Source organism: Psychrobacillus insolitus (genome assembly GCF_003254155.1).
In the GTDB taxonomy this organism is placed as follows: Bacteria; Bacillota; Bacilli; order Bacillales_A; family Planococcaceae; genus Psychrobacillus; species Psychrobacillus insolitus.
The window spans coordinates 346,028-403,698 of sequence record NZ_QKZI01000002.1 but is presented as its reverse complement, the minus strand read 5'-3'; the positions used below and the strand labels follow the sequence as shown (position 1 = coordinate 403,698).

The 57,671-nt window shown below is 35.6% G+C and carries 52 protein-coding genes (1 of these 52 cut by a window edge); 7 read left to right on the top strand and 45 right to left on the bottom strand.

Annotated elements, in window-relative coordinates:
* Nucleotides 1–195: 195 nt before the first annotated feature.
* The 17 genes from C7437_RS09220 to C7437_RS09140 all read right to left on the bottom strand — a co-directional run bounded on the left by C7437_RS09220 (nucleotide 196) and on the right by C7437_RS09140 (nucleotide 20,080).
* The gene (locus tag C7437_RS09220) at nucleotides 196–1,461 is read right to left on the bottom strand and encodes an O-antigen ligase family protein (RefSeq protein ID WP_111439384.1); all 1,266 of its coding nucleotides are present in this window, start codon (nucleotides 1,459–1,461) and stop codon (nucleotides 196–198) included.
* A 617-nt stretch (nucleotides 1,462–2,078) separates the two neighbouring features.
* On the bottom strand, nucleotides 2,079–3,155 hold the full coding sequence (locus C7437_RS09215; RefSeq protein ID WP_111439383.1) for a glycosyltransferase: 1,077 nt from the start codon (nucleotides 3,153–3,155) through the stop codon (nucleotides 2,079–2,081).
* A gap of 687 nt (nucleotides 3,156–3,842) precedes the next feature.
* Nucleotides 3,843–4,928, bottom strand: a complete 1,086-nt coding sequence (locus C7437_RS09210; RefSeq protein ID WP_111439382.1) for a glycosyltransferase family 4 protein — start codon at nucleotides 4,926–4,928, stop codon at nucleotides 3,843–3,845.
* Between the two features lie 217 nt (nucleotides 4,929–5,145).
* The gene (locus C7437_RS09205; RefSeq protein WP_111439381.1) at nucleotides 5,146–6,255 is read right to left on the bottom strand and encodes a capsular polysaccharide biosynthesis protein CapF; all 1,110 of its coding nucleotides are present in this window, start codon (nucleotides 6,253–6,255) and stop codon (nucleotides 5,146–5,148) included.
* Nucleotides 6,256–6,280: 25 nt separating this feature from the next.
* On the bottom strand, nucleotides 6,281–7,315 hold the full coding sequence (locus C7437_RS09200; protein ID WP_111439380.1) for a polysaccharide biosynthesis protein: 1,035 nt from the start codon (nucleotides 7,313–7,315) through the stop codon (nucleotides 6,281–6,283).
* Nucleotide 7,316: 1 nt separating this feature from the next.
* Nucleotides 7,317–8,420 (bottom strand): glycosyltransferase family protein, encoded by a 1,104-nt coding sequence (locus C7437_RS09195; protein ID WP_111439379.1) that lies wholly within the window; start codon nucleotides 8,418–8,420, stop codon nucleotides 7,317–7,319.
* Nucleotides 8,417–9,643, bottom strand: coding sequence for a glycosyltransferase family 4 protein (locus C7437_RS09190; RefSeq protein WP_170122349.1), 1,227 nt, complete (start codon nucleotides 9,641–9,643; stop codon nucleotides 8,417–8,419). Before C7437_RS09190 ends, C7437_RS09195 begins: the two co-directional genes overlap by 4 nt.
* 112 nt (nucleotides 9,644–9,755) lie before the next feature.
* Nucleotides 9,756–10,343, bottom strand: a complete 588-nt coding sequence (locus C7437_RS09185; protein WP_111439377.1) for a sugar transferase — start codon at nucleotides 10,341–10,343, stop codon at nucleotides 9,756–9,758.
* A 22-nt stretch (nucleotides 10,344–10,365) separates the two neighbouring features.
* Nucleotides 10,366–11,163: a GNAT family N-acetyltransferase gene (locus C7437_RS09180; RefSeq protein ID WP_111439376.1), complete on the bottom strand. Its 798-nt coding sequence runs from the start codon at nucleotides 11,161–11,163 to the stop codon at nucleotides 10,366–10,368.
* Nucleotides 11,164–11,211: 48 nt separating this feature from the next.
* Entirely contained in the window at nucleotides 11,212–11,949 is a 738-nt protein-coding gene (locus tag C7437_RS09175) for an SDR family oxidoreductase (RefSeq protein ID WP_245909255.1), read from the bottom strand.
* A gap of 74 nt (nucleotides 11,950–12,023) precedes the next feature.
* Entirely contained in the window at nucleotides 12,024–13,244 is a 1,221-nt protein-coding gene (locus tag C7437_RS09170) for a DegT/DnrJ/EryC1/StrS family aminotransferase (RefSeq protein ID WP_111439374.1), read from the bottom strand.
* Between the two features lie 268 nt (nucleotides 13,245–13,512).
* Nucleotides 13,513–14,391, bottom strand: a complete 879-nt coding sequence (gene galU / locus C7437_RS09165) for a UTP--glucose-1-phosphate uridylyltransferase GalU (protein ID WP_111439373.1) — start codon at nucleotides 14,389–14,391, stop codon at nucleotides 13,513–13,515.
* A gap of 24 nt (nucleotides 14,392–14,415) precedes the next feature.
* Nucleotides 14,416–15,720 (bottom strand): glucose-6-phosphate isomerase, encoded by a 1,305-nt coding sequence (locus C7437_RS09160; protein ID WP_111439372.1) that lies wholly within the window; start codon nucleotides 15,718–15,720, stop codon nucleotides 14,416–14,418.
* Nucleotides 15,721–15,750: 30 nt separating this feature from the next.
* Nucleotides 15,751–17,586, bottom strand: coding sequence for a polysaccharide biosynthesis protein (locus C7437_RS09155; protein WP_111439371.1), 1,836 nt, complete (start codon nucleotides 17,584–17,586; stop codon nucleotides 15,751–15,753).
* A 220-nt stretch (nucleotides 17,587–17,806) separates the two neighbouring features.
* Nucleotides 17,807–18,574, bottom strand: coding sequence for a tyrosine-protein phosphatase (locus C7437_RS09150; protein WP_111439370.1), 768 nt, complete (start codon nucleotides 18,572–18,574; stop codon nucleotides 17,807–17,809).
* 66 nt (nucleotides 18,575–18,640) lie between these two features.
* Nucleotides 18,641–19,342, bottom strand: coding sequence for a CpsD/CapB family tyrosine-protein kinase (locus C7437_RS09145; protein WP_111439369.1), 702 nt, complete (start codon nucleotides 19,340–19,342; stop codon nucleotides 18,641–18,643).
* 3 nt (nucleotides 19,343–19,345) lie between these two features.
* Complete coding sequence (locus C7437_RS09140; protein ID WP_111439368.1) at nucleotides 19,346–20,080, bottom strand: YveK family protein; 735 nt, start codon at nucleotides 20,078–20,080, stop codon at nucleotides 19,346–19,348.
* 1,309 nt (nucleotides 20,081–21,389) lie between these two features.
* Here C7437_RS09140 and C7437_RS17315 point away from each other — a divergent pair.
* The 3 genes from C7437_RS17315 to C7437_RS09130 all read left to right on the top strand — a co-directional run bounded on the left by C7437_RS17315 (nucleotide 21,390) and on the right by C7437_RS09130 (nucleotide 23,862).
* Nucleotides 21,390–21,524 carry a hypothetical protein gene (locus C7437_RS17315; protein ID WP_281269941.1) on the top strand — a complete coding sequence of 45 codons (135 nt, stop codon included), beginning with the start codon at nucleotides 21,390–21,392 and terminating at the stop codon, nucleotides 21,522–21,524.
* On the top strand, nucleotides 21,525–22,454 hold the full coding sequence (gene tagU, locus C7437_RS09135) for a polyisoprenyl-teichoic acid--peptidoglycan teichoic acid transferase TagU (RefSeq protein WP_111439367.1): 930 nt from the start codon (nucleotides 21,525–21,527) through the stop codon (nucleotides 22,452–22,454). It abuts the gene before it with no gap.
* Between the two features lie 175 nt (nucleotides 22,455–22,629).
* Nucleotides 22,630–23,862, top strand: a complete 1,233-nt coding sequence (locus C7437_RS09130; RefSeq protein WP_111439366.1) for a C40 family peptidase — start codon at nucleotides 22,630–22,632, stop codon at nucleotides 23,860–23,862.
* Nucleotides 23,863–24,057: 195 nt separating this feature from the next.
* Here the strand turns inward: C7437_RS09130 and C7437_RS09125 are convergent, their stop codons facing one another.
* The 19 genes from C7437_RS09125 to C7437_RS09040 form a co-directional block, all read right to left on the bottom strand.
* Complete coding sequence (locus C7437_RS09125; protein ID WP_111439365.1) at nucleotides 24,058–24,882, bottom strand: hypothetical protein; 825 nt, start codon at nucleotides 24,880–24,882, stop codon at nucleotides 24,058–24,060.
* Nucleotides 24,883–24,893: 11 nt separating this feature from the next.
* Nucleotides 24,894–27,134: a cell wall-binding repeat-containing protein gene (locus C7437_RS09120; protein WP_245909254.1), complete on the bottom strand. Its 2,241-nt coding sequence runs from the start codon at nucleotides 27,132–27,134 to the stop codon at nucleotides 24,894–24,896.
* Nucleotides 27,135–27,206: 72 nt separating this feature from the next.
* The gene (locus tag C7437_RS09115) at nucleotides 27,207–29,564 is read right to left on the bottom strand and encodes a SpoIID/LytB domain-containing protein (RefSeq protein ID WP_111439364.1); all 2,358 of its coding nucleotides are present in this window, start codon (nucleotides 29,562–29,564) and stop codon (nucleotides 27,207–27,209) included.
* 292 nt (nucleotides 29,565–29,856) lie between these two features.
* Nucleotides 29,857–31,233 (bottom strand): S1C family serine protease, encoded by a 1,377-nt coding sequence (locus tag C7437_RS09110; protein WP_111439363.1) that lies wholly within the window; start codon nucleotides 31,231–31,233, stop codon nucleotides 29,857–29,859.
* A gap of 130 nt (nucleotides 31,234–31,363) precedes the next feature.
* Nucleotides 31,364–32,164, bottom strand: coding sequence for a C40 family peptidase (locus C7437_RS09105; protein ID WP_111439362.1), 801 nt, complete (start codon nucleotides 32,162–32,164; stop codon nucleotides 31,364–31,366).
* A 499-nt stretch (nucleotides 32,165–32,663) separates the two neighbouring features.
* Entirely contained in the window at nucleotides 32,664–33,371 is a 708-nt protein-coding gene (locus C7437_RS09100; RefSeq protein ID WP_111439361.1) for a WecB/TagA/CpsF family glycosyltransferase, read from the bottom strand.
* 14 nt (nucleotides 33,372–33,385) lie between these two features.
* Nucleotides 33,386–34,672: a nucleotide sugar dehydrogenase gene (locus C7437_RS09095; protein WP_111439360.1), complete on the bottom strand. Its 1,287-nt coding sequence runs from the start codon at nucleotides 34,670–34,672 to the stop codon at nucleotides 33,386–33,388.
* A gap of 727 nt (nucleotides 34,673–35,399) precedes the next feature.
* Entirely contained in the window at nucleotides 35,400–36,530 is a 1,131-nt protein-coding gene (locus C7437_RS09090) for an acetylornithine transaminase (protein ID WP_111439359.1), read from the bottom strand.
* On the bottom strand, nucleotides 36,527–37,306 hold the full coding sequence (gene argB, locus C7437_RS09085) for an acetylglutamate kinase (protein ID WP_111439358.1): 780 nt from the start codon (nucleotides 37,304–37,306) through the stop codon (nucleotides 36,527–36,529). The genes C7437_RS09090 and argB overlap by 4 nt, the downstream gene beginning before the upstream one ends.
* Nucleotides 37,269–38,495, bottom strand: coding sequence for a bifunctional ornithine acetyltransferase/N-acetylglutamate synthase (gene argJ / locus C7437_RS09080; RefSeq protein WP_111439357.1), 1,227 nt, complete (start codon nucleotides 38,493–38,495; stop codon nucleotides 37,269–37,271). The genes argB and argJ overlap by 38 nt, the downstream gene beginning before the upstream one ends.
* A 19-nt stretch (nucleotides 38,496–38,514) precedes the next feature.
* Nucleotides 38,515–39,549: an N-acetyl-gamma-glutamyl-phosphate reductase gene (gene argC / locus C7437_RS09075; RefSeq protein ID WP_111439356.1), complete on the bottom strand. Its 1,035-nt coding sequence runs from the start codon at nucleotides 39,547–39,549 to the stop codon at nucleotides 38,515–38,517.
* Nucleotides 39,550–39,825: 276 nt separating this feature from the next.
* Nucleotides 39,826–40,734, bottom strand: coding sequence for a DMT family transporter (locus C7437_RS09070; RefSeq protein WP_111439355.1), 909 nt, complete (start codon nucleotides 40,732–40,734; stop codon nucleotides 39,826–39,828).
* Between the two features lie 16 nt (nucleotides 40,735–40,750).
* A complete protein-coding gene (gene panF / locus C7437_RS09065) occupies nucleotides 40,751–42,199 on the bottom strand; it encodes a sodium/pantothenate symporter (RefSeq protein ID WP_111439354.1) in 1,449 nt (482 codons plus the stop codon).
* Nucleotides 42,196–42,456: a YhdT family protein gene (locus C7437_RS09060; RefSeq protein ID WP_111439353.1), complete on the bottom strand. Its 261-nt coding sequence runs from the start codon at nucleotides 42,454–42,456 to the stop codon at nucleotides 42,196–42,198. The genes panF and C7437_RS09060 overlap by 4 nt, the downstream gene beginning before the upstream one ends.
* A gap of 515 nt (nucleotides 42,457–42,971) precedes the next feature.
* Nucleotides 42,972–44,234: an efflux RND transporter periplasmic adaptor subunit gene (locus C7437_RS09055; protein ID WP_111439352.1), complete on the bottom strand. Its 1,263-nt coding sequence runs from the start codon at nucleotides 44,232–44,234 to the stop codon at nucleotides 42,972–42,974.
* The gene (locus C7437_RS09050) at nucleotides 44,231–44,911 is read right to left on the bottom strand and encodes a hypothetical protein (protein ID WP_111439351.1); all 681 of its coding nucleotides are present in this window, start codon (nucleotides 44,909–44,911) and stop codon (nucleotides 44,231–44,233) included. Before C7437_RS09050 ends, C7437_RS09055 begins: the two co-directional genes overlap by 4 nt.
* Before the next feature lie 15 nt (nucleotides 44,912–44,926).
* A complete protein-coding gene (locus C7437_RS16795; RefSeq protein WP_146249623.1) occupies nucleotides 44,927–45,106 on the bottom strand; it encodes a hypothetical protein in 180 nt (59 codons plus the stop codon).
* Entirely contained in the window at nucleotides 45,107–45,394 is a 288-nt protein-coding gene (locus C7437_RS09045) for a hypothetical protein (RefSeq protein ID WP_111439350.1), read from the bottom strand.
* A 667-nt stretch (nucleotides 45,395–46,061) separates the two neighbouring features.
* A complete protein-coding gene (locus C7437_RS09040; RefSeq protein WP_111439349.1) occupies nucleotides 46,062–46,493 on the bottom strand; it encodes a transcriptional regulator in 432 nt (143 codons plus the stop codon).
* 463 nt (nucleotides 46,494–46,956) lie between these two features.
* Between C7437_RS09040 and C7437_RS09035 the strand changes: the two genes are divergently transcribed.
* The 3 genes from C7437_RS09035 (at nucleotide 46,957) to C7437_RS09025 (ending at nucleotide 51,823) form a co-directional block, all read left to right on the top strand.
* Nucleotides 46,957–47,349: a helix-turn-helix domain-containing protein gene (locus C7437_RS09035; RefSeq protein WP_170122348.1), complete on the top strand. Its 393-nt coding sequence runs from the start codon at nucleotides 46,957–46,959 to the stop codon at nucleotides 47,347–47,349.
* Nucleotides 47,350–47,534: 185 nt separating this feature from the next.
* Complete coding sequence (locus C7437_RS09030; protein ID WP_146249622.1) at nucleotides 47,535–49,115, top strand: hypothetical protein; 1,581 nt, start codon at nucleotides 47,535–47,537, stop codon at nucleotides 49,113–49,115.
* Nucleotides 49,112–51,823, top strand: coding sequence for a DEAD/DEAH box helicase (locus C7437_RS09025; RefSeq protein ID WP_111439346.1), 2,712 nt, complete (start codon nucleotides 49,112–49,114; stop codon nucleotides 51,821–51,823). Before C7437_RS09030 ends, C7437_RS09025 begins: the two co-directional genes overlap by 4 nt.
* A 76-nt stretch (nucleotides 51,824–51,899) precedes the next feature.
* Here C7437_RS09025 and C7437_RS09020 read toward each other — a convergent pair whose 3' ends face one another.
* The 5 genes from C7437_RS09020 to C7437_RS09000 form a co-directional block, all read right to left on the bottom strand.
* Nucleotides 51,900–52,301: a single-stranded DNA-binding protein gene (locus tag C7437_RS09020; protein ID WP_111439345.1), complete on the bottom strand. Its 402-nt coding sequence runs from the start codon at nucleotides 52,299–52,301 to the stop codon at nucleotides 51,900–51,902.
* A gap of 874 nt (nucleotides 52,302–53,175) precedes the next feature.
* A complete protein-coding gene (locus tag C7437_RS09015) occupies nucleotides 53,176–53,628 on the bottom strand; it encodes a YndM family protein (RefSeq protein WP_111439344.1) in 453 nt (150 codons plus the stop codon).
* Between the two features lie 19 nt (nucleotides 53,629–53,647).
* Nucleotides 53,648–53,815 carry a hypothetical protein gene (locus C7437_RS09010; RefSeq protein ID WP_111439343.1) on the bottom strand — a complete coding sequence of 56 codons (168 nt, stop codon included), beginning with the start codon at nucleotides 53,813–53,815 and terminating at the stop codon, nucleotides 53,648–53,650.
* The gene (locus C7437_RS09005; RefSeq protein ID WP_111439415.1) at nucleotides 53,815–54,621 is read right to left on the bottom strand and encodes a cytochrome c oxidase assembly protein; all 807 of its coding nucleotides are present in this window, start codon (nucleotides 54,619–54,621) and stop codon (nucleotides 53,815–53,817) included. The genes C7437_RS09010 and C7437_RS09005 overlap by 1 nt, the downstream gene beginning before the upstream one ends.
* A complete protein-coding gene (locus tag C7437_RS09000) occupies nucleotides 54,608–55,084 on the bottom strand; it encodes a DUF2243 domain-containing protein (RefSeq protein WP_111439342.1) in 477 nt (158 codons plus the stop codon). Before C7437_RS09000 ends, C7437_RS09005 begins: the two co-directional genes overlap by 14 nt.
* Nucleotides 55,085–55,217: 133 nt before the next feature.
* Here C7437_RS09000 and C7437_RS08995 point away from each other — a divergent pair, with 133 nt between their 5' ends.
* Nucleotides 55,218–55,652: a YwpF family protein gene (locus C7437_RS08995; RefSeq protein WP_111439341.1), complete on the top strand. Its 435-nt coding sequence runs from the start codon at nucleotides 55,218–55,220 to the stop codon at nucleotides 55,650–55,652.
* 62 nt (nucleotides 55,653–55,714) lie between these two features.
* On the opposite strand, the gene C7437_RS08990 is transcribed toward C7437_RS08995, so the two are convergent.
* From C7437_RS08990 to C7437_RS08975, 4 genes are all read right to left on the bottom strand, one after another.
* Entirely contained in the window at nucleotides 55,715–56,065 is a 351-nt protein-coding gene (locus C7437_RS08990; protein ID WP_111439340.1) for a hypothetical protein, read from the bottom strand.
* A 190-nt stretch (nucleotides 56,066–56,255) separates the two neighbouring features.
* Entirely contained in the window at nucleotides 56,256–56,693 is a 438-nt protein-coding gene (gene fabZ / locus C7437_RS08985; RefSeq protein WP_111439339.1) for a 3-hydroxyacyl-ACP dehydratase FabZ, read from the bottom strand.
* 23 nt (nucleotides 56,694–56,716) lie between these two features.
* Complete coding sequence (locus C7437_RS08980; protein ID WP_111439338.1) at nucleotides 56,717–56,977, bottom strand: DNA-directed RNA polymerase subunit beta; 261 nt, start codon at nucleotides 56,975–56,977, stop codon at nucleotides 56,717–56,719.
* 24 nt (nucleotides 56,978–57,001) lie between these two features.
* Nucleotides 57,002–57,671 carry the 3' portion of a flagellar hook-basal body protein gene (locus tag C7437_RS08975; RefSeq protein WP_111439337.1) on the bottom strand. It continues 170 nt past the right edge of the window, so only the last 670 of its 840 coding nucleotides appear in the window; its start codon lies beyond the right edge, outside the window — the gene reads right to left on this strand; it ends in the stop codon at nucleotides 57,002–57,004.

The window sequence follows — 57,671 nt, the reverse complement described above, 5'->3', positions numbered from 1 at the left end:
TTAGTATCTTTTTCCCGTCTGTTGATTACCTGATTTATTCCAATAAATTCACATAGAAAAGCTCCTTTCTATAGAATAATAACTGGTTTATTCATCAGATTCATTCTATTGGAAGAGCTTGCTATTATATATATATTTTCGACTAAACATATGATCTTTATCTAAAATCCCTCAACATTCAAAATACACGCATTACTAGTGGAGCCATTCTTTAATTTCTTTAATTTCTTTAATTTCTTTAATTTCTTTATTCGCTTGGTTGCCCCACGCTAAAATAATACCTATTGCACAAAAAACTGTCATTTGAGAGAATCCTGTTTCATTTATTGAAGCAATGGATAAATATGCTACTAACCAAGCATATAATCCAGCTGCCACATGCCTAGAAGTATTCTTTCGAATTCTGTTAATTGATATAAGTACTCCAAATAAAAGTAATATGAATCCTACAATACCAAGTATACCGAATTGTACAAACCAATTAATAAATACAGAATGAGGGTCCATTCCCTCAAATGAATATTTTCTATAATTCCCTTCTAATTCACCGAATAATAAATAGTCAGGTATGTTCTTCAAATAATCAAACCATATATTTGCTCTAGCTTCTTCCTCAATATTTATACCTCCATTAAACCTCTGTCCAAAATTAGCAATTGGTTCTTTAAATAACTGCAAGATTATTATTGTAAATATTGTCACAAAAGCAAATACTTTTATATATTTGAAAAAATTATTTGAAACTATTAGATAAACTAATACTGATAATAATATCGAGATTATTGCAGACCTCGAGAGACCTGCTAGACTAGTAAAGACTAATAATATAAAAATACTGTAAATTATACTTTTTCTAAACATAGAAGATTCTTTAAAGAATAATGTTGTGATTAACCAACCCACAGAAATAAATCCAATCAAAGAATAATTCCAAAATGACCCATTAAAAGTATAACCATTAATAACTGAAATTCTAGTTCCTATCATTTCTGGAAAGAATAATAATGGAACAATTGCAGAAAGTGATAAACTTAAACCTAATGCCCATATCGTAGCTTTAACATAATACATACTTCGAATACCCTTCACAACAATAACTATTATTGACAAATTAATAAAAAAACCAATGAAATAATAAAAATACTTTTCTCCTGGTAAAAACAATAACGGGAATTGAATGAAGAGTATAAAAAATTTTAATAATAAAGAAAGAAATAATACTATCCAATAAGGAAAAATATATGTATAAAAACCCTTGTTTTTATACATATAGTTTAGAACCAAAATAATACACATAAAGCCTATTAAAATATAGAATATTATAGTAATCCCTTTACTTAATATATGAAGACCTAAATACTGTAAGTATATATTAATATTCATAAGACCAGCTAAAAATACTATTATTACTACAATTCTTTGGTACCCATGTTCGTCCCTTTTAATATCAATCTGACTCATAATGAATTCTCCTTATTTATCTAGATAATATGGTGTATGTGAAGTTTTTCACTTCTCACATCAAAGAATCAGTATTTAGCAATATAGTTATTAATAAAACTTTATGTTACATACAATGCACCCCAAAATTCACTGAAGACAAACACGCTCTTCCATATTACATAATACAGGCGTCATTAAATTGAATTCACTATGATAATGAACTTTATTATTCCGATGGTAAAGTATCTGAGCAAGTAGAATTAGCAACAAGGGAGCTCATTCCCCACTATACCTCTAGGTAAAAAAACGTTCTCCATCAGTAAACGTTGATTTTCCTTGCGTAATCGAGCCATTTCATTTTCTTCTTCAGAGAGATTATCCTTCATAGCGAAGAAATGCGTTTCCTTATGGTTTTAATCTAGAGATCTAACGCAGAAGTCATCATATCATATTCACGGGTAATATCCGCATGAGAACTACACTTTCATAAAGCTTCTCTAGTAACAGTTTAAATTCGGGTGTAAATGTTCGGGCACCTGCGTTTCATAAAAAGCACGCTTCCTTTATTTGATAGTATAATTTTACAAGACCTTATTTCAGCTGTCAAAACTTAGTGTAGTCGAGCCTATCCTACTTTAATCTTTATAATTAAAAGTTTTTAATAAACTAAAAATCGGATGAATTTTATATCGGAGGAAGTTTTTTGCTTTTATAAAATAATAAATACCATTTATTGATTTAATCTTAATCAAATATCCTATTAATCGTTTCTGAATATTACCTGATTTAAAATAATAAATATCGTCCCTTACTTCTTTTGAAAGAATAATCTTATGTATCTGCTCTTTTATGCCTTGTGACGTAAGGTTACTATTTTTATGAAATAAATTATTAAAGCAACCAACAATACTATTTATAAAAATCACTTCAACTGAATCTTTATTTTTTTTATTATAACTATCATTTCTCAATAAAAATTCCCTAATCTTTTGAAATAAAAGTAGTTGATTTCCAAAAAAATCCTTTTTATAGTTTGATATTAAAGAATTAGTATTATTAAATATTAAATAATTATACAAAGAATCATTTATTACATGTATATTCTGACAAAACTTATAATAATCTAGATTAAACAATAAATCTTCGCCTATATTTAGAGATTCAACAAATTGAATATTATTTTTTTTTATGATTTCTGTTATATACAACTTATTCCAAAGTTGGATAATAACAGACTGTTCAAAAAGTACCCCGAAGTCCCTTAAAAATTCCTTATTATTTAATATACCATGTACTCCCGGAGTGACATTTTGTAATATTCTGTTATTATCATCGTTTATATGTGTAGCTTTATAACCGGATAAAACCAATTGACTATCTTTATTCATGGATTCGACTAATATTTCAGTCATCATTAATTCAATAGTATCATCTGAATCAACAAATTGTATGTACTTACCTTGTGCCAATTCAATTCCTCTATTTCTTGCAATCGAAGGACCAGAATTATTTTGGTGACTCACTTTAATGCGCGAATCCTTGCTAGCAAATTCATCACAAATCACTCCACTATTATCTGTAGAACCATCATTAATCAAAATCACTTCAATATTTTTATATGTTTGATTCCTAATACTTTGTATACAATCACTTAAATATAATTCTGCGTTATATACCGGAATAATAACACTAACCTGGACATTAGAATCCAATAAACTCGCCTCTTATCTCATTATTTCATTTTTCAATAACTAAATGCAATATAGATTGCGAACAAGATAACTCTCACATTTAGTTGATTTATTTTACTTTCAATCTTAATTCGAAAAATATTGTAATTTTCAAAATCGATTCTAACCGGATTAATTAATGTGTTTGTCAACACATTTGTCGCATCGAGCCATATACATTCGTTACTCAATACAAATTTATTTCAAACAAATCCCTCATTAAAGCGAAGCTATCGCGTTGCGCTTGATGACCTGTTAATTTACAATGGAAGATTTTTTTATTCCTGAACGATTTCTTTCATAGGGTTTAGCACCACTTGCTCTTGTGCTGATCAATCTCACGGATTCCGCGTGTCCAGCGCTCATGATGCTTCTCTGTTTTATTTAATCATATCGCATTAAATCGGTACGACAACTATCCAAATAGAGGGGTTGATGGAATTCTAGCTATATCTCTATTTTATAGGTAAATTTGATGAAACCATTTATAAAGGATTTCTTTTAGTTATGATTATACTAAAGAGAATTAAGTTTTATCAAAAGTATCGAATTATTTTAGCGCGACGCAAGCGATCGTTCTTATAAAAATCACAAAATTACTTGTAGAATAACCATTTACTAAAAAGATGCTACTAACTCATTATATTTCATACAGATTTAGTACAAATACTAAGACATTAATTTGTTGAAATGGTCTCCCCATTTCCTTGAAATCTCATCTAAATTATACGATTCAGCTTTTATTATTCCTTTTTCCGCAAATTCATTTCTCTGAGTATTATTATTCATAAGAGTTTCTATCCTATCTAAAAGTTGCCTCTTATCTTTAAACGGTATTAAATATCCATTCTTTCCATTATCAATTAATTCACTAGGGCCATATGGTACATCATAAGAAATTACCGGTACTCCCATAGCCATGGATTCAAGTATAGCTAAGCCAAAACCTTCAGATTTTGATGTACTAACAAAAATTTTATACTCGTTATATTTTTCATAAATGTTACTTATATTCCCCATTAAATTCACTTTTTTTTCTAAACCATATATATTTATAAGTTTATTTAAATGGTCTCTCCTATTTCCCTCGCCATATATATCCCAAGTCCAATTAGAGTATTTTTTTAAAAGAATATCAGCTACTTCAATACATTCTTCAAAATTTTTTATTTCTGTTAATCTCCCCACACTTATAATTTTATTTTCGTGTATATCTTTTTTCTTTTCGACAAACTCTAATCTAGGATCTAGTGGATTAGGAATGGTATAAACTTTTTTATTAATGCTTTTTTTTAAATATACCTTCCTATCACTATCAGTTAAAGTAATAATTGCATCGGCAAATTCAACCCAACCTTTTCTAGAAATTTTTTGCAGCTTCAACTCACTATTACCATAATAATGTGTATGCTCCCATAAAATTAATTTTGTTTTTTTAAACATTGTTCCAAGTACACCAATTGGAAAGAAAATTGAACCGCAAACTACAAGTATATCGTAACTTTCTATATCGATATCTTCTCTTATAAATTTTACAGCTTTATATATCCCTTTTTTTAAAGAAATTCTATAATTATAGATGTATTTTTTATTTATACGGGGACTAATTTCATATACTTCTTCACCGCTATAATAATATGAAATAACTGTAATATCGTATTTATCATTTAAAGCTATTTGATTTGTTAATAATGAAGTAACTCGTTCTATACCTCCAAAATTAGAGATTGTTGGAACTAAATACGCAATTTTCATTTTCTACTCCCTCTATAAATATTGAGACTTCAATAACACTTGCCATATTTTAGTTTCAAAAAATTTCCCTGTTTATATATCCATTATTATTCTATAATTATTGATTTATTTAATATTATTTTCGAACCCTCTGCTAAAGATAGACCATTAACCGCAATGTCAGCCTTTACTCTTTATTATAAGGTACTGTAGCCTTTAAATTTCTATCCAGGAATAGTTAGACCTCCAATGAATAAGTATCCGGATTATCTCGATCAAAACTTTCATTCACCCACATTACAGTAACCAAATCTTCATTTCCAATATTTTCAATATTATGAGTATAACCAGTAGGCACATCTACAACTTCCAATTTATCTCCACTAACAAAATATTCAATTATTATTTCCGATTCTAATTTTCTAAAGCGAATTACTCCTTTTCCACTAACCACAAGAAATTTTTCATTTTTTGAATGATGCCAGTGGTTTCCCTTAGTTATACCAGGTTTAGAAATATTAACAGAAACTTGACCTCTATCTGGGGTCTTAAGAAACTCTGTGAAAGTTCCTCTTTGATCTATATTCATCTTAAGATCATAACTAAATTGATTTTCTGGTAAATAACTCAAATACGTACTATACAATTTTTTCGTGAATTCGTCGGCCATATTTGGAATTGAGCGTTCTTCTCTACTTCTTTTAAACGAATAAATCAAATCAACGATTTCACCAAGAGTTATAGTGTGAACTTCTGGGACTTCAGAAAAATCACCAACTACATTTTCAGTTCCGTTCAAAGCATTTATTATCTCTTCCACTACATTATCAATATAAACTAAGTTCATTATCAGACTAGGATCACTTATTGTGATTGGTAATTCATGAGCAATGTTATGACAAAATGTTGCTACTGCACTATTATAATTGGGTCTACACCACTTTCCAAATATATTTGGAAAACGGTAAATCAAAACCCTTGCTCCTGTCTCTAGGTGATAATTTAGTAGTAATTTTTCCCCCGCTATTTTACTCTTTCCATACGGATTATCGACTATTGCTTGGGTAGAAGAAGCAAATAGTACTGGACACCTGTTCCCATTCTTTTTTAGCGAATTTAATAATATTTTAGTTAAATCATAGTTACCCAGCATAAAACCTTGAACATCATGTGGCCGATTAACTCCTGCTAAGTGTAATACAAAGTCACAGTCTTGCGTATATGAATCTAATTGTTCCAAATCATCACTTCTATTAAAAGGCACAATAACAATATCTCTTATTTGTTGTAATGTCACAACCAAGTTTTTCGCAATAAATCCTTCAGATCCAGTAATTAGAACTTTCATTCTTTAATCCTCCTATCAGGTCATTTCATTCTTGTATTTTTCTAACCTGCCAATTAACCAACTCTTCTTTAATTTCATCTAGCATTAATAGCCGCTCTTTGATTTCATCAACACAAAGAATTTTAGTATTACTTGAATTGTACTCATCAGTTAATGAAATCCTAGGTGAGCCTTCTTCAAGATATTTTTCATAATTTAAATCTCTATTATCTGCAGGGACTCTATAAAACTCTCCCATATCTATTGACTTAGCTGCCTCTTCTTTAGTAAGTAAAACTTCATACATTTTTTCACCGTGTCGAGTTCCAATTATTTTAATTTCATTATCTACATTAAATATTTCTTTTACAGCTTGAGCTAAATCACCTACATAGCAAGAAGGAGATTTTTGTACCATTATATCTCCTGTTTCAGCATTCTCAAAAGCATATAAAACCAATTCAACAGCTTCATCTAGACTCATTATAAACCTAGTCATCCTACCTTCAGTTACAGTTAAAGGTTGTCCACTCTTTATTTGCTCTATAAATAGTGGAATTACTGACCCTCTTGACGCCATAACATTTCCATATCTTGTTCCACAAATTAATGTTCTTTCAGGGGAAACTGTTCTTGACTTTGCAATAAATGTTTTTTCCATTAAAGCTTTTGAAATTCCCATAGCGTTAACTGGGTAAGCAGCCTTATCAGTTGAAAGACAAATAACTTTTTTCACTCCTGTTTCAATTGCTGCTGTTAACATATTCTCAGTTCCTAGTACATTCGTCTTTACAGCTTCAATAGGGAAGAATTCACAAGATGGCACCTGCTTAAGTGCAGCAGCATGAAAAATATAATCTACATCATGCATTGCATTTTTCAAGCTTCCAATATCTCTAACATCACCAATATAATATTTAATTTTGTCATTTTGGTAATGTCTACGCATATCATCCTGTTTTTTTTCATCTCTAGAGAAAATCCTTATTTCTTTAATATTAGTACTTAAAAACCTCTCAAGAACTACATTACCAAAAGAACCTGTACCACCCGTTATTAATAGTGTTTTTCCGTTAAACATTTTAATTATCCTTCTTTCCATCAATTATTATCTTCTCAATCATATTAACTCCGTCATTATATTGCATAATTATGTTATTTAAGGTATCGTCACAGCTAGTATTAAAAGTGTCCCAATTTATAGATTTATAATAATCCCATATTTCATCAGCAAAATTTAAGGAATTTGGATCAAGCATTATACCAATACCATTCCTACTCACCTGTTCTCCCATAAAAGAACCCTTATTGGTAATTTGTGGCAAATAAAAAGTCGTTCCGTCGTAATATTTATTTCCCATAGCATTAATTGTTTTAATATCATTTTCATATATATTATGAATTAAGTCCGTATTTTTAATAAAACTAAACCTATCATCTGGTTTGTATTCGCCATGAAAATATACATTTTCAACTTTATTTTTCCCACAAAAATCCTTTAAGATTTCCCCAGTTTTTTGTTCCCGCCCATGATAGTGAAGTTCAAATCTTTTATCATTTGCCAATCTTCTAATTATCTCTATATTGATTGTTTCATGTCTAATAAATCCCCAAAACCTAATTATAATTGGTTTAGAATCTCTACTTTTCAATCTTCTAATTTCTTTATTTTCAATCGACTTCATTATTATATTATGTGATGTATAAAGACGATTGCCTTGAGGTAGATTTTTTCTATAAGCATCAGAGCTAACAAAAGTAGCTACTGAGCCATTAACCAATTTATGTATTATTTTTCTATAGATTTTTATATTTTCATAAGTGAAGTCCCGGTAGTCTAGTATATACTTTTCCTTGTACTTTTTTGACAACACATCAAATAGCAATACGCCAGGAGTCGAATGTAAAACAACGATTAAATCGAAATCGTTGTTCCTTAATATTTGTAATGCATACTTACGATAACCTAAAAAACTACCGATTTTATTCCTTAAAGGAACCGTGTCCTCCTGATATCGTTCAAAAACATGTGTTACTATACCATCAGGGCTTTCTGAATCTGGATTGCTGTCTCTTTTCCAATAAAGAAGATGTATTTCACAATTATTATTCTTTAGTTGCTCTAGATAAAAATGCATATAAGGCATGTATGATATTTTAGTGAAGCCCAGAACTAGAACTTTCATTTTTTTTTCCTTTCAATTTTCACCATTTTTTCGAACAGATTAATAAATTTTTTTGTATTAACACTTCTTGAATAATATTGTTTTCCAAATTCATGTCCATTTTTAGCCAACTGTTCGCGCATTTCATTATCATTATATAAATCAAGAATAGCATCCGCTACACCTTTGGGATTTTCATTCGAAGCAGAAAGCCCCATGTCATTTTCAAAAAACATCTTATAATAATCAGAATCTTTATCCACTGAATTGACAATAGTGCGATTACAAGCCATTAATAAACCAGCCTTACTTGGTACGGAATTTCCAATAATACCCTTTTTTAAAGGTATCATACAAATTGAACATGTACTATACACATCCGAAACCATCTCTTGTGGCTCAAGGGGGTAAAATAATATATTATTTATACCGCGATTCTCTTTTTCTTTCATAAAAGCATCTTTTTGACTTCCCTGACCTATCATTTGAAATTCAATATCTTTATATTCTTTCAATAGTTCAGCAACTTCCAAAACCATTTTGTAGTCAAAAACATATCCCATAGTACCTGCATACTGTACATAGAACTTATCCCTTGAAAGATTATATTTTTTAACAAATCGATTCTCTTCCCAAGACACTTCATGGACAGACCTATCATCAAACCAATTAACTATAGGATATATCTTTTCCTTTGGTACCCCTTGTTCCATTACCTTGGTCTTCATGTCTTCTGAAATTACAGTCAACACATCGCTATTTTTATACGCAATTTTTTGTAATTTGTAAAATATACTTGCTATAAAACTATTTGAAAGAACTTCACTATTCACAGCACTACCAGGCCATAAATCTTGAACACTATATAAAATTGGTTTTTTCATAAATAATCTTAGTAATAAAATAGTAAATATTACTGTAGGACATGATCCAACAAACACAGCATCAATATCTTTCATTTTTCTCCATTTAAAAAAACACCTAAATGCAAACTGGGCTTCTTCAAGATATCTTTGAACAAATGAATTTTTACTAATTACTTTTCTTTCAACTGATTTTACATATAAATTTTTTTTATCTCTTAATGTATTAGGTATTTCATCAGTACCTTTATTTCTTCTACTCTGAATAAGATTAATTTTGAATTCATTTTCCAACATATCCTCGATTAAAGAGCTTATCAAGTGATTAGAAGGTCCTGGTGTATCGAATCCTTCAGTCCATATAAATAAAATATTCTTCACGACTTTCTCCTTCACATCATTAGACATAGGAAATAATGTATATATGCATAATACAATTTATTTAATAAGAATTTTCATATTAGATATAATTGCTGCTAAAGTATATGCATCTTTATCTAGCATAAACATTATCTTTTTTTATTACTATCTTCACTGTTTGCAATATAATTTTCACATCAAGAATTAAAGAAATATGGTCAACATAATATAAATCATTCTTAATTCTTTCACGCCAAGCAACAGAGTTCCGAACATAAGCTTGTGAAAATCCAGTAATACCTGGTAACACATCCAATCTTCTTATTTCATTCTTATCATACACATCAATACTCTCAATTAAGTCTGGTCTTGGTCCCACAAAACTCATTTCGCCCCTTAATATATTAAAAATCTGAGGTAGTTCATCAATACTTGTTTTTCTAATGAATCTTCCCAGTTTTGTTACTCTAGAATCATTCTCAGAATTATACGTAGAGCCATCTTCATTCCTAATATCAGGTGCATTGACTTTCATGGACCTTAGCTTATACATTTTAAATACCTTACCTTTTTTTCCTAGCCTCGATGCATTATAAAACATCGGACCTCTATCGTCTAAAAATATTAGAGGGGCAATTATAATTAGTACAATTAAAACAAATGGTAAAAGAATTAATGCACAGATAATATCCAATAATCTTTTTAAAAAAAATTTATACATTTTCTCTCCACCTAAATTAATTTTATAGTAACTTTTGAAATACATATTGGCTATCAAATACGCTAAACCCTAATTTTATCCAAGCCTTCTGTACAGCTATATTATTAATCTGTGTGCCTACTAAAAGTCCATCCACTTTATTCGCATATTCATTTTTCATCCAATGGACTCCTTCATAAATCATACTTGTATATACTCCTAAGCCTCTTGACTCGCTAGATACTGCCGATAGAACAAGATGACCATATTTTTCATTGTCATACACTTTGCCTGTTGTATAACCTACTGGTACTTCGTTAAAGTATGCAACAATTACTTTATCAGCAAAACCATTAAAAGAATTTTCTATCCATTTTTCATAATAAGTGTCACATAAATAATTATCTAAAGAGTCATCGGAATGAAACCTATCTATCTGGAAAGATGTTCTCGATATTTCTTTTAGTGTCTCTATGTCTTCTTCCTTACAATCTCCTAGAATACATTTGTGATTCATCTCTGGTAAGATACTCTTTTTAAAATCAAAAAGATAAGTGATTAATGTATCCGCAAGTGAAAACTGTTTTTTTTCAACGCATTTTACAAGTTGTTTATTATTTGTATCAATTTTAAAAGTTAAATGTTTAAATTTAGCTTCTTTAGCTTTTTCTATTAAACTCTCAAATGTTCTGCTTAAGTCTATATCTGAAATTGTTACATCAAAATTTTCTATATTAATGTTTCCCATTTTAATTCCAAAGTGATCTGAATTAAATACATCCTTATTTAAAGAAATATTGCAATCATTTATTTCAATTTTTATGTTATCAATATTGTTCACGAGTACTCCTCCAAAATGGCCAATTTTTTAAAGTTATTTATTAATAATTTAAAGTCTCATACCACCATTTACATCAATTGTAGTTCCTGTAATGTAACTTGACATATCACTAGCCAAGAACAACGCTACATTAGCAATTTCAATTGGTTGTGCCAATCTTCCGAGCATTGTTTGAGAAGCAAACTTATCAAGTAAATTCTGTGGTACTGAATTTAGCATATCAGTCATTGTGTACCCAGGTGCAATTGCATTCACTCTTACATTTCCATTCTTCATTGTAAATTCTCTTGCCCATGTTTTTGTCATGCCAATAACTCCTGCTTTGGTAGCAGCATAATTAGCTTGGCCAATATTTCCATATTCACCAACGATACTTGAGATATTGATTATACTACCTCCGCCGTTTAGTTGCATATGTGGACCTATCAACCTAGTAAAATTCCAAACTCCTTTTAAGTTCACAGAAATAACTCTGTCAAATTGTTCTTCTGTCATTTTTCTTGTAAGTGCATCTTCCGTGATTCCTGCACAGTTTACTAAAATATCTATCTTCTTATATTTTTCAATAATGAAGTTATACAGTTCCACACAATTTTCTGTATTACTGATATCAACTTTCAATAAATCTATGTTTGTATTTTTTGTATCTTGAAGACCAACCTCTGATGTGAAATAAAATCCAATAACTTGAGCACCCTTTTCCGAGTAAAGTCGAGCTATTTCTCTCCCAATACCCTTTGATGCACCAGTTACTACCGCTACTTTTCCTGTTAAATCCAAAATCATTACCTCCGTCATATCATATATACTTTTTTAGTATTTCACTTTTATTAATCAATAGTATCTTCCTTTTAATTAATTTAACTTGTCATTTTCAATATAAAACTTAACTGTTCAATTACATAATCTACATCTTGATCTTGTAACAAAGTATGAAGTGGTAATGTAATCTCATTCTCGTACATAGCAAACGCATTACCATAATCCTTAATATCAAATCCTAAATTTTTATAAGCTGTAAACATAGGCAAAGGTTTGTAGTGCACATTACACGCGATACCTAACTTAGCCATCTTAACAATTATTTCATTTCTCTGATTTTCATTAATTCCAGGTATTCTTGTTATATAAAGATGCCCTGATGAACAAAAATCTTCACCATAATGTTGCAAGTTTTGAATACCTAATGGTAATAGAGCTTTGTCATACATCTCTATTATCTCTTTACGTCTTTTCAATAGATCTTCATATCTATTTAATTGTACTAACCCAAACCCAGCCATAATATCAGTCATATTACACTTGTAAGCCGGATAGACAATGTCGTATTCCCATGCACCTTTTTGAGTTTTCGCCAATGCATCTTTAGATTGGCCATGAAGACTGTATAACATATATTGTTTATATAGCCATTCATCATCTAATCCAATATCATTTCTCCAAACAACAGCACCACCTTCAGCAGTTGTCAAATTCTTCACTGCATGGAAAGAATAACATGTAAAATCTGCAACTTGTCCACATTTCTTGCCATTTCTCTCAGCACCAAATGCATGAGCAGCATCAGTCATAACAATTACTCTATCAAATAAAGATTGAAGTTCATTATTAGACTTAAAAAGTTCTTTTTTACTTTCTACTATTTCAAAAATGCTATCGTAATCACACATCTTCCCTGCCAAATCAACGGGAATAATTACCTTCGTCTTCTCTGTAATTGCATCACCAAGTTTTGAATAATCCATTTCAAAGGAATCTGGAGCAGTATCAACGAGTACTATCTTCGCCCCCACATGATCTATAACAGAAGCAGAAGCCGTATATGTATATGCTGAAGTGATAACTTCGTCTCCAGGCCCTACACCTAAAATTCGAAGAGTAAGTTCCATGGCAGCTGTTGCAGAATTTAAGCAAGCAGCTTTATTTGTACCAACAAATTCAGCTATTCTTTTTTCAAATTCTTTTGTTCTCGGTCCAGTAGTAATCCAACCAGATTTCATTGCTTTTACTACTTCTTCAATTTCTGCATCTGTTATATCAGGAGGAGAAAAAGATATATTTCTTAATTCGTTTTCAGTCAATTTATTTTCCTCACTTTTTTTTATTTAAGTCTTTATAAAAGATTTTATTAGTCGCTTAGTACTTAATTGGATTCCCAAGTCACTCTATTCAACCAACTACTAACCTACTAACCTACTAACCTACTAACCTACTAAACTCATTATTCCGAATATTAAACACTTTACAAATTCTACACAAACATATTGAACTTCTAAAAAAAATTGAAATACTAATAATTCTTGAAACATTTATAATAGAAAAAACTATGCCCTAAAGGGGCACACTTCTCTATTTAACTCTCTCATTTTCAAGAACCTTCTCCAAATACCCAAGCAAATCCCCACGTAATTCATCTCTCTGCAAAGCAAATTCAATACTAGTCTGTATAAACCCTAACTTCTCCCCAACATCATAACGAGTACCTTCAAAGTCATAAGCATAAACTTCCTGTAACTCATTCAACTTCTGTATTGCATCCGTCAACTGTATTTCTCCACCAGCACCAGTTTCCTGCGTTTCCAAAAACTCGAAAATCTCCGGTGTTAAAATATAACGTCCCATAATTGCTAAATTAGAAGGTGCAGTACCTTGTGCAGGTTTTTCCACAAAGTTATTAACTTGATAACGTCTACCTTCTGCTGAGCTTGGGTCAATTATCCCGTATCGATGTGTCACTTCATCCGCAACTTGTTGGACACCAATGACAGATGATCCGGTTTCATCAAACTGTTCCATCAATTGTTGTAGACAAGGTTTTTCAGATTGTACGATGTCATCCCCTAGTAATACAGCAAATGGTTCATCCCCTATAAAATTACGTGCACACCATACTGCATGACCTAATCCTTTAGGCTCTTTTTGTCTAATATAGTGGATTTCTACTTTAGCTGATTGGTTGATCTTATCTAGTAATTCAAACTTTCCTTTCGCTCTAAGATGCTCTTCCAGTTCAAAATTTTGATCAAAGTGATCTTCTATTGCACGTTTCCCTTTACCCGTTACAATAATAATATCTTCAATACCAGATGCGATTGCTTCCTCTACAATGTATTCAATCGTAGGTCTGTCCACAATCGGTAGCATTTCTTTTGGCATTGCTTTCGTAGCAGGTAAAAAGCGTGTCCCTAATCCCGCAGCTGGAATTATTGCTTTTTTAATTTTTTTCATTCGTCATGCCCCCGATAACCTCATTTATTTTCTCACTTCACTATTCTTCCCAAGTAACTCAGACATTTTAAATTTATAAGCCTCAACACCAGGCTGATCAAAAGGATTAACCCCCTGTAAATAAGCACTCATGGCACATGCTTTCATAAAGAAGTACATTAAATAACCAATATGGTATTCATCTAAAGTTCCCACTTCAATACTCATAACAGGAACACCGCCTTCTACATGGGCCATTGCTGTCCCTTGGGTTGCTATATCATTAATCATATTGAGCGACTTGTCACTTAAATAATTCAGTTGGTCTTTGTTTTGAGCATCATACGGCACTTCACAGTCTTCTTCTACTTCATGGAAATGTAATAATGTCTCAAATAAGAATCGTTTGCCATCTTGTATATATTGTCCGATGGAATGTAGATCTGTTGAGAAGGAAGCAGCTATAGGTAAAATACCATCAAGCCCTTTCCCTTCACTTTCTCCAAACAATTGTTGCCACCAATCATGCAGGTTTTTTAGTGCAGGTTCAAATGACGCTAGTACTTCCACTCCAAACCCTTTTGTTAGCAGTAACTGGCGAATTGCAGCGTATTGATATGCTTGGTTCGTTATTACATCGCCTTCGCTCAAATCAATCGCAGCATCTTTTACTCCGTGCATAATAGCATGGATATCATACCCTTGAATCGCGAGTGGTAATAATCCTACTGCAGTAAATACCGAATAACGGCCACCAATGTCTTCATCGATGATAAATGAACGGTAGCCTTTTTCGTTGGCAAGTTCACGAAGGGCTCCTTTTTCACTATCTGTTGTGACAATAATACGTTCGTTCGCTTTTTCTCCGTACTTTTCTTCCATGTATTTGCGTAAAATACGGAAAGCAATAGCTGGTTCAGTAGTTGTCCCAGACTTGGAAATAACATTTATATACACATCTTTATATTTTAGATATTTTAATAGTTGATTCATGTAGCGACCACTTAAATTTTGCCCCGCATAAATGACTTCTGGTAAAGATTCATCTACTCGGAAGTAAGGACTTAGCGCATCTTGAATTGCCTTCGCACCTAAATACGATCCACCTATGCCAATAACGACAAATACTTTCGCATTGTTTCTTACTTCCAACGCGATTTCTAACATCTTTTCTAGTTCAGCACTATGATCTTCTAGAGGATAATCTAACCATCCTAGAAATTCGTTCCCAGTGGAGATTTTGTTATGCATTTCTTCATGAATACTTTTAACAGACTCATTTAATAGAAGCAACTCGTCCTGCCCGATATAAGCATCTAAATAGTTAGTTTGTAATTTTAACGTACTCATCTCATTCTCCTAACCTAGTTAAAGTCATCATCACACACTACTAACCTTCTGCCCAACTTCAACATTCCGCTGATTAGCTACCCCTACCAACGTCTCTTTCAACTCAACGCTAGACAACCCAGGAATCTTTTCAAGCAAATAGAGTAACTCAGCATTCGTAATCGGCGTAGCTTTCCCAACATAAATCTTCGGAAATACAACCTCGCTCTGCTTCTCACTATCATTCATCAACTCTTCATACAACTTCTCACCAGGTCTAATACCCGTCTCTTTAATCTCTATCTCTCCCACTGCATAACCAGAAAGTTTAATGAGATTACTAGCCAGGTCGACAATCTTCACTGGCTCCCCCATATCTAATACAAACACTTCGCCACCACTCGCCAAAGTTCCTGCTTGGATGACAAGTCTGGAAGCTTCCGGTATGGTCATGAAGTAACGAGTCATACGCATGTCCGTGATCGTTACTGGTCCACCTGCAGCGATTTGTCGCTTAAACAGTGGAATGACTGACCCACGAGAACCTAGTACATTCCCAAAACGTACTGCAGCGAATTTCGTTTTACTATTTTTCGCTAAGTTTTGTACAATCATTTCAGCAAAACGCTTCGTCGCACCCATGACATTCGGTGGGTTTACTGCTTTATCTGTTGATACTAATACGAAATGCGGTACACCAAATGTATCTGCTGCTTCTGCCACGTTTTTTGTACCGAATATATTATTCTTTACAGCTTCCATCGGATTCGCTTCCATTAAAGGAACATGCTTATGTGCTGCTGCATGGTAAATCACATCTGGTCTATATTCTTCTACAATGTCGAAGATTCTAGTTCGGTCTTGTACATCTGCAATAATTGGAATAATTTTTGTATCCTTTGAAACTTTTTGTTTTAGTTCTCCGTCTATATGGTAGATCGAGTTTTCACCATGACCTAATAGAATGAGCTGACTCGGGTTAAAACAAGCAACTTGTCTACAAATCTCTGAACCTATCGAGCCACCAGCTCCAGTTACGAGAATCTTTTTGTTCGTCAGTTTGGACGATATTGCCCCTAAATCTAATTCTACTTCATCTCTTCCAAGCAAGTCCTCGATCTTCACATCTCGTATTTCATTCACCGAAACTTTTCCAGTTAACAAATCTTCAATAAGCGGCATCGTTTGCGTACGAATACCCGTGTCTAAACATCGTTGCATGAGTACTTTACTTGTTGACTTGTCCAGTGACGGCATGGCAATGATAATATGCTCGATGTCTAGGTCTTTCACGACATCTTGTATAATATCTGTTGTGCCCACTACGCGGATATTAAAAATTTCTAATCCTCTTTTTTTCAAATCGTCATCTAGAAATGCTACTGGCATTAATGGCGTATCCGAATTTTTCATCAACTGCCGAGCGATCATCGTACCCGCTGATCCAGCACCAATGACAAGTGTACGTTTCTTCGGACTAGTAGATTTCCGACCAGACAAGAACATGTCCCGGAATACTCGCCATGACAGGCGTGATCCACCGATGAGCAGTATATGCAGCATCCACGTAATGGATAGTGCTCTAAACAATATATCCCCACGTACGAGGACTTGTACAACTGCTACAACAACGATCGAAAACGTTACCGCTTTAAAGATCGAAGCAAGCTCACGTATAGATGCATACTCCCACACTTTGCGGTAAAGCCCGAAATACATTGCAAAAGTATGATGCGCGATGAAAATAGAAAGGGAACTTATTAATAAAAAAGGATTTGTAAAAGGATTTACAACAGGATGCAACAAGAAATATCCAATATAGATCGAGAACAAAACAATACATGAGTCGACAATAACTAACATGGACGTCCTTTTTCTTAGTGACATGCACTTCTCTCCAGTTCCGTCTATGAGACTATTATTTAATAACTTTATTATGATTATATCACTTTGGGAAAAGCTTAGGCTTTTTTATTAGTTGAAATAGGACTTTTGACAAATAAATAGATCGAAAGACTCATATATTGTTTGTCGAAATTTGTATTTTCATATTTTTTTGAAATTTTGGTTATTTTAAACATCAAAAAATTGATAATTACACCACGTATTACGAGAAAAAATTATACCATTTTCGCGTTTGTAGGTCTTCTGGCTCTAAAATGATAACATCTCCGTCTTCCGCAATTCTCGCATTGTTCTCCAAGAATAGATCGACCGCATCTAGGCGTTTATGCTTCTCTAAATAACGTAAACCTACATCAAATTTAAACGGTCTTGTACTAAGATTATGCACATCCGAACCATAACAGTGAACTAAATTCGCATCTACTAATTCAAGGCATAGCTTTTGTATCGTTCTACCAAAATGCCCCGCTAAACTTCCTGCCGTAACTTGTGCAATCGCTCCTTGACTAATCAATTTTGCTAATCGACTTGGTTTATCTGCAATCGCTCTGTTTCTCTCTGGATGCGCAATAACCGGTTGGATCCCTTCGGATAGCAATGCATGGATCATATTTACTGTATAGTGAGGCACTTCCCCAGAAGGTAGCTCGAGTAGTAAGTATTTGGAGTTTGCTAATGTATATATCTTCTTTTCTTTTAATAGTTGTACGAGATCGTCTCTTAAACGCACTTCATGCCCTACGTGGATTTTAAGGGGGATTTGTCGAAGCATCATTTCTTCTTGTAATGTCTTTACTTGTTTTTCGACCGTTTGTGCTGCTACATTGTATTGCGGCGATAGTGCATGGGATGTCGAAATGATTTCTGATATTCCCTCTTGTACCGCTTGTTCTAGCATTTCAATTGCTTCTTCCTTACTCTTCGGCCCATCATCTACGTTGTGTAGTATGTGTGAATGTATATCTATCATTGGTCTAATTCTCCTGGAATTCTAAGTATTGGTCATGAAAAAAGAGTAAAAGGCACTGTTATGCCTTTACTCCCCTGTACCATAATATTGGTAATAGTGATGATCTTTTTCAAGCTTAAAGTTATTGAGTACTGTTCCGATAATTTTCGCTTTCGACGCAAGCAACAACTCTTTCGCTTTTAGTGCACTGACTTTATCTGTGTCTCCAGCACTAATAACTAGTACCGTTCCATCACTTTTATTGGCCAGTATTTGCGAATCTGTCACGGATAGCACAGGAGGTGCATCAAATATAATTAGGTCATACGTTTCTTTTAATGTCGTAATCATGTCATCCATCGAACTGGCAGTTAGTAACTCTGCTGGATTCGGAGGGATCGGACCACTTGTAATGATTTGTAGGTTTTCTAGGTCTGTTTCGTTTAACGCGTCCATTACTGATACTTTTTTCGTTAATACGTTAGATAACCCTATTGTGTTGGTTAGATGGAACGTATAGTGTACAGTTGGCTTACGCATATCGCCGTCTATTAATATTACCCGTTTTCCTTCTTGTGCAAACAGATAAGCTAGATTTGCAGAAGTAGTAGACTTCCCTTCCCCTGGAAGAGAAGAAGTAACTAATAGTGTCTTAAGTTCTCCGTCTGGCATAGAGAAGTTAATATTTGTGCGTGCTCCTCGAAACTGTTCGGATACAAATGATTTGGGAGACGTTTTTACGATTAGTTTACGCGCTATTTCTTTTAAGTTTTTAGTCTTTTTGGCCATAGTCTACACTCGCTTTCGTCTTGACTGAATCATATTTGCTGTACTTACCTTCGTACCTTCTGGTATTGGGCTGATCAGTCCAATGATTGGTAATTGAAGAATGTCTTCTATGTCTTGTTCGTTTTTAATCGTTGTATCTAAGTACTCTAGTAAGAATGCAATCCCGACCCCTAGCATAAGACCAATGACTGCTCCGATTGCCATGTTCAGCATTGGATCTGGTTTTACTGGTGCTGGGTTCTCTGTTAGTACTGCTGGTGATAGAACATTTACGTTGTCGACACTCATAAGTTTTTTGATTTCTTGTTGGAATACTTCTGCTGTTGTATTGGCAATATCTACTGCTCTAAAAGCTTCTGGATCTTGTACGGTAATGCTCACCACTTGAGAGTTTTCAGCGCTTTCTACCGTAATATTACCGGTTAGTGCTGCCGGTGTCGTGTCTAGGTCTAATTTTTGGATTACTTTAGACAAGATCGCGGGACTCTTAATAATGACATTGTATGTATTGATCAGTTGTAGATTTGTTTGGATGTCTTGTGAGTTGTAGTCTTGTTGTTGTGCTGGTGCTTTTTGTTGGTTTACTAGTATTTGTGTGGAAGTTTGGTAAATTGGTGTTAAAAAGAAATAGCTAATAATTCCCGCAATGGTTACTGCAAGTATCATGGCAGCGATTATTAATAGCGCCCTCTTTTTGAGTGTTTTGAATAAATCTTGTAAGCTAATCGTTTCTTCCATCTGCGTTTGCTACCCCTTTGCGTGTTAATTGGTTTTGATAGATTGTCAGATTTTAGTATACCATATTTGTTTCTATAGCAATTACAAATTTTCACTTTTTTCAATGTATTGTTGGATGTTTGGGGAATTTGTGGAAGATTGGTGAATTTTAGCGGAAGATTGGGTGGTTTGGCTGGTGGTTTTTAGTAGATAGGGCTAGGGATGAGTGTGGGGTTGGGGAGCGCTTTCTTTTTTTAGCCACAAATTGAGGGGCATTTGAGTCTAAAAAAAGAAAGCTTGGTTGGTTTGGTTGGATTTTGTTTTGTTTCCCGCCCCGGTGTTAGCCACAAATTGGGGAGCATTTGAGTCTAACACAGGGGCGGGGCGGTGGTTCTGTTTGAGTGATTGTTTGAAAGAGAAGAAATTGTTACTTCATAGTTGCGGTAGCCCAAACGAAACTGGGTCGTGTCCCTGTGTCAGACTCAAATATTTCTTCCATTTGTGGCTGACACAGGGACACGCTGCTGAACCTCGCCAGAAAAATACACTAAGCTCCCAGGAGTTCGACACAAATGCTTCTTCAATTTGTGGCTAACTCCTGGGTGCGCTCTTAGAGCAAATCTAATTACTCCTAACATTACTACACGTTTAATTTTTCTATTCACTTTATAAATCATGATTGTTAAAATAGAGCAAAATTGATATACGACTTATCCGTAAATAAGTGCAAAACGGGACTTATTTCGTGTTTTTGTACTTATTTTTAATTATGTCGTGTGTGGATTTTGGGTATTTTTGTTGTTTGGGAGTTTTTATTTGGCGGGTTGGTTTGGGTGGGGTAGTTTTAGGAGCGCTTTCTTTTTTTAGCCACAAATTGAGGGACATTTGAGTCTAAAAAAAGAAAGCTGGTTGGTTTGTTTGGATGTTGTTTTGTTTCCCGCCCCGGTGTTAGCCACAAATTGGGGAGCATTTGAGTCTAACACAGGGGCGGGGCGGTGGTTCTGTTTGGGAGATTGTTTGAAAGAGAAGAAATTGTTACTTCATAAGTAGCGGTTACCAAAAAGAAACTGGGTCGTGTCCCTGTGTCAGACTCAAATATTTCTTCAATTTGTGGCTGACACAGGGACAGGCTGCTATTCTATCATACATATTAATATGACAACATATCAAATCTTGCCGTTTTATGGCATAATTAATTTATATTGGCTTTGTTCCGTTTATCTATTTTTTCGAAAGGAGTATATATAAATAAAAGAGTACTATTCGCATTTTTTGTTTTATGAATATGTATCACATTAATAGTATTTAGCTATATTCAATAGAAGTAACTGTGAATGGTTTTGATCAAACTATCGTACAATTCACGCTAGAACGTCCAATAAATGTGGAAGCTGGATACGATGTCGTATTATTTGAGCCATTCACGTATCGAGTATTTTATCGCAAAATAGATGGAGGAATTTAGTTGAGCAGATTAGGCAAGAAACAAAAGAAAAAGAAATGGCCTTGGATCGTTGGAATCTTGGCTGTAGTTTTAGTCATCGTTCTTATTTACGGATTTATGATCTTTAAAGGATTTACAGATACTGTGAGTGACATACACCAACCAATTGAGCGTGAAGTTTCCGATAAACGTGATGCACCAGTTACTTTTGATGACAAAGAGCCTTTCTCCGTGCTTGTTCTTGGTGTAGATGAAAGAGAAGGCGATGCGGGACGTTCTGATACAATTATCGTTTTAACCGTTAATCCTGAAACAAAATCATCTACCATGGTGAGTATTCCACGTGATACGTATACCGAAATTATCGGTAAAGGAAAGATGGACAAGATTAATCACGCCTATGCATTTGGTGGGATTGAAATGTCGATGCATACGGTTGAGAATTTACTAGATATACCGATTGACTATGTTGTACAAGTTAATATGGATAGCTTTAAGGATATTGTAGATGCTGTTGGTGGAATCACAGTGAATAATACCTTAGACTTCACCGTAGACGATTACTCGTATCCTGTTGGTGAAATAACGTTAGATGGCGAAGAAGCTCTTTCTTTCGTACGTATGCGTTATGAAGACCCAAGAGGTGACTTTGGTCGTCAGGATCGTCAAAAACAAGTTATCCAAGCGGTTCTTCGTGAGGGAGCTTCTGTTAATAGTTTAGTAAACTATAAGAGCATCTTTGGTGCAATCGGAGATAATGTTCGTACGAATATGACATTCGATGAAATGGTGGATGTACAAGCTAATTATCGCGATGCGTTTGGTAAAGTGGATCAATTATATATCCAAAATGGTGCAGGACAGAAAATTGATGGAATATATTATTATATGATGAACGATGAAGAATTAAATGAAATTAAAACAACACTAAAAACACATTTAGAATTATAAGATTCAAAAGAAGGGGCTTTATATCCCCTTCTTTTTTTTGAATTTACATTTGTAACACAACTGTATTTATATCTCCATTGCCTATTAGTCTATCGTTCTATAGAATGATAGGTATGTTCACAATATCGATAATTGGTGATTTATACAATATCCACCCATATTAAGGAGAGATAAGATGAAGAAACTCGCAATTTCCGTTCTTGCCACAGGTTCACTAGCACTTGCTATTGGGGCTGCCGAAGCTGAAGCAAGCACATACAAAGTAAAATCAGGTGATTCACTTTGGAAAATAGCTTCTCAAAACAATGTTTCTATATCTAGTTTAAAACAATGGAATAAGTTAAGTTCTGATATGATCTATGTAAATCAGACATTGGAATTAGCTGGATCGACTTCTACACCAGTTAACTCAGTTAAAACAAATAAGACAGAATCCACTACTAGTGCGACTTCCACTTACAAGGTAAAGTCTGGTGACTCATTGTCTAGAATTGCTAGTAACTATGGAACTACTGTTGCTACGTTACAACAATTAAATGGGATTTCTGGTCATTTGATCTATGTTGGGCAAACGTTGAAAGTAACTGGCACTGCCTCTACTAATACTGAAGCGACAACGAAATCTGAAACTTCTCCTACAGACAGTTATACAGTTGTAAGTGGCGATTCATTATCAAGGATTGCTAGTAAGAAAGGTACTACTGTTTCCAAGTTACAACAATTAAATGGGATTTCTGGTCATTTGATCTATGTTGGTCAAACGTTGAAAGTAACTGGAAATACAACCGCTCCGACAAAAGTAGAATCTTCCCCAACCGGAAGCTATAAAATTGTAGGTGGAGATACATTATCAGGAATTGCTTACCGTCACGGAATTACTGTGACACAATTGCAAACTTGGAACGGTTTAACTTCTAGTATAATTCGCGTAGGACAAGTATTAAAAATTGAGAATCGTGTCACTGTTCCACAACCAGGTACATCTCAGGTTTCTACTCCTGTTACAACACCAGAAGTATCTAGTTCAAACTCAACTACTATTAATAAGCTAATTTCTTTAGCAACCTCTTTTAAAGGCGTCCCTTATGTATGGGGTGGTTCATCACCAGGCGGATTTGACTGCAGCGGATACATCTATTATGTATATAACAAAGCAGCAGGCATTAACCTTCCGCGAACAAATGCAAAAGGATTGGATGCACGTTCTTATGAAGTGTCAAGTCCACAAATTGGAGATCTAGTCTTCTTTTCAAATACATATACGAGTGGAATCTCACACGTAGGTATATATATTGGAAACAACTCCTTCGTCCACGCTGGCGGAGATCGTGTTCAAGTTACTAGTTTAAACAATAGCTACTGGAGCAAGCATTTCGACAGCTATAAACGTTTTTACGCAATGGATTAAGTGTTGTATGTAAACATTACAAATTTTATATTTCCAAACAGGGTAAATACACCATAGATATACGGTGTATTTACCCTGTTTGTTTTTTTAGTTATTGCATTCATTATTCTCAAGCCCAAAGAGGAACTAGCCTATTTGGACTTGAGAATTGAAAAAAGTTGATATTCGATACTATCATCGAATATCAACTTTAGACTATTGAACTTCTACTAGTTCTGTAATATATTGTTTTTCTGTCTTACCACTGCGAACAATTTGTTCTTCTTTAATAATTCCTAGGCCTTTTCCTAATGCATAACGAGTAATAGTTACTTGGTCGGATGTTTCGGAAGTAATGGACTGCTCGATTAGTAAAACATCTTTGTATTGTTGTCCCTGCATATCAAGCGTTAGCCCTTCTTCTTTTACCTTCCAATTTGCAGAGCTATTTGCAGACTTATCAACTAACACTTCTGGAGCTGCACTTTTTGGATAGTTGCCTAATGTTATTTTATCGCTTTCATTTGGACCATTGAATAGAAGTTTCATTGTACTCTCTGTCCATTCAGAAACTTGAACTACTTCCACATCTCCAAATGTAACTTTTTCTAGCACTAAATTCCCCTCAATCGCTTCTACTTCTCGAATGATTTCAAATTCATCGCTCTTAAAGATTTTCTTCATCTGTCTTTCCGGCATGTAAAGCTCAACACCTTGAAGTTCTTCTGTTGTATCTTCGTTTGTAGACTCTGTACTTTCAGATTCTTCTTCAGCTTTTTCTGTTGCAGTGTTATCTTCTACTTTTTCAGTATTTGCATCTACTTGCTCTGTTTTATCTTCTACTTGTTCATTGTTTTCTTCTAGTTTCGGTTCAGTCGTTGTAGTTTCTATTTCTGTTTGGTCTTCCTCCGAGTTTTCATTACTCACGGAAGTCTCTTCTGCAACTGTACTCTCAGGGTTAGGCTCATCTTTGTCTTCGCTACATCCAGAAAGAATCAAAAGAATTACTACTGACCATGCAAAGGGTTTTAATATGTTCATTTTCTCTCTCCTCACTTCAGAATATCAATTTGATTTTTAACTTGGTCTGTTACTACACCACCTATGTATATAGAAGTTGTAGTAACTCTTTCTTTCAGATAAGTAGTTAAACTTGGTTTTAATGCATCTGGAAGACTATCTTTTACTAGATAGAGTGGTGCAGCATATTTTGCTGCTAATGCAGATGTAACTAAAGCATCTGGATAATTCAATCCTGTAGAAACTAAGAAAACAGGAGATTGAAGAGAATCACTAAATTGCTCTATTAAGGCAGCGTTTGTTGCATAACGATCTTTCCCTGATAGACGTTTTACAAGATCCGCTCCTGCTCGTTCTTTAATTTTATCCATCAATATATCCGAAACGGCATATGGACCTCCAACAATAAATGTTGGCGTGCTATAAACTTGTTTATTCATACTTTCTCTATACGTAGTACCATCTGTTAAAATAATATGATAGTTTTTATTTACTGCAATAGCACTTGCTGCCAATGCATCCGGATAATCTTTCCCTGATACTACAAAAATACCAGATGGTTTCGACAATCTATTATTGATAGCGTCATTCGTAGCATATCTATCAGCACCTGAGATTCTCTCTACTTTTGCAGTTGGGAATTTAATTCTTAGTTCATTTTCAACTCCTGCAGAAATTGCACCAGCTCCACCTACTAAAATAATATGATTTCCACCCAGTCGTTTGATTTCAGCTATTGTTTCTACTGGTAAACTGCCTGAAGGATTTAATAGTATAGGTGCATTTCCATATTGAGCTGCAAGTGGTCCTGCTGATAATGCATCTGCAAATTCTTCACCAGTCGCAATGACAATCGTTTTATCTGCTTTATCACTTGGGAATCCAGTTGGATAGAGCATTTTAGAAACTTCAATTGACGTACCATATCGCGTTTGCCCTTTAACTGTTACACTTGTTTTCGCTACTTTTGTTGTGTTTGTATTTGTATATATAGTTGTATGATTTGTGTTATTTGCTACTCTTGTTGATGGCCAAAGTTTTGCATAAGCTATTGCCTCTTCTTGATTGAAAAATGATTTTAATTTCCCTTTTGTTGCATGATACACATCAAATGATGGTGTGACAATTGAGGAATAAACAATACTTGAGCTTACGTTATCCTTAACTGTTACTTTCTCTTGCGTGATTGCATCATTAACTGCTTGATGCTCTCGGAAGTATTGATTCGTAACTATTGCATTAGCATTTACCAGGTCAAAACGCTTCACAAGATAATTGGACCAAACAACTTTTCCAGTTGGATGATGCACCACTCGCGTATTTTTATATGCTTTTGTAAATGCCACTGCTTCTTCATATGATATAAATTTCGTTTGCGCTAAATCAACCGATAGATGATACGCTCGGTAGTCATAACTAAAATTGTTAAATATGTATTTTCCAGATTTCTTGTAAAATACTTGTACATTTTTTAATTTCTTTGCATACGTAAGGGCATCTTGGCTGTTAGTAAAAGTCTTAAGTTGCTTTCCCTTACTGTCTTGGACAATGTACAAATTAAAATAGTTGTCTACCCCTACTGCTAGAGCATTGGCAATGCCTTGTTGAAAAGTAGCTGTTTTCACTTTCTTTTCTTCATATGGATTAGACATATATTCAACTTCAGCTAATATAGATGGCATTTGCGCATTTCTAGTTACATATAAACTGTAATGAACAATACCACGGCCTTCCGTGTTTGCACCTGAATTTATGACACTTGCATGCGTTAACTTAGCTAGTCGATGACTTTCATCGGAATAGACTATCTGCATTGGATCTGGTGGATAAGACGGATCAATTTGTTTCGCATCATAGTAGTAAGTTTCATAACCTGAATAAGATGGTGATGAAGTCGCATTATGATGAATTGATATGAAAATAGTATTATCATTTCTACCTATAGCTGCATTATTGGCAACTCTCGTTCTTTGTTTTAAATCTTCTGAACTTGAAACAGTTGAAAAGTGTTTATCTGTAGAACGAGTCATGAATACCTCATACCCTTTTGCTACTAAGGTATTGCGAAGTTTAAGTGAGACTTCAATATTGGCGCGTTTTTCATAATAACCTGTTTTAGAGCCGGAGTAACCTGCTGTTCCAGAATATTTTCCACCGTGGCCTGGATCGATAATTACGAGTGGTTTCAACTCTTCTTCTGCATTAGCCTTGTATGGCAAGAAACATAAGATAAGGCCCATGATTAATAAAGAGAGAATTCCTTTGTTCTTCAATGTAATATTTCCTCATTTCTATGTAAAAATTTAATTACAGGAGAAGGCGTACCCTCTCCTGTAATCTGTCTGTTATTTAGTGTTATTCATTGCTTGTTCAATTTTTATTCCATCGTAGTAGAATTCTAGAATAGCATCGTATTTATGTCCTGCTTTGCTTCGAGCATATGCTCCATGCTGACTCATACCGATCCCATGACCATAACCTGTTCCATTCAGTTCAAATTGACCTGTGGATATATATGTGTCAAAATCTGTACTTCTAAGAACGGAACTTCCTAATACTGAACGTAACTGTGATCCTGTTAAACTTAAAGTATATTTTTGTGATTGAAGAACGCCACCTACATAAGGGGCTAACTCATATTTAAGTTCTTTTGAAACTACATAATTCCCTCCTAAGTAGTATACAGTTTTGGGTCTTGTTATTGTTTTCAAATAGTCTTTATGTGCAACTTCTAAGGAAGAATTTAAAAGTAAAATGGAAGCATTATTTTTTGCAGATAGAACTGCTCCAGAAAGTGCGTCAACAAAATTATAAGCATTTCCAATTACTAAAGTATCAGTACCCATCGGATACTTCTTATTAATAGCAATACTTGTTTCCACACGCCCTGTACCTGCTACTCTATCTACTTTATAGCCTTTTGAAGTTAACTCTGTTGCAACTTCTTGTGGAACCGCATAAGTTCCTCCGATTAAATCAACTTGTCCCACACCATATTTATTCAAGTAATTGAAAGTCGATGTTATTACCTTCGCTCCATTTTGTATGATGATAGGATTTCCATTTCGCGCTGCATACGCAGATATAGAGAGTGCGTCAGATGATTCTGAGTTACCTGTAGCGAAAAATACTTTATTAGATTTCCCGATTTCCTCAGCAATCGCTATAGAAGTCTCGGTACGACTTATTCCTTCTAATCTTTTAACCTGGAAACCTAGCGCCTTAATTTGGTTTTCAACTTCAGTTGAAATCGCACCTGTTCCACCAAGAATATATACTTTTGCTCCTGCTGTTACTGATGTTTTCAAATAATTCGTTACTGTTTCTGGAAGTGCATTCGTTCTTGTTAATAGCATTGGTGCATCATTTTTAGAAGCAAGTACTGTACCTGCAAGTGCATCTACTGGTATATCCCCTCGACCTATAACTACAGTCTGAGGTTTAGTTTTCCAACCTTCTTTTGCTATTTCTACAGAAGTCTCAAACCGATCTTCACCGGCAAGTGTTTTTGATTGTGTTCCAAGCTCCATCGTATAGATGCTATCTCCATTTATATCTTCTTTTTCTTCTAAATAATTTACATTTAAGTTAAACTGTTTCACTTTACCTGTATTATCGTATTTTTGTGTACCCACGCTATTAATAGACTCGATTTTGATTGAGCTAATTGTTGGATCCACTTTTTTAAGATCGCTTAACATACGATTTTTCAAACTTGTAAATGCTTTTTGACTGTTTGCATTAACTAATTTAATATCTAGATTTTGTTCGTTCGTTGTACTCCACCATTTTTCAGGAGTCGTATAGTCAAGGCTAGCTAACTGTTGTTTTTTGAAGATTAATGCAGTTGGCCATTTTACAGTATCAAAAGTATCTACTTTTGAACTTTTAATATACGGCAAACTATTACTCCAATACTGTTGTGGCAGTTCTGTTTGTCCTCCGTTTGAAGAAGAATAAAGTCCTTCTACAAAACCTTTCGTACCATTAGATTTTGTATAGGTCATTATTTCACCTTTTGTTTCATCTACTGCTTGAGTTGAATACTTATAATACGAATCCCAAGAAGGTGAAATAGGATCCCAAATAAATCCCGCATAAACTTGATAAAAGGTTGTATCGTTAATAACTTTATTTGCATCTCCATTCATTAAAGCAAATACGTATGAACGAGCTGCAACAGCTTGTGTTTTTAATGCTTCCATTCCGCCACTTACTCCCCAAGAAGCATACATTTCTCCTGGTACAACACCTTTTAGATAATCTTCAAAGCCAATATGGTTTACAGGTTGTAATTGTAATAAATTACTTTCCATTTTAAGTTGAAATTCAATTGTTCCCATATGAGGTCGATTTATTGTATTTTTCGTGTTGTTCAATAGTACAAAATTTTCTTTCGTGTACGTTTCAGGAATAATTGAAACAGTGGATAATCCATCTTTGATTACCTGATTTCCATCCATAATACGAATTTTTGAATTTACGATTGAAAGTGTATATGTGCGGTCTTTCGTAAATACAATGTTCGCATCTTCTTTAAGGACTGATTGGCCTTTAGGTGTAAATTTATATGTATTTGATGGGCCGAGATTGTTTTTGAGTTCTACTTTTATAATGAAGTTCTCAGTACTTGCAGCCGAAACATTTGAGGTGCCTATTAACATAAATAGGGAAAAAGCTATTATTGCAAACATTTTTTTCATGAGTTCTTTGTTGCTCCTTTTCTGTAATATAGTATTCTTAAATTATACTTGATTTAAAAAAGTTCTTATACCCCAATTATGGAAAATGCATCTTATTACCTTTGAATCTATATAATCTATTATTAATCTAGAGGTACACGGAGATTAATACCTATTAAGAAATGGACTTTTTACTTCTATATATGTAAAATGCATTACTAGATTTATAGTCTCTAATTTTAACTTGTAGATTCTTTTTTAATTTAATTTGAAAAAAGCCTTGGAAAACAATAAAGTTTTCCAGGGCTTTTATTTATTTTACAATAACTTCTTTTATTTGATAATCTCCGTATTGATCAAGAACAACGGTGAATGTCGCTTTACGAATTACTGTCTTCGTTTGTTTATCTTGTGAATCTGTGTAAGTAAATGTTGCATCTGCATCAATTACCGCACTGTCTTCCGATACTAATACGCTATTTACTACTGTTTTCACATTACTATATGCTTGCTGCAGCTTTCTGAGCTCTTCCATCTTTTTCTGCTCATCTGTTTCTGCTTGACTACCTGGATATAAGAAACTTATATAGTACTTACTTGTTACATCATTCAAACCAAACAAGAAAAGTTCGTAATAATCGACTATAAAGCTTGCTAATAATTCTTCATCTAAATAGGCATCATCTACATGCTGTAATATTTCTTTCTCCGGATCAGGTGGAATTAACGGATTTGCTACCCAATCGTTTAATTGCTTGCTAACTGTGTAGATTGGAATCGCATAGCCAATCTGAGGGTTATCCGTCAGCACGATCGAATTGATCCCTAACACTTTCCCTGTACTAGCATTTATTAATGGACCGCCACTCGAGCCTTGTTTAATCAACGCATTCATTTCATACAAATTGGCATATGTGAAATCATCAACAATTGTCTTCCCAACACTCGTGATCACGCCTTCTGAAGACGTATTAGCAATATTCCCTGGACTACCTAAGGAGAATACTTCTGTACCTACGCCTACTTGTGACATTTCCATTGGAGGTGGCTGTTTATCGGCCAACTCTAACACCCTCACAAGCGCTATATCTTGTGTTTCTGAAATACCGATAATTTGGCCATCAAATTCTTGGCCATTGCTGTTTTTTACAGTGACATAAGATGCATCCTTTAATACATGTGCATTGGTAAGAATATCACCTGATGAATTGTACAGGAATCCCGAACCTTGTTCTACATCTGAATAGATTGTATATACAAATTGTTTCGCATTTGCAATTGTTGTGGAAAAATCTTTTTTCGGCTTTTCTTGCAGTACTACTGCTTCTTTCGGTTTCTCTGTTATCTCTACAGATGTATCCTCTGTCTCTTCAACCTTTGTAACAGGAACTTCCACCGTTTCTTGCGGCTCTTCCTTCACTTCCTGTTCAGGTTTTTGTTCTGGTTCTGGTTCTGGCACTGGTTCTGGTTCTGGTACTGGTTCTGGTACTGGTTCTGGTTCTGGAAAAGCTTTTACTATTTCATCTACATCAGTTAAACCTGATGAAGGTCTTTGAGATTCCTCTTCATTAGTATTACTAAAATAAATAGTACCCAATATCGCTAGAGTAAATATAGTTAATGCACTTATAGTGATGTATTTAATACGTTTGTTTGTAGTTTTCACGTGTTTTCCCGATTTTTTCAACATTTTAATGATCCCCCCTATTACTGGATAATTATATAGACATAAAAAGAATTCATTTTCCCTTCATTATAACACTGAATCTAAAAAAACTACCTATCAAATAGATGATAGGTAGTTTTATAAAGAAATTCTATTATAGACGTTTGAAACTATGGAATTTCTTGCCCCAATACGAATTATTTAAGCTTATAATTTCTGCTTTTTTACCACCAGAATGAATAAAACTATTGTTTCCAATATAAATACCTACGTGAGAAATTCCAGACTTATATGTATTTGCGAAAAACACTAAGTCTCCCGGTTGTGGATTTTTAACTGTATCCGTTTGAGCAAATTGTGTTGCTGTATTTCTTGAAATATTTTTACCAGATTTTTTATAAACATATTGTACATATCCACTGCAGTCAAATCCTGCTGTTGTAGTTCCACCAAAACGGTAAGGTGTGCCTAATAGTGATTTTGCAACACTAATCATATTAGAAGAATTTGTTGTACTAATATTTGAAGAAGTTTTAGTTACAGCTTTTGTTGTTATTTTAGCAGTTGTAGCTTTTTTTGTTGGTTTAACTATTGCTAGAAGTGAGCTTAGTATCCAACCAGATTTGCCGTTTACATTTACTTTATACCAAACTTTTCCACCAATTGTTTTTTTATGTGTTGCAGTAACTATCGTGCCTTTTTTTGCTAATGTCACTTTTTTATAGTTTGTTCCTGCATCCGCGCGAACGTTTGTATTGTAATTTGTTTTGTATGTTCCAGAGACAGTATATGCTCTACTAGAAGCAACTTGATCTACTGATGGATTTGCGTAGCTTACAGTTGATTTTGTAACTTCCTTGTTCTGTGCATTTGAAAATTCAAGATTAGCAGCACCTACAGGACTTGCTATCAAAAGTGCTCCTGCCATTATTACTGTTGTTAAAAACTTCTTCATTTTTTCTCCTCCAAAACATCTCAGTTATAAATCAATCCGAATACTCTTATCTGTTACTAACTATAGATAAATAGAGTCATAAACTCAACTTCATTTAGTTTACAAGTTTATTACAATTATATTACAGTCTTCTAAAACGCTTTTAAACATAGAGTTTAAAGGGTATATAACATCGTTGATTCATGCCTAATAGAGGTGATTTAGTAGAGGTTTTTATTGTCAGAGTAACTTTTTTTCTGATTAGATAGCAAGAATTAGTATTTTTTAATGAAGACAAATTTAGCACGAGCGTAACAAAGAGTCTATCGAACACAACAAAACATAAATAGATATCCTCTGTTAATCCCATTAGAATCGGACAAAACCAAATCTCCTAAATGATAGATTAATAATCTCACTTTCTAGATTGACCCTCTCTTTACCCGAACGCAAAAAAGATGCACTTCCCATAAATCATAGGAAGTGCATCTTTGTTACATCCAGTTATACAAAATAGTACTTATTTCTTTAATGTTTCAACTAAGAATAATGGTAATGCCAGTTGCCTTTTTATTCTAGTCGGTTCTATCATTAAACGATATAACCACTCTGTTCCAGTGTTTAAAAAGAGCTTCGGTGCACGTTTTACATTACCTGCTAAAACGTCGAATGATCCACCCACTCCTTGATATAGCGATGGATAGAGTCTGTCCCTGTTTGCTTCGATCCAGTTTTCTTGTCTTGGACTTCCCATTGCAACAAAAAGGATTTCTGGTTTTACTTCATTAATTTTTTGGATTACTTTTTCGTTATCTTGTTCATAGCCGTCTTGGATACCTGCTATTTTTAGTGATGGGTATTTACTTCTCAGTGCTTGGGCTGCTTGATCGGCAACACCTGGTTTTGCTCCGTAAAGGTAAATAGACTTACCAGTTTTGGCAGCTTCTCTAACGATACGATCCATCATGTCGATACCAGTTACACGAGATTTGATATTCCCTTTATTTAACTTTGATGCAAGGATGACTCCTATACCGTCCGGAATTTGGAATTCTGCACGGTTTAGAAGGTCTTTTAAAGACTGATCTTCTTTTGCTTTCATCAGTTTTTCAGGGTTTATTGCTACGACTAATGATTTTTCTTTGTTGTCTATTCGCTTGAATAGTTTTTTAATCAGCTCGTCGTAGTTGTCTGTATCTACTTTCACGCCTAGAATTATTTCTTTCATGGGTTTAATAGCTCCTATTTATTGAGGTTTTTGTTTTTAGAGTCACCAAGTGTGTAAAAAACAAATCCTGCTGCTTCCCATTCTGCACGTTGTAGACAGTTTTTCGTATCTAATACGATTGCGGAATTTAGGTTATCTAGGATAGTTGTTGGTTGTAATTCTTTGAATTCTTTATGATCTGTTAGAACAAGGATGATGTCTGCTCCTGATGTTGCTTCTTGTAGTGATTGTGTTTGTGTCGGATGCGTGTTTGTTTTAATATGCGGATCGTATGACACTACTTCTAGCCCTAGTTTTTGTAGTTCTACAATTACTTCTGTTGATGGGCTTTCACGCATATCATCTACATTCCCTTTGAATGCTAATCCAAATACAGCGACTTTTCCACCTGTTTTGTTTGTTTCTGACAGGATTTTGTTCGTTTTTAGAGCTGTGTATTCCGGCATTCCATCATTTGTAATACGTGCTTGGTGAATAATTGCTGCTTCTGGATCCAATTCTACAAGGAACCACGGATCAACTGCGATACAATGTCCTCCTACTCCAGGACCTGGATAGTGAATGTTTACACGTGGATGGAAGTTTGCAAAATGGATCGCTTCCCAAATATTCACGTCAATTTTCTCTGCAATTTTTGCTAGCTCGTTTGCAAAGGCAATGTTCACGTCACGGTATGTGTTTTCCATTACTTTTACTAGTTCCGCTGTTGTCGCGTCTGTAATGTGAATTTTTCCTTTAACAAATGTTTCGTAAAGTTCTTTCGTTAATTGGGATGATTTTTCGTTAATTCCCCCAACAATACGGTCATTATTCACTAATTCTTCAAAGATTTTACCAGGAATAACGCGCTCTGGTGAATGGGATACGTATAGTTGTGTACCGATTTCGAGACCAGTTTTCACTAGTTCTGGTAGCATGATGTTTTCTACTGTTTTTGGTGGCACTGTAGATTCTAGTACTACTAAGTTACCTTCTTTTACATAAGGAATGATTGATGCTGTTGCAGCACGAACGTATTCTAGATTTGCTGTTTTATCAGCGTTGATTGGTGATGGTACTGCGACGATGAATATGTCTGCTTCTATTGGTGTTGTGGAAACTGTTAGTAGGCCTTCGTCGATTGCTTTATCCAATCTTTCTTGGAGACCATTTTCTTCTATATGAAGTTGCTTATTTTGAATCATTTCTACTGCTTTTTCGTTTACGTCTACCCCATGTACTCTGACACCGTGGTTTGCGAATGTTACTGCGGTTGGAAGTCCGATGTAACCTAGGCCTATCACACATATTGTTTTTTGCATTTTAGGTACTTCCTTTCTTTATTTACACTGCAGTATTATAGCACATTTTTAAGGGTTTTACACGTTTGTGTTATTTGGGGGTTGGTGTGGCGGGGGTTGGGTGGAACTTGTCGTGCGTTTGGGTGGAACTTGTCGTGCTTTTGTGGAACTCGCGTTTGGTTGTGTGGAACTCGCGTGTGTTTGCGTGGAACTCGTGCGTGCTTTTGTGGAACTCGCGTGTTTGTGTGGAGCTTGTCGTGCTTTGCGTGGAACTTGTGTGCGTTTAGGTGGAACTTGCGTGTGTTTGAGTGGAACTCGCGTGCTTGTGTGGAACTTGTCGTGCTTTGTGTGGAACTCGTGCGTGCTTTTGTGGAACTTGCGTTTGGTTGTGTGGAACTCGTGTGTTTGAGTGGAGCTTGTCGTGCTTTGCGTGGAACTCGTGCGTGCTTTTGTGGAACTTGTGTGTGTTTGGGTGGAACTCGCGTGTTTGTGTGGAACTTGTCGTGCTTTGAGTGGAACTCGTAAGGAATCTGTTAAATTTTAATATAACATCCAGCCGTGAAATGCACCTAGCAAAGTGAAAATTGTGCCCTGTCCCTGTGTCAGACTCAAATATTCCTTCAATTTGTGGCTAACTCCTGGGCGGGGCTGTTTCTTTCCCCTCTTAGCCAGTTTTCCCAAATTGAAAAGTAGAAACACAATAAAAGCCACCCTAAGTTGGGTGGCTTTTACTGTGGTAAATAGCGCTTTAATTGCTATTTAGTATATTCGCTAGTATCGCTACTGCTTGATCGATTTCTTCGTTTGTTACGGTTAGTGGCGGCAGGAGTCTGATGACGTTTGGTCCTGCTGATACTAGTAGTAGCCCTGCTTGTTCGGCAAGGTTTACGTATGGTGCTACGTCTTCAGCGCATACGATACCGAGTAGTAGACCGGAGCCTACGATGGTATGGTTTGGAAGTGATGCTGCTAGTTTTTCTTTAAAGTATGTCGATTTTTCGTTGACATTGGTTAAGAATGTTGGGTTGAATACATGATTTAATACGGTTTGTGCAACTGAAACGGCTAGTGGGTTTCCTCCGAAAGTGGTTCCGTGTGTACCTGGTCCGAACGTTTCGTATAGAGCGCTTGTGCCAAGCATTGCTCCGATTGGGAAGCCTCCGCCTAGGCCTTTTGCTAGTGTCATGATGTCGGGTTTCAGTACGGTTTGCTCGTATGCGTAGCGAGTTCCTGTACGTCCGATTCCTGTTTGCACTTCGTCTACGATCAGTAAGATGCCTTTTTCTGAACAGATATCCGTGATTGCTTGTGCTAATTCAGGAGAGATTTGGTTCACGCCGCCTTCTCCTTGGATCACTTCAAGCATGATTGCTGCTACTTCGTCATCAATGACTGCTTCTAGTGCAGCTACATCATTGAAAGGAATCGTTTTAAATGTTTCTAGTAATGGTCCAAATCCTTGGCGTATTTTTTCTTGCCCAGTTGCGGACATCGCTCCAAAAGTACGTCCGTGGAAAGATTTTTCGAATGTGATGATGACATGTTTTTGTGTATGCTTGCGAGCTAGTTTAATCGCTGCTTCGTTTGCTTCTGCTCCACTATTACAGAAAAAGGCATGAGCCAGATGTGTGTCTTTCTCTAGTGTCGCAGCTAATTTTTCTTGCTCCGGACTTTCAAATAAATTTGATGTATGCCAAAGTTTCTCTGCTTGCTTTTGAATCGCTTCTACGATTGCAGGATGTGCATGGCCTAAACTAAGTACTGCTATTCCACTCGTGAAATCAAGGTATTCTTTCCCCGTTTCATCTGTTACAATCGTGCCTTTGCCGCTCACTAAATGAACGGGACGACGGCCGTAATTTTTAAATAATGAACTCATGCGTTTACCTCCTGAGATATGATTACCGTTCCTACTAGCTTTTCTCCAACTATTTGAACGGATGGAATACCAGATTGTAAGCACTCTACAGCGGCTTGCACTTTGGGAATCATGCCGCCGAAAATATCTCCTGTTTCAATCCAATTATCTATTTCCGCTTGCGTAACCATTTCTTGCACTACGTCATTGATTTTAATACCTGGTGTATCCGTTACGAGCAATAAACTATCGGCTTTCATTGCGAGCGCGATTTCACTTGCCACCGTGTCTCCATTAATGTTTAATGCATGTCCATCTGCTGTACACCCAATACAAGCAATAACTGGCGTGACTCCAGCTTGTAGAAACGTGTCTAGTAGGGACGTATTTACTTGTTGTATTTCTCCTACGAAGCCATATATTTCTTCATTTAATAATGTACATTCTAGTAGTTGTCCATCATAGCCACTTAAGCCTACTGCTACAATCCCGTCTTTATTCAACTCGTGAACTAAAGCCGGATTGACTTTGCCGATTAAAGTTGACTGGACGATCCCGACCGCTTCCTTAGAAGTTACTCGGATACCGTTTATAGTAGTTGATGTAACGTTATTTCGTGCCAATTCTTTGTTAATCGCCGGACCTCCGCCATGTACGATGATTAACTGATTTCCTTCTTCTTGCAGTCGCTTGAAGTTCATGAAAAACTGATCATTCAACCCTTCGAGCATACTGCCTCCTAGTTTGACAACGATGCGTTTAAGAACGGTAGCTTGCGTTGATTTGGACATAGTCATACGTTAAATCACACCCCCAAGCTAAGCCGTGGCCTGCTCCTTGATGAATATCGACAAAAATTTTCACTTCTGGTTGTTTCAAATAAACAATTAAATCTTCCTCTGAGAAGCTAACCGGCTCTCCGTTTTCTACAACTTTTGTAGAACCTAGATGAATTGTGATGGCATATGGATCAAGTGTAGCACCACTATAGCCTACAGCCGCAATGATTCTACCCCAGTTTGCGTCATTTCCAAATACAGCTGTTTTCACAAGTGGTGAACCAACTACAGTTTTCGCTATTTTACGTGCTTCTACATCGGAAATTGCACCTTTAACTTCCACTTCAATTAATTTCGTAGCACCTTCTCCATCTTTTGCAATCATTTTCGCTAAGTCTTGTGACACAGCATGTAATGTTTTCACAAAATTTTCCCATTCTGGATGATCAGGTGTTAGCGTATTATTTTCCGCCATCCCGTTTGCCATAACAATGACCATATCATTTGTCGAAGTATCACCGTCGACTGTAATTGAGTTGAACGTAATGTCGGTAATTGATTTCAATGCAGATTGCAGATATTTGGATTCGATGTTCGCATCCGTTGTTATAAAGCCAAGCATCGTCGCCATATTAGGTTCGATCATTCCAGAACCTTTTGCAGTTCCAGCAATAATCACTTCTTTGCCATCGATCATTGTTTTATAAGCAGTGTTTTTCGTAACGGTATCCGTTGTCATAATCGATTGAGAGAATCCAATAGCGCCTTCTAGTTCGTCAATTGGTTCTAATTGTTGAATCCCAGTAATGATTGGATCCATTTTCATCATTTCCCCAATAACACCAGTTGATGCAACGCCAACTAAATTACGCGCAATGCCTAGTTTTTCAGCTGTTAATTTTTGCATCGTGTATGCATCTGCCATTCCTTGCTTACCTGTGCAGGCGTTGGCATTCCCTGAATTTACGATGATTGCTTGTATTTTTCCTGTTTGGTACACAACATCTTTCGTAATCAGAAGTGGTGCCGCTTTTATAGCATTTGTTGTGAAAACGCCCGCTACACTTGCTGGAACTTCACTGAAAAGTAATGCTAGATCCTTTTTCTTATGCTTTAGTCCACAGTGGATACCAGTTGCTTTAAACCCTTTTGGTGATGCTATATTTTTTAATGAAATTTTTTTCATAATCATTGTGCTTGAACTCATGATTTACTCCTCCAATTATTTAAATGAATAGCGGTACTAAACGGAGACCAGTTGTTTGGTCTAAACCGAACTGCACGTTCATGTTTTGAATCGCTTGACCTGCCGCACCTTTTACTAAATTATCAATAGCTGAAACGATTGTAGCTCGGTTTGTTCGTGGATCCAGTCGCACATGGATATCACAGTAATTACTCCCGCGCACTTGATTTGTTCCAAATTTAGCAGCATCTTTTATGATACGTACAAATGGCTGGTCTGCATATTTCTCTTCAAGTGCTTCAACTAATTGCTTTTCAGTAGTCCCAGTTGTGACTGGCACATAACTTGTCGCAAGTATCCCTCTAGTCATTGGAACTAGCGTCGTTGTGAAAGTAATTGGTGAATGGTGTTTCGCAAACATCCCAATCGCTTGCTCAATTTCTGGAATATGTTGGTGCTCGTGAATTTTATAAATGGCTGTATTTTCATTCGTTTCACTGAAATGCGTCATTTGACTAGGCTTGTTTCCAGCGCCAGATACGCCACTTTTCGCATCAATAACAATATTATTTGCATCGATTAAGTTATTTTTTAAGAGCGGTAATAAGGAAAGCAGTACCGCCGTCGGGTAGCATCCAGGATTTGCGATAATGGCCGCATCCTTTATAGCCTCTGTATTCCACTCGGTTAATCCGTATACGCTTTGCTCAACTGCCTCAGCAGGAGCTGGTGTTTTTTTATACCATCGCTCATACTCCGCTAAGTCTTTCAATCGGAAATCCCCTGATAGGTCAATTAGCTTTGGCCCAAGCCCGATTAAGGAAGGAAGTAGTGTACTAGAAACGCCAGAAGGAGTACTTGTAAACACTACGTCGAGTTCTTTTAACCTACTATTATCTATTTTAAGTAAATCTTGGTCATAAATATTCAGTAAATGTGTATATTTATCAGAAAAAATACTTCCTTCATCTGATGATGTAAATAGATCAATGTTCGATACTGATGGATGATTATGTAAAATTCTTATTAACTCTAGTCCACCGTACCCTGTTGCACCAATAATTCCTACTTTCATTTCGCTCACTCCATATAAATAAGTTAGAACTAGTATATGACTGTATAATTATAAAGTCAAATGTATTTTTATCTACTAAAGTATGAAAAGCGGAAGCGCCTGTTTCTGCCCCGAGGGACACCGTTCTTCTGCGATGAGCTTTGCGCAGGAACATGACTGCTTGCTCTAGACGTTACTTTGTAGAAAAGTTTATTTTCTTTTTTACTCCATATAAAATTTTACACTAAAAAGGGTGACTTGTGTTAGAAGTCACCCTTTTCTATTATTTATTTTGGATTATTCTTTTTTCACTTTATGTTTTTTCCACATATCCTCTGCTGCTCCAGATCCAAGCATTACCCCTGCTACGATTAAGATGAGGCCAAGGAAATGTCGATAATTTAATATCTCTCCCAAGAAAATTGCCGAGAGTATCATTGCAAATAAAGGGTTAAAATTCATAAATATCGCGGCTTTTGTCGGTCCTGCTTGGCCAACTGCGTAATTGTACATTAGATGACCAATTGCGGTGCATACAATTGCCGATGCAATGAATAACCACCAAAACTTTTGAGTTGTCTCGCCAAATGCCAAAATAGCTCCAGGCTCTTGGATAAAACTGATCAGTATTATGATAGGTGCTCCAATTAACATCATATAAGCTGTCATTAAAAGTGGATTTAGGGTTCTCGCTGCTTTACTAATAACCATATAACTAAGAACTTGTGCGAAGATCGCTAGGAAAACGTAGAAATCCCCTATATTCGCACCTTGTGTTTCACTTCCAACTAAAACTGCAAGCGACAGACCTGCAAGTCCTAATAATAATCCAATCCACTGTACTTTAGTTGGGAAGTATTTTAATATGATTGCTGCTGAAATGGCCGTTAAGATTGGACCAGTTCCTAATATTAGTCCCCCGTGCGTCCCGCTTGTTATTGATAAGCCCATGTTTAGAAAATAATGATGACCTACTACATTTGTAATTGTTCCTAAAAATATATATTTCCACTCGTGCTTGAAAGGTTTTCGAATGAGTTTCATTTTCCATAAGATCAGTATTACGACTATACCTGCAACCAGTATTCGAAAACCTGTTAGTGTCACTGGTGGTACTTCGGCGACCAAGTATTTTAAGATAGGTACATTAGCTCCCCAAAAAAACATTACCAACAGGAGCATCGTGTAAATCTTCCATTGCTTCATCCGTAGTTCTCCCTTATTAATAGACGTATTTTGTTCTTTTGATTAATAGACTAAAAATAATATACGCTACTAATGATAAAATTACCGGAACTACCACTGTATGTACTCCAAATAGATTACCATTTACTTGATTGTAAAAATGAATCGCGATATACGAAACAATTCCTGAGATCATGGATGCAATCGCACCGTATTTATTGCCATAGGACCAGTAAAGACCTAGAACAACCGGCCAGATGAATGCAGCTTCTAGTCCACCAAATGCGAATAAATTCAAGAAAATAAGCAAATCAGGTGGGTTCAATGCCAATAAAAAAACAATGCTCCCTAAAATAGTTGTCACACCAAAACTGATACGTTTCACTGTTTTCTCACTAGCGCTCGGATTCAAGTAATTTATGTATACATCCTTCACAATCGATGAACTTACCAAAATTAACAGCGAATCAACAGTCGACATAATTGCAGCTAGTGGAGCTGCAAGAACAATTCCTGCAAGCCAAGCCGGTAAAATTTTCAATGCAACAAGTGGAATAACCGTATCTGGAACCTCTATCCCAGGCATTATTGTACGTGCAAATACACCAATTAAATGCATATTAAGCATGATAAAACCGGTAACAATTGTTCCAATCACAAGCGCTCGGTGCATCGATTTCGAATTTTTATACGACATCGCTCGCACAGCCATTTGAGGCAGTCCCACTACCCCTACTCCGACTAATATCCAGAAAGAAGATACATAAGCCATGGATAAATTCCCGTCATTTCCGTACGGAGTCACTAAATTCGGGTTTTCATTCAACAAATCCTGCATAATGTTCGGTACGCCGCCACCTGCGATAATTACAGCTATAAGTAAGATAAGCGTCCCTATAACCATAACCCCACCTTGCACAGCATCCGTTACTGCAACAGCACGGAATCCACCGATTACCACATAGACGAGAACAGAAACCGCAAAAATGAATAGCGCAGTCGTATACTTTATTCCTGTTAACGATTCAATCAATCGGCCTCCGCCTACCCACTGTGCTGTCATCGCTGAAAACAAAAAGATAATCATACTCGCTGCAGCTAGTAACACTACAGCCGTACTATTATTATATCGAACCTTCAAGAAATCAATTAACGTAATGGCATTATACCTACGAGCCAAAATCGCAAATTTCTTCCCTAAAATAAGTAATACAAAATAACCCGTCACCACTTGAGTCATCGAAAGCAGTACCCAGCCAAACCCCATAGTATATGCAGTTCCTGGACCACCAAGAAAACTAGATGCGCTACCATATGTAGCAACCATCGTCATGGCTAGCACAAATCCCCCTAGTTCACGACCACCTAAGAAATATTCTTGTAGGAACCCTCCAGTAGACTCCCCTATCTTTTTGCTAGACCAATAGCCAATGAAAAAAATGATTCCTAAGAAAAGAATCATCGGAATAATTACTTGAATATTCATAACTGATCACCTTCCTCTTCAAATGAAACATCCTTTAACACAAATTTCGCTAAAATAATGACCGTTAACGAAACCAAGAGGAATCCTACGATGCAACTGTAAAAGAACCATTCCGGAAAACCAAGTATATATTTATACTCCTCCACAGGAGCGGAACCAAGTCCATATGCAAATCCAAACCACCAAATGAAATGTACAATAGCTAAACCTACCCCAATGAGTGCTTCCCTGTGCGCAATTTTAAATCTAGGATCCACTTTAGTCCTCTCCCTTTTGCTTATCTTCGTTTATTTAGTATAGCGAAGTTTTTACTAGTTTTATATAAGAAAAATGGAAGCGACATTGGGCTCCACGCAAACACTATGAAGTTTCACACAAAAGCTCCAGAGTTACACATAAGTCGCTGAGTTTCACACAAACGCTATGAAGTTCCACACAAAACGCTTTGAGTTCCACACAAAGGCTCTAGAGTTTCACATAAGTCGCTGAGTTCCACACAAACACTATGAAGTTTCACACAAAACACTATGAGTTCCACACAACAGCTCCAGAGTTTCACATAAGTCGCTGAGTTCCACACAAAAGCTCCAGAGTTCCACATAAGTCGCTGAGTTTCACACAAACGCTATGGAGTTCCACAACCCCCCTCTAAAAACACAAAAAAACTGCGAAGGGTTTCTTCCTTCGCAGCTTTTAACTCTACATATTATGAAGATGCATCATCTACAGCGAAATTTGCGTTCAAAGTCGATGATATCCTTTTACGTTTTTATTATTTATAGGTTAAAAACTTCACGTAATCTCTCCAACCAACTGCTTTTACGCTGCTCCAAGTTGGTAGATCTAGCGGGAACGGTAAAAATGCTTGTGCACCGATATATTTTTCATCAGCATTAAGCACAACATTTCCCTCCATTAGTCCTTCTGAAAGGACAGCATATTGTTCAAGGTCTAATGGGACAACAACTGGTGTAAGACCAATTTTCCCATCTTCCGTTAGAATATACACTTCTGCTGCTTGATCGACGCGATTTAATATCCATTGTTCTTTTACGCGTGCTGCACCGGCTACTTCATTAGTAGTAATGTTTGAGTTAATATTCGCTCCGTAAGGCAAGACACTTACTTCACCATTCAATTGAATGCGTACTTCATATACTGGTTCTTCGATGTTAGAGTCAAATTGCTTGAACACTTTTAGCCATTCACTTTTGTTTGCTGGGACTTCTGTTTTCGTAGATACAAATCCTTCTACTACTCCCTCTTGGTGCGTCGAGTAGTTCATCACTTTTTGACCTTCTTGAATTTCGTGCCATTCAGCTTCTTCTAAGAATGTGACAACTGACTTTTCAGCTGTATATAAGTAGATGAAATACTTGCCGTCACTTTCTTCGATCGATGCCACAACACCAAAAATTGGGCTAAGTGATGCTAGGTCTTCTGAGTCCAAACTTAATTGTGCACTAACAATTTTACGTTTACGCTCTATTTCTGCTAATTTTTGCTCTGCTTCTGCAATTGCATTTGCGTAGTCGCCTTCTTGTAAAATTTCGACGTCAACTTGAACGCCTACGTTAATTACTTTATCCTCTGACGCGTCCCCTGTTGTTGAACCGCTACCATTAACTCCAGATGACACAGAATATTTTTCTGATTCTAAACCAGCTATAATCGATTCGAGCTTTGATTCTTCTGCCATATAAGCTTCTTCCTCGGATTCCCATAGCGAACGTTGTGAGTCAGCAGCCTCTGATTTCAGCACGGCAAGTTCTTGACCTTCTTGTACCATATCTCCAACTTTTACTGTAAACTCACTCACTACTTCTACATCTAGAGTAACTGTCGAGACACTTTCTGGCACGACAACAGATTCTTTTTCTAATTCTTTTGTATATGTATTTTCGTTCACCCGATCATATTCACTTACATAATAAGTACGACCAAGCTTACTTTTCTCGGTAAATAAAAGAATAGAGTTTGCAGCTATTATAGAAGAAACAATGATTGCAATACCGATTGTTATCCATTTATTCATAGGATTGCAAGCCCCCTTTCGATCCATTCACCTAGTGGCAAGACACTGATTCCTGCTGTTAGTGCAGCAAGGACTAAGTGTAATACGATTAATAGAATCATCAATTTGCTTGTCGACATCGCTGTAAATGCACGCAAGAATCTGAACTGAAGTGCGATTACAACTGCCGTGATGATACTTAATTGATTAAAGAAGTAAATAAAGAATTCATTATTTAAAAATGTTGCTGCGAGTGGTCCAAAGGAAAAGAATGAAAACGCTGTTGTGTATCCTAATATCGCAAACACTGCAAAGATTGCTGCTTTTTCCAATAATAAAAGGGAAACTACAAAAAATTGCATAATAGTTGCTTTTGATAGTTGAACACCAGTCATTTTATGTAATACATAAGCGATTCCAAAGAAATGGAATGCCATGTAAATAAGCGAGAAAATAATCGTACTGAATAAAGATGTAATTCTCGCAACCGAATATGTATCCTCGTACCCCTCTACAAAAAGAGAAGACAGACCTTCCGTATTCATGCCCCATATATCTTTAAGTGCATATAATAGAACTCCAAGTATTGCTACTAACCAAACACGTTTTTCAAAATTACGCATCGTTGTATTCTTAAGTGAATCAATTAGTTCATTTTGATGAAAAAGATGCTTCCAAAATCGAAAATCAAAAAACATTCGTTTGTTCCCCCTCTATGGTTGAACAGTTACTTCCACATATACACCATGTAGCATCATCTTTCCACTCTGTGACTGAAAAGTTGGTTGAATGAGTAATAAGTATGCTGCTCCCTTTTCTAGTGTTTCATTTGGTGTAATAACATACTTTGGTATCACTTTTTTATTTGAGCGATACCGGAACTCTGTTGCCACCTAGTTAACTAATTCTATCTTTTGCGTTTGCAAATTATCTGCAATGGAATCTGACAATATAGCTGTAAATTCTTTCGTTTCCGGTACATTTTCAAGTGCTGTCATCTTATTAAACTGATGATAGTTTAATAGAATTTCATCTTGATGTGCTTTCGCAAGTTCGCGACCGTCTTCCGTAATTACATTTGGTGGAACTCCCTCTTCGTTGACAATTGTTGTTAAATATAAAAAATCAGGCCATGAGAAAAATGATTGCTCCCTATACAGGGTAGCAGATATCTGGTCCAATAGTGCAGCACCGTCATCTGAAAATGAATTGAACGAAATATAACCTATATTTCCATATAAGAGCTGCTCCGTTACTACTGGAATCTTGTTCGAGTTAGAGTATAATTTTCTACACTACAAGAATCGCCTCCTTGAGCAGAAAACCCTACACTACATTTCCCCATCCTTTGACATCTAAACTCATTTTAACTGAAATCTTGATTTTTTGTTCGCTTTTTCGAATATTTTTTTGAGGATGTAGCATGTAAGATTTTTTTCTTTACTTGGACTTCGGATGAAATATATGGTATTAGGGGAAACTAGAAAAACAGGAGATGAGCTACGTTATAATTCTTGTTTATTTTTAACGAAGACATTCTTTTCTACATATTAAATGATTAAATCTCTTGATTCTCGGAAATACTATCATATGACTATTACTAACTTATTTCTCCGTAAAACTTCTGAACTATTTCCCGGGAAATCACCAAGAAAGGAGAGAACATGACAAAAAAACGGGAATGTAGTAACGCGGAACTGAATTGGCATTTTATATGGTGCGCTTCGATCGAGTGCATTTATTTTTCTATTATTTCCAAAAACATAAAAAACACCTCCCGAAAATATAAATTCGTTAGGTGTTCGTTATTTACTAATTTTCATCAATATAGTTGCCTCCATACTATAGTTAAAGTTCCATTAATTGTTGGAAAAGTAATTCATCTCGATGATCTAATGAATAGTCAATCATTTGTTTGTAGTTTTCCTTTTCTAGTATATCGATAAGCTCAGCAATTCCTTCAATAGACAATTCTTCTACTGGCACTTTATTATTTGCGTCAATAATTTCTTGAAGATGTACATGAATATCAGAAACAAGCATTAACTGGTACAGTGGGAGCCTAATAAAGCGATTACCTTTTTGAAACACGAAAATATCTGATAAATTTTCAACTTGTAAGTTTTTTGCATTTATAATTATTTCTTTCCCTTCTACAGGAATAAACTGAAATATTTCATCTTCTTTTCGAATGGAAAAGTATTGATAAGCAAAAACGAGTTTGATACGGTCATCCTCTATCTTCATATTAAATGGTTTCATCAATTGAACTTGTAACATATCGACCCCTCCACTTCTCAGAATTTTCTGTCTTTTTACTTTAACATACATTCGGAAGAAAACATAGTACCAATACTTATCTTGGTGTAAGTGAACTTTCAAGTTATTTTTGAGATCTTTTTTTATCTCTTCCACTGTAATCCATGAAAAATCCAAACTTTTGAGAATTATATTTGAATGCAAATTCAACCGTTACAATTTGCTTCATCAAAACAGTCTCTATGATAAGATGTCTAGTAAATCTAATAATGAGGGAATGTACAATTGAATCTTTTCTATGTTCATTCCATCCTTTCAATTATAAATTTACATTTTATTAACACTTTTCCATCCATTAAAACCCAATTAATATATCTGAATATAACCATTATTCAGACAGTATATTAATTTATCGCCGTTTTGGCTTATATTAAAAATCAATTATATTTTTTTGATATTATTTTACTATATTAGGGGGGGTATGATGCCTTTTCACTCACATTTACGTGAATATCGAGAGCAGCAATTGAATATTTCGCAAAAAGAAGTTGCAAGTCGATTAAACATTGATCATTCGTCTTTATCGAAGTACGAGCGTGGAGAACGAGCTATTCCAATCGATTTATTACCAGATTTTAAACGAGTACTAAATATTTCTGACAAAGATTTCTTAAATATGGTACTGAATAAACCATATAAAAGTGAAAATCCTGGCCTTCAAGCAGAGGAAGTACAAAAACAGTACATGTATGGATTTTATGATGAACTACTAATAAATCGCGGAAAATATTCGAGTGATTTTCGTGAAATCGTTATATTTTTAAGTAAGCTAAACGACCAAGATCTAAAAAATATTAAAAACTGCCTAAAAACCTAACCTTAAGAAGCTACTGCACACTTGCATTGGCTTTTTTGCGTTTTAAAGCAAAATTTTCACTCCTGCGCAGGCTCTTCGTATAAATATTTACTGAATAAAGTTAAAAGATTAAACCCTTTACCTTTTAATCACGAGGATTTATACGTATAATGGAAGGAAAGCCTTTTTTACAAGGAGCGATTGGATTGAACTTGACTTCACATCAAAAATTAGCATCACATTATGAAAAGTATATTGAACAATCCATGCAAACGATTGAAAAGAAATTCCATCCTTCTATTTTAGAAGATGAGGAATTAATTCGTCGTGCAGCGTTTTTTGTACGCAATGGAGCTGTATCTGTCACTAATTACCATCCTCAGGATCACCAGGTAGATTTCACCGTTCGGGATGTCAGTAACATAGACATTACATATTCGATTTTAACTGATTCATTCACGTGCCCATGTCCAATGCATAAGCCATGTCGTCATATTGCTTCCGCTGTGTTTTATTTATATCAACAAAATTCGTCTTTATCTACTTGGATTTCCAATTGGCGTTCCAATGCCGATCAAGCCCAGTTGACATTACTGCGGGATGAACGCAGTCCGAGAAGTTGGGATTTTCTGATTGATAACTTTTTCCGTAAATTCATTGCCAATTATCCACCGTCAAACTTTTATCTATTAGAGTTTGCTGTAAATGATTTAAAGATTCAAATACGTAAATCACGCCCTTTCGAACGAGAGTGGCAGCCTATTTTCGATGTCTATGTAGATCTTTGTGTATTAATTAAACTATGGCCTTATATCGAGCCATTCGCTGAAACAAATATGCAGAGTCGCGTATTTTATTTCTTGAATGAGTATATGGAAGAGCTGGATGATAGTTTATCCCAACTCGCTTCCAAGCCACGACTATTTTCAGCCGATAAATTTTACGAAGAAATCATGAATCGTGTCCACACTTTTTATTTTGATACGGAATATTTCCTGCATTACCGTAAGCATGTATATCTTGCTTTTTGGGATTCACTCGTTACAAATAAAGCAAAACGCGAAAAAGAAGTGGCATATTTAGAAGCACTTGAAAAAACAGAAGATGGTGTTCCTTTAAATATCGTACTGCCTTATTTTTACCTTACACTTTCTATGATGGATAAATTACTAAAAGCAGCAGAACATATGGAGCCAAACCAGCTTCTGGAATGGGTGGAAGTGTGTGAAAAAGCCATTCAATTTAATAACAAAGAAATGGCTAATCAGTTAGTTCGTCAAATATTGCCACATGTTTCTTATTACTTGAATGAAGTGATGCAAAACCCTGGTCGTGTCATGCTAATACGCCGTCTAGAGTTGCTGTTCAATTCCGTACAACTGGAATCAGATGAACTCGAAAACTTGTATAAATCATTTGGAACGTATGGTATTCAGTCATACTCTTCTTTATTGCTGAAGGAAAAACGCTACCGAGATTGGATGGCATTGCATCAATCTGCCAATTCTTCCCTAGAATATGCCGAAGCATGTGGACTCGCTGTTGTGAAAGAAGACGCTCCAGAAGTGTTGCTTCCACTCTATCATCATTACGCTATGCGATTTATCAATGAAAAAAATCGATATAGCTATAAACAAGCAGTTCGTATTTGGAAGAAGATGAAAGCGATCGCTAAAAAATCGAATGAGGCAGATTATTGGAATGCTTACTTAGAAAATATTCGGGATAAATATCGCCGTCTGCGTGCATTGCAACAAGAGATAGAGAAAGGAAACTTGCCATTATGATTCAGCCTCTGTCTATAACAAAAGAATTTTCATTGACAATCCAGCCATTAGAAAATGGTAACTTTGAACTTTTTTCAAAAAATGTTCCTCTCGAAAAGTGGGTACCATCTTTATATTTGGACCATCGAGAGAGTTTTTTTGGACTTCTTGCTAAAATTGAAGATGATACCTTGATTGCAACTCCAGTTGAAATGATGGAGCTATTTTCAGGAAATCCACATCCATTCATCACTTTCACCGGGGATGATCTCGATTCAAAAACGTGGCTTACAACATTTAAAGATGCTGCAAATGTATGGTCTAATCCTGACTTATGGAATGTTTTGACATTAGAAAATGACGTTATACAAGTACATGCAGAAATTGATGAAGTTGGAAAAGTGCTTGTCGCAAATGCTGTGAAGCAAAAGCTCTATCAAGCAGGTTTAGCTATGGAGGATGTCCCTACACTTATTCCTTTCTTTCAACAAGGTGGCTGGCCTATTAAGTCTCAGTCTACTCATCCAAGTCTATTAGTTGCATTACGCTTGTCCGAACCGGAAACTTTTGAAGATACGTGGCTATTAGAAACAGTGGTGCGTGGAAAGAAAAGCAGTGTTTACTGGACACCACCATTTCGGAAAAAGTCTTTACCCATTATTAATGCCCTTCCTGATAAGTGGAATGAGTTTGCAGATTATATAACGGATACTCAAGTCAAAATATTTTCGCTTATTACATCTGTTGAGCCTTCTGAACTGGAAACTTTCTATTCAGCCACTTTAACGGACGAAGAAGTGCGAATTTTCCTTCGTGATGATTTAGTGAAGTTGCAAGCACTAGGTTTTGAAATTGTCCTTCCAGCTTGGTTAAAAGCTGTGAAAGAGTCAAAAATGAAAGTTAAAACGATTGCTAAAACAGCGAATACGTATAAAACAGCTGCAGGCCTCAATGAAATTTTGCAGTTTGACTGGAGTTTTTCACTAAATGGGCAGGAGATTTCATCGGAAGATTTCCAACAGCTTGTTAACGAAAATCGTTCATACATTCAAGCTGGTAATGAATGGTTCCGTATCGATGCTGCTTGGATGCATGAAATCCGAGAACTGATGAAAAAATCAGATTCAGAGAACTGGACTGTGAAGGAACTATTATTCCGGGAAATACCAGAAGAAATGGCACTCATGATGGATGAGGAGGAATCGGTTAACGAGGATCCACTATTCCAATTTGAGCTGCAAAAGTCGTTGCAGTCATTAATGGAACAGTTACAAGAAAAGAAAGGTTTCCCTCCTGTAGAGGTTTCTGCCAATTTGTTGACTACACTAAGACCTTATCAACAACTTGGTCTTGAGTGGCTTACATTTATGCGTAATGAGAAATTCGGCGCTTGCTTAGCTGATGATATGGGACTCGGAAAAACAGTTCAGCTTATTGCTTATTTATTACATGTCCATGAAAAAGAGGATGTGCAAACTCCGTCACTCATCATCTGCCCGACTTCCGTACTCGGAAATTGGCAAAAAGAGCTTGCGAAGTTTGCACCATCATTGAATGTGCAGACTCATTATGGTACTGCACGAACAAAAGAAATCGATCTCTCAGCAGATCTGGTTATTACAACTTTCGGTACAGCTATGCAAGATATTGAATCACTACAAGCGATTGAGTGGTCTAGCGTTACGCTCGATGAAGCTCAAAACATTAAAAACATGCACACGAAGCAATCTCGTGCTATTCGTAAGCTAACAGGTGCCCACCACATTGCGCTTACTGGTACGCCTGTTGAAAATAGATTATCTGAACTTTGGTCCATATTTGACTTTATCCATAAAGGATATCTCGGCTCATATCGTAAGTTCCAAGAAAACTATATCGTTCCTATTGAAAAAGATAACTCAGACGATTTTAAGCATAAATTACGCTTAAAAATCCAGCCTTTCTTGCTTAGAAGAACGAAACAAGATCCAGAACTAATGCTAAACTTACCGGAAAAACTGGAGCAACGTGAATACTGTGCACTCACTACAGAACAAGCAGCATTGTACGAGTCACTTATTCAAGAAACAGTTAGTAAATTGGATACACTTTCAGGATTCGAGAAAAAAGGGCTAATTTTAAAAATGTTAAGCAAGTTAAAGCAATTATGTAATCATCCTGCTCTTTACTTAAAAGAGCCTTTCGATGACGCCGAAGATATGCTCGAACGATCCGAAAAGTTGGCTCGAATCGTTACACTTGCTGGTGAGATTGCTGCTCGCGGAGAGCAATGTCTGATTTTCACGCAATATATCGGTATGGGGCATTTACTTCAGCATTGTCTAACAGAGCTATATGAAATTGATGCTCCATTTTTAACTGGAAGTATGCCAAAAAATCAGCGCGACCATTTAGTTGAGGCTTTTCAAGCGAAGGAGTTCCCTATTTTTCTGTTATCCTTGAAAGCTGGTGGAACTGGTTTAAATTTAACTGCTGCAAGCCATGTTTTACATGCAGATCGCTGGTGGAATCCCGCTGTAGAGAACCAAGCAACAGACCGTGCTTATCGTATCGGTCAAACAAATTTTGTACATGTGCATAAATTTATTACAATTGGTACAATTGAAGAAAAAATAGATAAATTACTCGTAGAAAAACAAGCGTTATCAGAGGATTTAATCCACTCTAGTCAATGGATTACTGAAATGTCTGATGAAGATATGAAAGATTTACTCTCATTTTCATTTTAAGAAAACCTGGCCGTGCTTCTTCGGTCAGGTTTTTCCCTCTCTTGATATCGATGTTACTACGCGGTCTGTAAAACATCTATACTGGAAGTTGATTTGGTTGAATCGTTGGAAATTCAAAATCGGTTTCTTCTTTATTATTTGGTTGGGTTTGCAAGTTTTGTTCTTCATCTCGTTTTTTAGTTGCGAGAAAACGTATATCCTCTACAACCACTTCTGTGACATAAACCCTCAATCCTTCTTCCTTTTCATACGATCTTGTATTAAGCCTTCCTGTAATCCCAACAAGTGAACCTTTCCCACAATACTTCACAGTTGTTTCAGCGATCTTTCCCCAAATCGTGCATAGCACAAAGTCCGCTTCATCATTTTTCATTCTTTTATTTACTGCTACTACAAAACTCGTTTGAACTCTCCCTTCAGAAAATTGTTTCAGTTGTGGATCTTTTGTCAAACGTCCGATGATCGAGACTGAATTCACCTTTTCACCTCCTTTTTTCTAAGATGGCTTTAGCATATAGCATAGATAAATTGTTGGCAAAAGCTCAAAATTCAATTTTGGACATGTTTTTTGACAAGATTCTTACATTTATCGTAGGATTTAGCCGATTTTTACTAGATTCTCCATTTTTAGATGTCGAAAATACAATATTGGTAGTTTTTGAAGTTTTTTTGAATAATTGAAAAACAATGATCGTTTAAGTCAATGAATTGCTTTGGACTAGCCATCTTAAGTAAAAAACAAACTTATTTTTAGATGGAAGTTATTTTGTTTGTTCTGGAGTTGCACACAAGTCCTGGAGTTCCACTCAAACATTCTGGAGTTGCACGCAAATCCTCGAAGTTCCACTTAAACACTCTAGAGTTACACGCAAATCCTCAAAGTTACACACAAACGCTCGAAGTTCCACTCAAACACTCTAGAGTTGCACGCAAATCCTCAAAGTTACACACAAACATTCTGGAGTTGCACACAAATCTCTAAGTTACACACTTAATAGTTCTATGTTAATTTATAAATTATGATTTTTAAAATATAGCAAAATGAATATACGACTTATCCGGGAATAAGTGCAAACAAGAGACTTTTCTTCTTTTTTTGTATTTATTTTTAAATAAGTCGTATATGAGTTTTACACATTTGTGAAGTTGGGATTATTTTTGGGGTGGGCTGCTTTGCTGGAGGTTTTTTTCTGGGCATCGCTTCCTTGTGTAAGCGACAAATTGGAAGGGCATTTGTGGCTGACACCAGAACAGCATACTAACCACGATAGAGAACGCCCAGGAGTTCGACACAATGCTACTTCAATTTGTGGCTAACTTCTGGGCACACTTCTAAAAACTCTTTGGTTATTTTATAATGAGTCATCCGTCTTTTTAGGTGGTTCAATCACCGTTTCTTCTGCAAATTCTGTTAGTAAATTTGTTCGTTGGTAATAGCCTATCTTCTTCTCTGGGGGTTTTCGCGGTTCAAATATTCGACTTTCCATATATCGGTGCAAGTACATTTCTCCCATCATTAAAGCCAAAGCAGCTATAAAAGAAGCCGTCCCGAGTGCAATTGGTCCCTCAAAGATAAACGACCCTAATAACCAAATTAACACGAATGAAAATATAAAATCACCTATACTTGCAAAAACATTTCCGATAAAAGGTAGTAAAAACACGTCTCCTATATATCCTGCAACCGTAACTAAAACGCTTGTAAGTAATATATCTAAAAGGGAAACCCCAAAAAACGCTCCTAAAATAATCCATAAAACTATTGTAACCATAACAAGTTTCATGAAAAATGATTTCACATACACCAGTAACACCTCCTTTTCATTATTCTTTTTTATTATTATCCTTCAAACCTTCTCTATCCATTTTTTTCGCAAACCAATCATTTAATTCGTTGTAGGACATACCAGATTCTGCATTCAATCTTTTCACTTCTTCAATATTCGTTCCAACTACAGTAAATTTATCTTGCCTTGCGTCTTTATTCGCCATTACAAATACACCTCCTGTTTGGATTCTTTCACTTTTGGTCGACTATTTTTGAACCACTGCTGACAAATTATAAATACTAGAACTATTTCAATGACGTCTCCTCCGTAGTACATGATTTTCGCGCCTAGTTCAGCTTCTACCGCTGAAACCCCTTTTGGCGGATGGGAGTAGATATACTTAGATAAAATACTATGTGCAGTCAATGCTAATAATAAAACGATTGAGCGAAATACAAAGCTTGTTCGATGAGCGATCGGATCGATATATATGAATGAAATTGTAAAAAAATATCCAGCCATAAATATGTGCAGATGTACCAATAAATATACAAGTGAATACTCATGCATCATCACAAACAAATCGGTTGTATAGAGGAGCCATAAACCTCCAACATTAAGGAGAGAGGTGATAATAGGATTACTTAAAACACGTATTGATTTGCTCCCTAAAACTTTTATCATACTTCTTGACGCAGTTACTGGTAGTGTTCGTAAGATTAACGTCATAGGTGCGGCTAGAGCCAGTAAAAGAGGTGCTAGCATGCCTAAAAGTATATGCCCAAACATATGTGCAGTGAAATTGATATGTGCAAGGTCCGCTAATGGTCCATTAACTGTAACAACAGCACTAAGAATTCCGATTGTCCATAAAACAGGACGATGAATTGGCCATTTTCTTTTATGCTGATTTAATATATATACTGCATGCAAATAAATAACTAACAACAAGATAAAAGGGAAGGCTAATATAATCTGTACTAATATGTCGTTACTTACGTGACTATGCGTATGATTATCTATGTGCATCCACCTCTTCTTTTACAAAGCTCTTTTGCTTTGAAATAAGGAGAAGGATGCCAATTCCGATCAATAGTGCAGCCAAAACATTCCAAACTAAATCGTATGGCAATATATTGACACCATAGCGAATCTGATGTAACTCCATCAATTTGTGTTGAATGATTCCATCATATAGCTGAAAAGTACCTGCCCCTAAAAATATTCCCGCAGCCCATCTTTTAAGCCAAAATGCATTTCTTCTATGAAGATCCGCTAACATGAAAGAGGACCCGATTGTTGCAAAAAAACTGAATGCATGAAAAAGACCATCGGACACCAATCCCATTTCCGTCGTTGATTTATCATAAAAATGATGCCAATGAAGAAGTTGATGGAAAACAGCTTCGTCGATAAATGCAACAAAACCAAATCCTAATAAAATACCTGCCCATAAGTTCTTGTTAGCAAATGTTTTCCTATTGTTATCCATAAAATACTCCCTTTAAAGCTTTTACAGTTTAGGATACCCAAACCTTACTAGTCCATTCAAAAATGGCAGCTTACATATATTACTTTATGTTATAATTATCGTTAATTAGTTCCTTCAGAAGGGTGTTTTGTAGATGAAAACATTTAAAATGATTTCAATTAGTATTATCCGTAATAATGAGGAGTCCACCATACCGTTAGTTGATGGTATTATGATTAATCAAGAAAATACTGCTCGTTCATGGATATTAGAATTATTTATCGACAAAACACATGATGCGTTTTTTAAAGAATTACAAATATCCAATGAAAAAATAGACGCAAAAGTAGTTATTTCTTATCCGGAGAATGAACCTGCAGCATTTGAAGTAGTGGTCTACTCAGTGAAGGATATAGGCGAACATATTTCTGTATTGCTTCGAGGAACACTAAATCTAGCAAGAAGAAAGTATGCGGAATCCTTATTATCCGAGCTTATCGAAGAAGGTTTAACTGGCGAGGAGCTACTAACTAAATTTGAACAAGACATGAAAATTCGACCAACCTTAAAAAAAGACAAAGCGAATTAAAAACTAGAAAAAAGCTGACTAATTGGAGTGTACTCCCTTTAGTCAGCCTTTTTTATTCTTGCTTATTTATCATTATTATTTTTGTCATTCATATCTAAATCGTCTTCAATTATATCTTCATTCGGTGTGTTTGTATCTTTGTTCATATCTTTATCTTCGTCCGTATTTCGATCGTTTGTTTCTGTTCCATTCTTATTAAGTGTACCATTATCGTAAATACCTTCATTTGTTTCTACTGGTGATTCCGTATTTACTTCTGGATCTGGAATAAGGTCATCTGCACCCTCTCGAACATCCTCTTGCACGTCTTCCATTGGTGTTTCATTTGTGTCTGGAACATCATTATTCATATTACATCCTGCTAGTAACAATGTTGTTAATGCTGCCGTAATTGGAACAGTTTTTTTCCACATATAAAAAATTCCTCCTTTCTTGAAATATCTTCATCACATGTTCGTGACTTACGATAGGTTGCTCAAGAAAGGTAGGAACTATCCAATGGCAAATTTGCCTACTTTTTCATTTCTTTTAAAAGTGATTCTACATAATGTAGAATCTAATCTTTTAATTCTATAGTAACTAGTTAATTATTGCAAATCACAATCAATTTTCAACTATTGGTCCTAGTGCAAACAATATGTCAGCTTCACATACGAGTTCTCCATCAACTGTTGCAATACCGTGTCCTTTGCCCATTGAACCACGTAATTTTAATATTTCTACTTCTAATTTTAATTGGTCACCTGGTTTTACTTGGCGTTTGAATCTGCAGTTATCGATCCCTGTAAAAAAAGCAAGTCTTCCTTTATTTGCCGGGATTTGAAGAACTGCTACTGCTCCAACCTGTGCTAAAGCTTCCACTATTAAAACACCAGGCATAACTGGATAACCAGGGAAATGTCCATTGAAGAACTCTTCATTAATCGTTACGTTTTTAATCGCTACTGCACGTTTTCCTTCTTCTACCTCAAGTACACGATCAATCATTAAAAAAGGATAGCGGTGGGGTAAAATTGCTTGAATTTGTTCTGTTGTTAACATGGTTTTCCCTCCTATGTTTCTAGTTATTTACCATCTTTTATATCTAAAATATATTGATAAGTTTCCCATTTTAGTGCATCTGTCGGTTTGCCATCTCCTACTACTCCATATCCAATCATTAGACCAGCAGCGACAGCAGCAGCAAGTAGTAGAATTATAAGTATTATGCGCAACCAAATTGGAAACATCCGAATTTGTACCCAGTATGTTTTTTTCTGTTCCTTGTTTTGTGCTTTGTCCATTTTTTTTTGTTGTCTGGCAGAGATTTTCACTTCTTCTGACATAAAAGTAACTCCTTAAGTTAAAAATTATCTAATCCCATTGATAAGACCCATCATTTGATCTGCAATGGTAATCGAGCGTGCACTGAATTGATACGAACGTTGAGTTGTCATTAGTTCCGTCATTTCTTTAGAAATATCTACATTCGAAAGTTCTAATATCCCATTTACTAGTGAAATTTCGTTGCGTTCTTCTCCTTGAAGATCCGTTAATACATCTTGTTGTGTTACACCTAACTCATCTAAATTATTAGGTAGAACAATATATGCGTTCGATAGATGCTCCATAAGTTGAGGCTTTTGTAATACCGAAACTGCTAACTCTCTTTCGACTGTTGAACCATCAGGATAGGAAACAATTAATCGCCCAGATTCATTCAACGAAAAACCGGAAACATTGTCAGGAATTAAGATTGCTTGTCCTTCTGCATTAGCAACTGGATAACCATCCCCATTTACTAACATTAATTGTCCATTTTCGGTTGGTGAAACATAAAGAGCCCCTTGTCTTGTATAGGCGGTTTGTTGTCCACCTTCTCCGTCTGGCATTAATATGTTCAAATATTGCTTCGGTTCTTGAAAGGCGAAATCTAAGTTTCGATCAGTTGACTGAAGGCTTCCTTGTTTCCAATTCATCGTAGTTTGCGAAATAGCTGCTCCTGACCCATAACGGATACCAGTTGGAGACTGACGTTCG

Bases quoted from the DNA above. Each gene is read 5' to 3' on its own strand.
- C7437_RS09140 (WP_111439368.1), bottom strand. From the start codon at position 20,080: ATGGAAGAAACGATTAGCTTACAAGATTTATTCAAAACACTCAAAAAG.
- C7437_RS09220 (WP_111439384.1), bottom strand. From the start codon at position 1,461: ATGAGTCAGATTGATATTAAAAGGGACGAACATGGGTACCAAAGAATT.
- C7437_RS09025 (WP_111439346.1), top strand. From the start codon at position 49,112: ATGATTCAGCCTCTGTCTATAACAAAAGAATTTTCATTGACAATCCAG.
- fabZ (WP_111439339.1), bottom strand. From the start codon at position 56,693: ATGTTAACAACAGAACAAATTCAAGCAATTTTACCCCACCGCTATCCT.
- galU (WP_111439373.1), bottom strand. From the start codon at position 14,391: ATGAAAAAAATTAAAAAAGCAATAATTCCAGCTGCGGGATTAGGGACA.
- C7437_RS09100 (WP_111439361.1), bottom strand. From the start codon at position 33,371: ATGAAAGAAATAATTCTAGGCGTGAAAGTAGATACAGACAACTACGAC.
- argC (WP_111439356.1), bottom strand. From the start codon at position 39,549: ATGAAAGTAGGAATTATTGGTGCAACAGGGTACGGTGGACTAGAGTTA.
- C7437_RS09010 (WP_111439343.1), bottom strand. From the start codon at position 53,815: ATGGCGAATAAAGACGCAAGGCAAGATAAATTTACTGTAGTTGGAACG.
- C7437_RS09130 (WP_111439366.1), top strand. From the start codon at position 22,630: ATGAAGAAACTCGCAATTTCCGTTCTTGCCACAGGTTCACTAGCACTT.
- C7437_RS09055 (WP_111439352.1), bottom strand. From the start codon at position 44,234: ATGAATAAATGGATAACAATCGGTATTGCAATCATTGTTTCTTCTATA.
- C7437_RS09000 (WP_111439342.1), bottom strand. From the start codon at position 55,084: ATGGATAACAATAGGAAAACATTTGCTAACAAGAACTTATGGGCAGGT.
- C7437_RS09095 (WP_111439360.1), bottom strand. From the start codon at position 34,672: ATGCAAAAAACAATATGTGTGATAGGCCTAGGTTACATCGGACTTCCA.
- C7437_RS09205 (WP_111439381.1), bottom strand. From the start codon at position 6,255: ATGAAAGTTCTAATTACTGGATCTGAAGGATTTATTGCGAAAAACTTG.
- argJ (WP_111439357.1), bottom strand. From the start codon at position 38,495: ATGAGTTCAAGCACAATGATTATGAAAAAAATTTCATTAAAAAATATA.
- C7437_RS09195 (WP_111439379.1), bottom strand. From the start codon at position 8,420: ATGAAAGTTCTAGTTCTGGGCTTCACTAAAATATCATACATGCCTTAT.
- C7437_RS08990 (WP_111439340.1), bottom strand. From the start codon at position 56,065: ATGTGGAAAAAAACTGTTCCAATTACGGCAGCATTAACAACATTGTTA.
- C7437_RS09050 (WP_111439351.1), bottom strand. From the start codon at position 44,911: ATGTTTTTTGATTTTCGATTTTGGAAGCATCTTTTTCATCAAAATGAA.
- C7437_RS08980 (WP_111439338.1), bottom strand. From the start codon at position 56,977: ATGTCAGAAGAAGTGAAAATCTCTGCCAGACAACAAAAAAAAATGGAC.
- C7437_RS09185 (WP_111439377.1), bottom strand. From the start codon at position 10,343: ATGTATAAATTTTTTTTAAAAAGATTATTGGATATTATCTGTGCATTA.
- C7437_RS09105 (WP_111439362.1), bottom strand. From the start codon at position 32,164: ATGAAGAAGTTTTTAACAACAGTAATAATGGCAGGAGCACTTTTGATA.
- C7437_RS09125 (WP_111439365.1), bottom strand. From the start codon at position 24,882: ATGAACATATTAAAACCCTTTGCATGGTCAGTAGTAATTCTTTTGATT.
- C7437_RS09040 (WP_111439349.1), bottom strand. From the start codon at position 46,493: ATGTTACAAGTTCAATTGATGAAACCATTTAATATGAAGATAGAGGAT.
- C7437_RS09070 (WP_111439355.1), bottom strand. From the start codon at position 40,734: ATGAAGCAATGGAAGATTTACACGATGCTCCTGTTGGTAATGTTTTTT.
- C7437_RS09155 (WP_111439371.1), bottom strand. From the start codon at position 17,586: ATGTCACTAAGAAAAAGGACGTCCATGTTAGTTATTGTCGACTCATGT.
- C7437_RS09200 (WP_111439380.1), bottom strand. From the start codon at position 7,315: ATGTTTAACGGAAAAACACTATTAATAACGGGTGGTACAGGTTCTTTT.
- C7437_RS09175 (WP_245909255.1), bottom strand. From the start codon at position 11,949: ATGATTTTGGATTTAACAGGAAAAGTAGCGGTAGTAACTGGTGCATCA.
- C7437_RS09145 (WP_111439369.1), bottom strand. From the start codon at position 19,342: ATGGCCAAAAAGACTAAAAACTTAAAAGAAATAGCGCGTAAACTAATC.
- C7437_RS09110 (WP_111439363.1), bottom strand. From the start codon at position 31,233: ATGTTGAAAAAATCGGGAAAACACGTGAAAACTACAAACAAACGTATT.
- C7437_RS09150 (WP_111439370.1), bottom strand. From the start codon at position 18,574: ATGATAGATATACATTCACACATACTACACAACGTAGATGATGGGCCG.
- C7437_RS09005 (WP_111439415.1), bottom strand. From the start codon at position 54,621: ATGCACATAGATAATCATACGCATAGTCACGTAAGTAACGACATATTA.
- panF (WP_111439354.1), bottom strand. From the start codon at position 42,199: ATGAATATTCAAGTAATTATTCCGATGATTCTTTTCTTAGGAATCATT.
- C7437_RS09035 (WP_170122348.1), top strand. From the start codon at position 46,957: ATGCCTTTTCACTCACATTTACGTGAATATCGAGAGCAGCAATTGAAT.
- C7437_RS08995 (WP_111439341.1), top strand. From the start codon at position 55,218: ATGAAAACATTTAAAATGATTTCAATTAGTATTATCCGTAATAATGAG.
- C7437_RS09115 (WP_111439364.1), bottom strand. From the start codon at position 29,564: ATGAAAAAAATGTTTGCAATAATAGCTTTTTCCCTATTTATGTTAATA.
- argB (WP_111439358.1), bottom strand. From the start codon at position 37,306: ATGACTATGTCCAAATCAACGCAAGCTACCGTTCTTAAACGCATCGTT.
- C7437_RS09210 (WP_111439382.1), bottom strand. From the start codon at position 4,928: ATGAAAATTGCGTATTTAGTTCCAACAATCTCTAATTTTGGAGGTATA.
- C7437_RS09090 (WP_111439359.1), bottom strand. From the start codon at position 36,530: ATGAGTTCATTATTTAAAAATTACGGCCGTCGTCCCGTTCATTTAGTG.
- C7437_RS09160 (WP_111439372.1), bottom strand. From the start codon at position 15,720: ATGAGTACGTTAAAATTACAAACTAACTATTTAGATGCTTATATCGGG.